Raw genomic sequence first — 57671 nt, forward strand, 5'->3', positions numbered from 1 at the left:
TGACATCGACGTTACAAGTCCGACCGTTTGAGTTTGCACGAAAGGCAGACCCGAAACAGCTATTGAACTTCATTCAAAATGAACATCCGCAAACAATCGCGCTTGTTCTTGCCCATCTTGATCCTGCCAAATCAGGACAGATTCTCTCGGAGCTACCGGCAGAAGCACAATCCGATGTAGCACGGCGGATTGCGACGATGGACAGAATGAACCCGGAGATCATTAGCGAAGTAGAGCAAATTCTCGAACGGAATCTGTCACAAGCAGGCATGCAAGATTTTGCGCAGTCTGGCGGTATCGAGGCAGTCGTTCAAGTATTGAACGGTGTCGACCGGACAACGGAACGAACGATTCTCGATACGCTCGAGATTCAGGATCCGGAACTCGCAGAAGAAATCAAAAAACGGATGTTTGTCTTCGAAGATATCGTCACGCTCGATGCACGGGCGATTCAGCGCATCATCCGCGAAGTATCGAACGAAGATCTACTGTTGGCACTCAAAGTATCGTCAGACGACGTCAAGGATATGGTCTACCGCAACATGTCACAACGGATGGTCGAATCGTTCAAAGAGGATATGGAATTCATGGGTCCTGTTCGTCTCCGAGACGTCGAAGAAGCACAAAGTCGAATCGTCGGAATCATCCGCCGCTTAGAAGACATGGGTGAGATCGTCGTGGCTCGTGGTGGAGGAGATGATATTGTTGTCTAACGTCATCAAAAGACAAGCTGTGATTGAACGACAGGAACGAACACTCGTTCAAGTCCGAAATGCTCAGGAAGAATCGGCAATCGTTCCAGATACGTTCTATGAAGAGCAGATGGCAGAAGGTCACGCTGAACTAGAACGTCTTCGCCAGGTGATGGTTCTAGAGTTTGAACAGCGTCAGCGTGAGTTTGAACAAGAACGTCTTCAGGCATTAGAGGAAGTACGTCAACGAGGATATGAAGAAGGACACCAGGCTGGATTTGAAACAGGACGTGCGGAAGGACAAGCAACGTTCGAAGAGCAAATCGCAACGACAAATACGTTTACTGCACGAATCGAAGAGCAAAATCAAGAGCGATTGATGCGATTGGAACATGAATTGTGTGTGCTTGGACTCCAGGTGACGCATCAGTTTCTAGAGCAGTTACATGATGAAGAAGAAGAGGCATTATACCAATTATTACATCAGTTGATCATTCAGTTCCGAGATCGTGAAAAGATCATTATCTACGCTTCACCAGCGGATTTTGAACGGGTCGTTTTGCTTGAAGAGCAGCTCCAAGGTGTTCTAGGTGCCAATGCGACGATTCAATTACGATTTGATCCAGCGCTTAAAGCACGCGATTATCGGATCGACTCGGAGAATGGAGCAATCACAGGTGGTTTGACAAGTGGCTTTGAAGCCCTACAAACCAAAATCAAAGAGGTTTTACATCATGTTTAACGTAAATGCGATTCAAGCCGCAGTTCGAGAAATTCGTCCGGAAGAACTCGTTCAGCATTCCGGAAAGGTCGTACAAGTGATTGGATTGATGATTGAATCACGTGGACCAACGGCTGTCGCAATCGGCGAGCGTTGTTTGATCCAAATTCAACAACGGCAGACGATTGAAGCGGAAGTCGTCGGTTTTAGAGAAGGTCACGTCCTACTCATGCCGTATGGTGAAACGACATCGATTGCTCCAGGCTCGATCGTTCTTGCGACAGGAAAACCACTCCACGTCCCTGTAGGCGATGAACTGATTGGTAAAGTGCTTGATGGTCTAGGGAGACCACTGGACGGAGAGGCATTAGAAAATTTCCGTACGACATCAATCGTTCGTAAACCACCGAGTCCATTGGAGCGACCTCGTATCAGTGATGTTCTCTCGACGGGCATCCGTGCCATCGATGGGCTACTAACGGTCGGTCAAGGACAACGCGTTGGTTTGTTTGCAGGATCAGGAGTTGGGAAGTCGACACTACTCGGGATGATTGCAAAACGATCGACAGCAGACATCAACGTCATTGCCTTGATTGGTGAACGAGGACGTGAAGTCAAGGAATTCGTGGAGGCAGAACTTGGCGAAGAGGGGATGAAACGCTCCATCTTGGTCGTAGCGACGAGTGATCAACCGCCACTTGTTCGTTTAAAAGGCGCCTATACGGCAACAGCCATCGCTGAATACTTTCGGGATCAGGGTAAGAATGTGGTCTTGATGATGGATTCCGTCACACGTTTTGCGATGGCGCAGCGAGAAATCGGTCTTGCGACAGGTGAACCGCCTGCATCAAAAGGATATACGCCAAGTGTATTTGCTCTTCTTCCTCAATTGCTTGAACGTAGCGGGAAGACACAAGACGGCTCGATCACGGCTTTTTATACCGTACTCGTCGATGGAGACGATATGAATGAACCGATTGCTGACGCTGTACGAGGGATCTTAGACGGTCATTTCGTTCTTGATCGTAATCTTGCGAACAAAGGACAGTTTCCAGCGATTCATGTCTTACGATCCATCAGTCGTGTCATGAATCAAATCACGACTGCTGAACAAAAGACAGCTGCCGTCGCATTTCGACAGCTGTTATCGACGTATCTTGATTCGGAAGACTTAATCAATATCGGCGCCTACAAAAAAGGGACGAATCCGGAAATTGATCGTGCCGTCGATAAATATCCGGAGCTGATCCGTTTCTTAAAACAACAAATCCATGAAGACAGTGACTTCGAGAAAGCTTGTCAGCAACTCATGGCAACGATTCAGTAAGGAGGGCGGAAGATGAAGACGATTTATGAACGAATCATTCCTTTGGCTGAAGCAGAGAAAGATCGCGTCGCAAAAGAATTGAGCCTTCATAAAAAACAATATGAGATCGAAGTCGAAAAACTATACCATCTGCTCGTCCGTTATGAATCCTTTCTGAAAGCGCAAGATGAGATTGGCATCGTCGAATTAACGTCTTCGCAATATCGAGAGCGGGCTCGAGATGTCGTGAAGCAAGAAATCGAACGGCAACAACTGTACGTGACACAATCGAAAAATCGCTATGAACGCGCGCAGGAAGCACTCGAACGAGCGTTGATCGAGGAGAAGAAGTTTAGTCGTCTGCAAGAGAATCATACGGTTGAAACGAAACGAATCGAGGCATTGACGGAACAAAATCAATTAGATGAACTGGCATTGTTACAGTTTGGAAGAGGACGGATGATATGAGTGAAAATAAAACGTCAAAAGGATGGATCTTACCTTTATTGATCATCCCTTTGATTTTAATCTTGCTGACAGCTTATTTCGTATTAAATTATGCGAATGGACGTCCATTGCTATCCTTACCGTTCGCAACGGAAAAAACGACTACGAATCAAGCAAATCCGTCAGCAGAACTCGAACGTCGTCTGAAAGTAGCGAATCAAGAAATCAAGAAACTACGCAATCAAAGCAAAGAACAATCGGATAGTTTAAAAGCTAAAGAACAGGAAGTCGAACGTTTGATTGCAGAACGGGATCGTTTAAAACAAACACCGACGCCCGCGACGACGGATCAAACGAAGGCGACGAAGAAAAAAGCAGCATCTGTGACAGATGTCTATGCTGAAATGGCACCAAAGGATGCTGCGCTCATCTTAAACGAACTCAGTCCGACAGAAGTCGTACCGATCATCGAGGACATCGATGCGGAACAACAGGCGGCGATCATTGCCAAGATGGATGCTAAAAAAGCGGCGGCCTTAACACAGCTACTCGCGACGAAGTAAGGAGGGAAGCCAGATGAACATGACGGAAGTAATACAATCATCCTCCCCGAACTTGAATACTGGAACAGGGAAAAAAGGAGAGATGACCACGGTTGGTGGTCAATTTGCTTCGTTACTGGATTATCTGACGAAGTTACCAACAACGTCATCGTCACCGGTCTCAGCTGATTTGACAGCACTCGAGACGAAAGTGGAGACACCACTATTACCGGATTGGATACAAGAACTCGTAGATCAACCGGACGATCTTCTCTCTTTACTGAAACAACCGGAAGTAGAGGCGTTAAAACAAGAACCGAAGAAAATGGAACAATTACTAGCGTTCGTCAAACAATTGCTTGAGGGAAATGTCGAGCAGGCGAAAAATCAGTTCGATCAATTGCCACCATTGCTTCAGCAAGTCGTCTTGCAGACAGTAACGAACGATACGATCAAAATGAAAGATCATCATACGAACAACTTAAAACAACCATTACTTACTACGATTGAAGGAGACATTTCCGCGTTGCCTGTGAAACAGACGCTCCCGCAAACTGGTCCTATTGTCGAAGCGCTCAAGTCGGACACTGTAGCTGTAGCTGAGCAGGCAAAAGGAAAGACACCGCTTCCGTTGGCATTCGCTTCACTCATGCGAAAAGCGACCATGCTCGTTGATCCAGAAGGAAAAGCCGCGCTGACTCCAATGAGCATGCCGATTTACAAGGGTACCCCGTTGCAAACGATTCGTCCAGTGCCGCTACCCGTACCAGAACAGATTCAACAACGGATTGAAGCTGCACTTCAACAGGCACCGTTCTTAAAAGGTGCTGACGGGTCAACTCGATTGTCGATTCGTCTTTATCCAGAGCAGCTTGGAGAGGTCGTCGTTCAACTCGATCGTAAGGAGGGGGCATTGACCATCAAACTGTTTGCGAGTACTGAACAAGCGAAACAATCGATCGAGCAACAACTCGGAAAATTGCAGACAGCTTTACACCAGCAGACGCCGGTCGTGAAGATCGAGACGGGGATGATCGCATCTAGTGCACGGGAGTTTCAACAGTCCTTCACACGAGATCAGCAGGAGCATGAGTCCCCTTATCAAGAAACACCCGCTCCAGTAGAGGAAGAAGAGGAGGAAGACGATGACTGATGCAATCAAAACAGAGGGTACTTCATACCAGCTTCCTGAAAAGTCACAAGTACCGACGAATAAAGCAATGGATAAAGATATGTTCATGAAAATTCTGATTGCCCAGCTGTCGAATCAGGACCCGACGGCACCGATGGAAGATAAGGATTTCATTGCTCAGATGGCGCAGTTTTCTTCACTTGAACAGATGCAAGCAATCGGGAAGACGATGGACACGATGGTCTTGAACCAACATGCGACGGCGTTATTATCCTACAGCAATCTGATTGGTAAGAACGTCAGTTATGAAGCCGAGTCAAAGACGACCGATGCTTCTGGAGCAGAACAGACGACGACCGTCGAAGAGACAGCCAGTGTCGTTAGTGTAAAACGGGATGGGCTGGATATCATGGCCGAACTATCGAACGGAAAACAGATTAGTGTATACGAGTTGACGCAGATTCAATCAAAGGAGGAAAAATAATGTTACGTTCAATGTATTCAGGAATCAGTGGGCTTAAGAACTTCCAGACGAAACTGGATGTCGTCGGGAATAACATCGCGAACGTCAACACGTTCGGTTATAAAAAAGGACGGGTGACGTTTAAGGATCTCGTCAGCCAATCGGTTGGTTCATCATCCGGTGCTGGTGGCAATGTCGGTGGAACGAACCCAAAACAGGTCGGTCTCGGAGCATCGATGTCAACAGTCGATAATGTGTATAACCAAGGTGCGCTTCAAAATACGGGTCGCGTCCTCGATGTCGGGATTTCTGGGGAAGGATTTTTCCAAGTCGTCACGGCGGAAGGGATTCGTTATACCCGTTCAGGTAACTTCTATACCGATCTTGAAGGAAACTTGGTTACCGGCGACGGAAACTATTTGATTGGTAGTGACTCTCAAGCAATTGCAGATGGCGAGACACCACCGGTACCCCTTCCGGAAGCAGGTGGCGCAGGATTCCAAAAACTAAAAGTACCAACGGATGCACGTAACTTATCAATCGGTAAAGACGGTCTCGTCACTTACGTCGATACGACAGGAGCATTACAAAACGTCGGTTATATCACGATCGCGAACTTTGCTAACCCAGGTGGTTTAGAAAAATCAGGTGTCAACGTGTTCGCAGCGTCGCAAAACTCAGGTGAGCCAGTACTTGGAACACCGAGCTTGAACGGAATGGGTCAATTGACATCTGGAACGCTCGAAATGTCAAACGTCGATTTATCAGAAGAATTCACGGAGATGATCATTGCCCAACGTGGTTTCCAAGCGAATACGCGAATCATTACGACTTCTGACCAAGTTCTTGAGGAATTGGTCAACCTGAAACGATGATTACGCTAACGACATTACGTAATGCACCACTCGTACTAAACGCTATTCTGATTGAATCTGTCCGTTCCACTCCGGATACGACGATTCAACTTGTTGGCGGACAGATTTATGTCGTGAAGGAATCAATAGAAGAGGTCAAGGCAATCGCAATCGCTTTTTATCAACAAATCGGATTAGCGGGCTTGAACAGTGTAAGGAGGCTCGAAGATGGCCGAGGAAAAGAAGAAGAGTAAACTAAAAATCCCTTTAATCATGATCATTGTCGCAGCACTGATGGTTGGGGCAGGTTATATGATCATGAATTACTTTTTAGCTAATGATACGACAGAAGCAAAAGTCGAACAGCCGACGGGTGAAGAACTTGATGCACGAAGTCTTCAGACAGACGACTTGACGACGAACATCGCAGACGAACGGTTCTTGAATGTCCAATTCACGATCGTTACGGACGATCAAGCAACGCGTGATGATTTAGAATTACGAAAGTTTCAAATTAATAACATCATCTTAGGTGATTTATCTGCGATGAAAAAGTCGGACTTAGACTCAAAAGCGGATATGGAGAAGCTCGAAGAACGGTTACGGATGCAGTTCAAGAAGCTCATCCAAGAAGGTGATGTACAGCGTGTCTATACGACGAAAAAAATCATCCAGTGAGGTGGCAGCATGAGCGAAGTATTATCCCAACATGAAATCGATGCCTTGCTATCAGCCATTTCAAGCGGAGATATGGAAGTCGAGGAAATCCGAAGCCAAGAGGAGCAGCGCCGTGTCAAAGTCTATGACTTTAAACGAGCGCTTCGCTTCTCAAAAGATCAATTACGGAATTTGACGCGTATCCATGAACAGTTCGCCCGAGTGTTGACGACGCATTTTTCTGCACAACTTCGGACGTACGTCCAGTTCACGGTCAATACAGTCGAGCAACTCCCGTACGATGAATTCATTCATTCTATTCCGAACATGACATTGATCAATCTTGTGAACCTTCATCCGCTTGATGGAAAAGTCTTGTTCGAAGTCAATCCGAACATTGCTTATGCGATGCTCGATCGATTACTTGGAGGACCGGGTGAAGGGATGAACAAGATTGAAAATTTGACGGAAATCGAGACGCGTATTCTGACACAATTGTTCAAACGTGCCTTCGTCCAATATGGCGCCGCTTGGGAGTCGGTGACGGAAGTCGAGGCGGAGTACGACGATTTAGAAATCAATCCGCAGTTTCTACAGCTCGTTTCTCCGAATGAGACGGTCATCCTCGTATCGATTTACGTAACGGTTGGAGAAGTGAGCGGTACGTTGAATGTCTGTTTGCCGTTCGTGACCCTTGAATCCGTTCTTCCGAAATTATCAAGTCATTATTGGATGCAACAAGAAAAGCGAACGACAGCAGATAATCAAGAGTCTGAACACATGCAAACGCAGTTGATGAGTTCCGTCGTCGATTTAAAAGCAGTGCTCGGCCAAACAGAGCTATCGTTTGGTGAATTGTTACACCTCGAAGTAGGCGATTGTTTATCCCTGAAGACGCGAGCCTCGGATGCCGTCGATGTATTCGTCGATGACCGGAAGATGTTCAAAGCCAGACCGGGACTAAACGGGAAACACCTCGCTTTGCAAGTCTTACAACGAATTGAGGAGGAATAACATGAGCGATATGCTTTCGCAAGATGAAATCGATGCGTTGTTACGCGGAACGCCATCAAACGATGAACCGCAAGATTCGGACGCAGAGGAAATATTAGATGATATGGAAATCGATGCGCTAGGGGAAGTCGGAAACATCTCACTTGGGAATTCAGCAACGGCCTTATCGGCATTGTTGAATCAAAAAGTAGAAATCACGACACCACATGTTCGGATGATTTCGATGGAAGAATTACGAAGTCGTTATCCGATTCCGCACGTCGCGTTGCGTGTCGGCTATACAGAAGGATTTAAAGGAGAAAATGTCCTGATCCTGACACAGCGAGATGCTTCTGTCATCGCGAACCTGATGATGGGAGGCGATGGTGTCATTGATGAATCGCTTGAGATGGATCCGATTGCTCTATCTGCTGTACAGGAAGCGATGAATCAGATGATGGGAGCTGCTGCGACTTCGATGTCGACAGTGTTCTCCATGCGAATCGATATCTCACCACCTGCTGTTGAAATTTTTGATTTTTCACAAGATAAGAGCATCGTCGATAGCTTTTCTCTTTGGGAGAACATGGTCATCATCGAGTTTGATTTGAAGATTGGCACGATGATTGATTCAAAAATCGTTCAATTAGCACCACTGGATTTCTCGAAACAATTGATTCAAAAACTCTTTAGCGCGAGTACGACCCAACAAGCAGAACCTGCACCACAAGCAACGGCACAAGCGCAACCGACACCGGCACCAGCGATGGAACAACGAACGGTCGTCCCACCACCTGAACCGAAAGCAACGCCAGTCGGTGTCAGTCCAGTTCAATTTAGTCAGTTAGGTGAGATGGAAGTAGAGGGCACGCCAGGGAATATCGGAATGTTATATGATGTTCCGTTGAACGTCACGGTTGAGTTAGGACGGACACGCCGCTCCGTTCGTGACATATTGGAATTAACACAAGGTTCTGTCATCGAGCTGGATAAACTGGCAGGGGAACCAGTTGACGTTCTTGTCAACAATACATTGATCGCAACGGGTGAAGTGGTCGTCATCGAAGAGAACTTCGGTGTACGCATTACGGAAATCGTAAATACAAAAGAACGTCTTCGGATGTTCTAAGGAGGAACTAATATGAGTGCAAAAGTATTAATCGTAGACGACGCCGCTTTCATGCGGATGATGATCAAGGAAATTCTATCGAAGAACGGCTATGATGTCGTCGGTGAAGCAGAAAACGGACGCGAAGCGGTCACGAAGTATAAGGAATTGACACCAGACCTCGTCACGCTAGACATTACGATGCCTGAGATGGACGGAATCTCTGCGCTTAAAGAAATCAAAGCATTCAATCCTGCCGCTAAAGTCATCATGTGTTCAGCGATGGGGCAACAGTCGATGGTCATCGACGCGATTCAAGCAGGTGCAAAAGATTTCATCGTCAAACCGTTCCAAGCCGATCGTGTGCTTGAAGCGGTCTCGAAAACTGTCTCGTCATGAAAAAAGTGACTTTGCTGATTTGTCTTCTGTTTCTGCTGACATTTCCTGTACAGGCTGAAACGGTCGAAGAAAAATTAAATCCAACCAAGAACGATGCACCGACGACTCAGCAAGTCGATGAGAGTCCTTCCATGGCATTGACCATCTTTAAAGGAGTCGTCGTTCTCGTCGTCTTGATCGGCGGATTCATCCTCGTGACACGTTTTATTCACGAGCGGACGCGAGGCGTCAGACATTCCGGACGTTTGACCCATCTAGGTGGTGTACCACTTGGTAAGGATCGATCGGTTCAGTTAGTGAAAGTGCAGGATAAGATTTATGTCGTCGGTGTTGGGGAGAACGTACAACTCTTAGACACGCTGGACGATTTAGAGGGATACGAACCGACGGATCTTGAAGAGTCATCTTCGAAATCAGCACCTTCACCATTTCTTGAGACGTTCAAACAACAACTCGAGCAACTGCAGAAGAATCGAGGGCGCTCATGAATACGATTGAAAACCTGATCTCACTCGATACTCCGTCAGGAACAGCAACATCGATTAAACTGCTCGTATTACTGACGTTGTTATCACTGGCGCCCTCGTTACTAATCTTAATGACTTGTTTCACGCGTGTCGTCGTCGTGTTGTCGTTCGTCCGTTCGGCTCTCGGAACACAACAGACGCCGCCGAACCAGCTACTCGTCGGACTGGCCTTATTCATTACGCTTTTCGTCATGTCGCCCGTCATATCGGAATTAAACACGACGGCTTTAAAACCATACATGGCTGATAAAATTAGTCAAGATGAAGCGTTTGATAAAGCAGGAGATACGATGAAACGCTTCATGTCGAAGCACACGCGAACGAATGATTTAGAACTATTCTTAAAATACGGTAATTATGAAAAACCGGAAAAGATTGAAGATATTCCACTCGTCGCACTCGTTCCAGCATATGCGATTAGTGAATTGAAGACAGCCTTCCAAATCGGCTTCATGATCTTCATTCCTTTCCTTGTCATCGACATGGTCGTCTCGAGTGTTTTGATGTCGATGGGAATGATGATGTTACCGCCAGTCATGATTGCGTTACCGTTTAAATTGCTGTTATTTATTTTAGTCGATGGCTGGCACCTGATTGTTGAATCACTGCTCGTCAGTATGCGTTAGGGGGAGAAAAGATGACTCAAGAAATGATTATTCAGTTGGCGAGTTCTGCTGTCTGGACATTACTCAAAGTATCGGCCCCCTTGTTACTCGTCTCGCTCGTCGTTGGTCTGCTCGTCAGTATTTTGCAGGCGACGACGCAGATTCAGGAACAGACGTTATCGTTTGTTCCAAAGATTGTTGCCGTGTTTTTAGCACTCGTCTTCTTTGGACCTTGGATTATGCAGGAGTTACAGACCTTTACGATTGATCTATTCAAACAAATCGCTGAGGTTTCCCGAAAATGACATTACTTTCTTTCCTGAGTGTTTTTCTGCTCGTCTTTGGACGGATCGTCGGTTTTCTCGTTGCGGCGCCTTTGTTTTCATCAAGACAATTACCAGCGCAACATAAATTAGCACTTGCGGCGGGTCTTGCTTACTTTGCGAGTTACGCCGTGAAGACGGACGTTCGTGTAGAAGACTTCGATTTTTTCTTTCGGATGGGAACGGAAGTCTTAGTGGGGCTAGCTCTTGGCTTACTTGCCAGTTTTTTATTATACGCCCCACAAATTGCGGGTTCGATCATTGACTTACAGATGGGTCTTGCGATGGCTTCCGCTTATGATCCGATGTTTGGCGGACAGTCACCAATCGTCGGACGATTTTATTACATGCTGACGTTACTCGTCCTGCTCGCTTCTGATATGCATCTCATTTTACTGGACGGCATCTATACGAGCTTTCAGATCTTTCCGCCGGGCAGTCTGATTGCGGTATCAGGCGACGCAGGAATGAGTTTGGTCATCCGTGTCGTCGGACTTGCGATGTTGACTGCCTTACAAATGGCGATGCCACTTGTTGTTTCACTCTTTTTAGTGGATCTCGCACTTGGTTTCTTAGCGAAAACGGCACCCCAGTTCAACATTTTTGCGATTGGTTTTTCCGTCAAACTGTTAATGGGATACGCGATTCTGTTTTTATTAGCAGGAGCGACGATCACAGGAATCGGTCGATTCGTTCCATTGTTGCAAGATGTACTTGCAGACGCCATTCGATTACTAGGAGGTTAAGGACATGCATTCATATCGATTACGCCTTGATCTTCAGTACTTCGCTGGTGAGAAGACGGAAAAAGCGACACCTCGAAAGCGGGATGACTCGCGTAAAAAGGGACAGGTCGCAAAATCAGCAGATTTAACGAGCAGTTTTATGTTATTCGCGATGTTTCTTGTTCTCTATTTTTTCGGTCCATTTCTAGGACGGCGATTCGTACTCGTCCTACAAGATGGTCTCAGTGCAAGTCAAGTTCTGCAAGCCGTCGAAGAGGGACGAATTGAACAGATTTTAGTCGAGATGCTGATACAAATGGGGATTTTAGTCGCCCCCTTCTTTTTAACAGCGGTCGTCATCGGGATCCTTGGAAACTTCGTTCAGATTGGTGTGCTCTTAAGTGGTGAGGCGATTCAGCCGAAGCTGGACCGGATCAATCCGCTTCAAGGCGTCAAACGGATCGTTAGCGTTAAAGCACTCGTCGAGTTTTTGAAATCCGTTTTTAAACTGTTAGTCATCGGTGTCACGAGTGGCACTGTTCTGTGGAATAACAAGGTCGAGATTTCGAGGCTGACCTCGGAACCAATCGGCGATGCGTTAGCTATCATTGGTCATTTAACATTTTTGCTCGGTTTGTCGGTCAGTATCGCCTTGATCGCGTTAGCCATTCTGGACTTCGCTTATCAAAAATTTGATTTTGAAAAGTCGATTCGAATGAGTAAACAGGATTTAAAGGATGAGCATAAGAACACGGAAGGCGACCCTCAAATCAAAGGAAAGATTAAACAACAACAACGGGAGATGGCGATGCGGCGGATGATGCAAGAAATACCGAATGCCGACGTCGTCATCACGAACCCGACCCATTATGCGGTAGCGATTCAATACGATGACGGAAAACATATGGCACCGATCGTCGTTGCAAAAGGCGTAGATGCTGTCGCGTTCCGGATTCGGGAGAAGGCGACAGCAGCTGATGTCCCGATTGTTGAAAATCGTCCGCTGGCACGGGCGTTGTTCGCTCAAACAGAGATTGGTATGGCAGTGGATGAAACGTTCTATCAGGCGCTCGCTGAAACACTCGCCTTTGTCTATCAACTGAAACAAGCAAAATGAAAGGATGAAGCATCATGAGTATATCAACACGAGATTTAACGGTTCTGCTAGGCGTCATCATGATCGTCTTCATGCTCGTCATCCCACTGCCCGCTATCATGCTCGATTTTTTAATCATCATCAATATCTTAATTGCTTTGATGGTATTACTCGTTGCGATGAATGCCAAAGAGGCACTTGAGTTTTCTGTATTTCCAACGCTGTTGCTGATCGTCACTCTATTTCGTCTGGCGCTTAACGTCTCGACGACACGGGCGATCCTATCAAACGGAAACGGTGGCGAAGTCATTGAAGCATTTGGTGATTTTGTCGTCGGCGGAAATGCGCTCGTCGGTTTCGTCGTCTTCTTGATACTCGTCTTGATCCAGTTTCTCGTCATCACGAAAGGTTCGGAACGAGTCTCGGAAGTGTCGGCACGTTTTACGCTTGACGCGATGCCCGGAAAACAGATGGCAATCGACGCCGACCTGAACTCCGGCATGATTGACGAAGTGCAAGCCCGGACCCGCCGCCAAAAAATTCAATCGGAAGCAGACTTTTATGGGGCGATGGACGGGGCCTCGAAGTTCGTTAAAGGAGATGCGATCGCTGGTATCATCATCGTCATCATTAACTTGATCTTCGGAATGATCATCGGTGTCGTTCAGCAAGGCTTACCGATGGCGGAGTCAGTCAAATTGTATACGTTGTTAACAGTTGGGGACGGTCTCGTCAGTCAGATTCCAGCACTTTTGATTTCGGTTGCGACCGGGATCATCGTCACGCGCTCGACATCCGACGGAAACCTTGGTGAGGATGTCATCGGTCAATTGACACGGACGCCATTACTTGTCGGAATCGCGGCTGGAGCAATCTTCTTACTCGGACTATTCACAGCGATTCCCGATTACGTCACGATGCCGATTGCAGCGTTATTTGGCTTCTTCGCTTGGCGAATGAAGCAGACGACGAAGACGATGCAAGAAGAGGTCGCTGTTGAGGAAGCGCCGAGCGAAAACTTGCGTTCGAGTGAATCGGTCATTTCCTTACTGAATGTCGATACGATTGAATTTGAATTCGGTTACGGTTTGATTCCACTCGCTGATGAAGCGCAAGGTGGCGATTTACTCGATCGTGTCGTCATGATTCGTCGGCAGCTAGCACTCGAACTTGGTTTTGTCCTACCGACCGTTCGGATTCGTGATCATCTGCAGTTATCACCGAACCATTATCGAATCAAGATTCGCGGAAGTGAGATGGCAAGTGGTGAACTGTTACTCGATCATTATTTAGCGATGAGCCCGGGTGTCGATGATCCAGAAATTCGAGGGATCGATACGGTTGAACCAGCATTCGGTATGCCGGCACTCTGGATTGATGAACAGACACGCAGTCGAGCAGAGATGTCAGGGTATACGGTTGTTGATCCACCATCCGTCGTTGCGACACATTTAACGGAGCTCTTGAAGAAGCATGCCGCTGAATTACTCGGTCGGGAAGAGACGAAACAGTTGGTTGATCATTTGAAGGAATCGCATCCGATTTTGGTCGAGGAAGTAACACCACAACTGTTATCAATCGGGGAACTTCAAAAAGTATTCGTTCAATTATTAAAAGAAAAAGTCTCGATTCGAAATCTACCATTGATTTTCGAAACGCTCGCGGACTATGCAGCTGTGACGAAAGACAGCGAACTACTTGCTGAATATGTCCGTCAATCCTTATCGCGGCAAATTACGGAACAAGTCATGCAAGGAGATGTCTTGCATGTCGTGACGGTCTCGAGTGAGATGGAACTGGATATCCAGTCGGCCATCCAAAAGACGGAGTTCGGAAATTATTTAGCGCTTGATCCCGAAAAAGCGACACGTTTCATCGAGACATTGCAAGAGAGGGCAGCGGAATTCGAACGGTACGGGGCGCATCCGATCATCCTGACTTCTCCAAGTATCCGGATGTTCGTCCGTCAATTGACAGAACGGTATTTTCCAGATATTCCGATTTTGTCTTATAACGAATTAATGCCGACGATTGAAGTTAAGAGTATTGGGGTGATTTAAGCGATGATAGTCAAAAAAGTCACGGCGGATTCCGTTAGCGAAGCCATGGAACGCATCAAACGCGAACTCGGTAACGATGCCATCATATTAAATACTCGGCATATCAAAGTGGGCGGATTCTTTGGCTTATTTGCGAAGAAAAAAGTGGAACTGGTTGCATCGGTGGATGAACATGTGTCGAACGAACCGATCGTCTCGAAGCAAGCAACGAGTCGGAAGGACATTGTGGAAACCATCCAACCGATCCCCGTGCGTCCGACGATCGTTACGGTCGGCGAACGACCATTGCCAAAAGAATTGCGACATTATGCGCCGCTGTTGGCAGAACCAGCGTTACAACAAGTGTCTGAACGATTGCATGAGCGATTACTAACTGCGTATTATCAAACGCAGCAAACGGAATTAACCGATCTCTTGACGGAAGAAGTGAAGTCGGCATTGCGCGTGACGCCGTCGACTGCACGTTATGTCATGTTAACAGGACCAACTGGCGTCGGAAAGACGACAACCATCGCTAAACTCGCTGCGCATCATACGCTCATCAAAAATCAACGAGTCGGTCTCATCACAACCGATACATACCGGATCTCAGCGATTGAACAACTGAAGACATATGCCGACATATTAGGCATTCCGATTCATGTTGCATACGACCTGGAAGATTTCGAACGAGCGAAGCAGGCGCTAGCTTCATGCGATATCGTACTTGTCGATACAGCGGGACGGAATTTCCTTGATGAAGCATATGTAGAGCAATTACGAAGTCGTCATGACTTTGAAGATACGGATGTGTTTTTAGTTCTTAGTTTGACATCGAAATACCGAGATTTATTACAGATCCACGATCGTTTCAGCAAGATTCCCTTATCAGGGATCGTTTTTTCGAAAGCAGATGAAACAAGTGAACTGTGGTCGATGTTTGGGCTTATGACAGAGACGAAGTTACCAATCTATTGCGTGACAACGGGGCAAGAAGTGCCAGAAGACATCACGTTCGCTACGGCGGATGAGTTATCCCGAATGATCGTCGAGAGAGGGATGAGATGATGCGAGAAGATCAAGCACGTGTCTTACGATCAAAAGTGACTGTCAAGGAAACGAAGACGATTGCCATCGTGAGTGGAAAAGGAGGCGTTGGAAAAACGAATGTCGCGGTGAATCTTGGCGTGGCATTATCGTTACAAGAAAAACGAGTACTCTTGATTGATCTTGATATCGGGATGGCGAACATTGGTATTCTATTCGGTAAATCATCGAAGTCATCCTTGATGGAATGCGTCAAACGACGAGAATCACTCCAGCACGCAATCGTTGAACAGTCGCCATCCCTTCATTTCATTCATGGCGGGAGTGGATTTGCGGAACTGACGAATCTGACGAAGGAGGATGTCGTGTTCCTACTGCGGGAGTTCCAATTTTTCTATGAGTATGATTTTGTGTTGCTCGATTTAGGAGCCGGCGCCAACCATCAGACGTTTGATTTTATCAGTAGTGCAGACGAAGCCTGGTTGATCGTCACGCCAGAGCCGACTTCAATCATGGACGGTTATGCGTTCGTCAAACTGGCACACCATCATGCGACGGATCTTCCGATTTCCGTAGTCGTCAATCGGGCGACGAATGGTGGAGAAGCACTTGAAACGTTTGATCGACTGGCACTCGTCAGCCAACAATTTTTACAAAAACCACTGCGCTTTACCGGTTTTTTGCCGGAAGATCCGACAGTCGTCAAAGCAGTCAAGGCACAGATGCCATTTTACTTGATGGATCGAACGAGTGACGTCAGTTGGCGACTCGATCATATCACGACGTCTCTAACAGGTGTACAAGTCAAAGAACGGAAGTTTTTAGATCGATTGTTACATCGTCTGAAAAAACGAAAAGATCATGTCCGTTAAGATTAAAGGAGGGTATCAGTCATGGACTTAAATGAATATGTGGGGTTGTTCCTCGATGAGTCGATGGAGCATTTACAAGCTATTAACACAAGCTTATTGGTTTTTGAAGAACGATTAGACGATGAAGCGGTCATCGATCAAATTTTCCGTTCTGCCCATACGCTAAAAGGGATGGCAGGAACGATGGGATATGATGCGATCGCTGATTTGACGCATGAGATGGAGAGCGCCCTTGATTTAGTCAGATCAAAGAAACAACCCGCTACAGCTGAATTGATCGATGTCCTATTCGTTGCTGCTGAGCAACTGGAAACGATGGTAGAAGACATCAGTCGCGGTGGAAAAGGGAAACTTGACGTCACGGAAACAGTGAGACGATTACAGCAGTTCATTCGTCCCGAACAAGAAGAGATCATTTCGGTTACGCCATCAACTGCACCATCAACATTCGAATGTGATGTCTATTCGGAAGCGGTCGTCAAACAATCGATTGCGTCCGGTTATCAAGCCTATATCGTCCAAGTCGAACTTTCAGCAGACGTCATCTTAAAAGCGGCACGTGTCTACATGGTCTTTGATCGTTTACAACAGCTCGGAGATGTCATTTTGTCGAATCCGACATCTGATGAACTGGAGCAAGAACATTTTGAGACGTCATTCTCTGTTTTATTCGTGACGCAACAAGAGCAATCGGTCATTCAAGAGGCGGTTGCCTCGGTTTCTGAAGTCGCAACAGTAACGATGGACGTGTTCGAAGCAACACCAGAAGCAGAGGTGGCGACATCCACCCTTCCACAGGAAGTGCCGGTTGCAACATCAGTACCTGCACCAACAGCTTCACCGGAATCACCAGAACAGACAGATCTATCTGTGCCTGTCGCTTCGAAAACGATTCGTGTCAATCTCGAGCGGATTGATCGTTTGATGAATCTGTTCGAAGAGTTCATCATCGACCGCGGACGTTTGGAGCGTATTGCAGCAGAAGTCAGCTCGCCGGAATTGACAGATACGGTCGAACGGATCAAACGGGGCACGAACGAATTGCAATCACTCGTTTTAACGTTACGAATGATGCCGATCGAACAAGTATTCAACCGCTTCCCACGAATGGTGCGTTCCGTTTCGAAGGATGTCGGAAAACATATCAAACTACACATTACGGGTGCTGAGACGGAACTTGATCGCACAGTCATCGATGAGATTGGTGATCCACTTGTCCACTTGATCCGTAATGCGATCGATCATGGAATTGAAAACAAAGCGGAACGGATTTTAGCGAATAAGCCGGTCGAAGGAAATCTTTCGCTTCGTGCCTACCATTCAGGAAACCGAGTCTTCATCGAGATTGAAGATGATGGAGCAGGTATCAATCACGAACGTGTCACACGGATTGCGATTGAAAAAGGATTGATCACAGAAGAAGAAGCGATGCAATTAACGATCGAAGAGGCTTCGATGCTGTTATTCGCACCTGGTTTCTCGACGGCAGAAGAAGTCACGGACTTGTCTGGTCGTGGTGTTGGTCTCGACGTCGTCAAATCGAAGATCGAATCATTGGGTGGAGAAGTGTTCGTTGAGACACGCCGCGGAGAAGGAACGATTTTCCGTATCAGTTTACCATTGACGCTCTCGATCATCTCAGCCATGCTCGTTGAGCTCGGACAAGAAACGTATGCAATTCCACTGACTGCCATCATCGAGACGACATCTTTACGTAAATCGGCGATCCTGCAAGCGCACCGGGAAAAAGTATTTGATTTCCGTGGACAATTGGTGCCACTTATTTCGCTGAATGAAGTGTATGGATTGCCACAACATGAGGCAGAAGCCTATTCGGTCGTCGTCGTCCGGAGTGGCGAAAAATTAGCAGGGTTGATCGTATCCGAATTGATCGGTCAACAGGAGATCGTCATGAAGCCACTCGGTAGTTATCTAGAAGGCATCCGTGCCATTTCTGGCGCGACGATTCTTGGAGACGGACAAGTCGCATTGATCATTGACAGCAATGCACTATTACGGAAGTGAGGGGAACGAAGATGGAACAAAAATGGGTTGTTTTTCAATTAGAAGATAATGCATACGGTATTGATGTACAGTCTGTTCGTTCAATCGAACGGCTCATCCCGATCACAAGGATTCCGAACGCTGCATCCTATGTCAAAGGAGTCATCAATTTGCGAGGTGTCGTCACCCCCGTGATTGACCTGCGTGCCCGTCTTGGATTCGAATTAATGGAAGAAACGGAAGAAACACGCATCATCATCGCCACTTTGGAGCACGGGGACGCTGGTTTCATCGTCGACCGGGCAAACGAAGTCGTCGAATCAACGGATGTTCGGATTGAACCTCTCAGTGAACAAAAGCAGGAGGATGCCTCGTATTTGACTGCAGTCGCAAAAGGCGATCAGCAATTGTTTTCGTTGATTGAACCGAATCGCTTATTTGAGGACATCGTTCATGCTTAATCCAAACGAACGGGACATTTTACGGGAAGTCGGCAACATTGGAGCTGGTCACGCAGCGACAGCACTTTCGACCTTACTTGGACAACCGATTGAGATCGAGGTACCTTCCGCTGAACTTGAGGATTTCACGACGATCATCGAGCGAAGTGGAGGAGCGGAAACGTATACCGCTGGTGCATTGTTACGTTTTTCTGGCGATATTCAAGCAACGTTACTTTTTTTGATGCCACTTCGTGATGCAGAGAAGCTCGTGAGCCAATTGATGCAGACGGAATTCCACTTTTTTTCCGATTCTCACGAAATGGGGGTTTCTGCTTGGGAAGAAATTGGGAATATTTTAATAGGAGCATATGCTCGGGCTATCTCCGATTGGCTTGATTTATCGTTACATGTCAGTGTTCCTGCATCAGCGTTTGATATGGTTGGTGCGTTACTTGAAGTAGCCTTACTTGAATCTACGACTCCAGGCAATATGGCTGTCTATATCGACACGCACTTGTCTAGTGCAGGAAACGATTTGACCGGACATTTACTTTTGTTGCCTGAAGCGAACGCCTTTCAGACGGTCTTCGAACGATTGGGTGTGGACTTGAATGGATGAAATCGTACGGATTGGGATTGCGGAGTACGCCATCTGTAAACGCCCCGTCATTTTACGGACGGCGGGTCTTGGATCGTGTGTAGGCGTCGTCATCTATGACCAGGAACGAGGGTTATCGAGTATGGCGCATGTCATGTTGCCTGATTCAGCGATCAGTCGGAATCGGGAGCTTGAAGTCGGAAAGTTCGCGGATACGGCAATTCTAGAGGTAGCCCGCGAATTACGAGCAAGTGGAGCCATCCGATTACGTGCGAAGATTGCGGGAGGGGCTCAGATGTTTCAATTTAAGTATGAACATGAATCAATGCGGATCGGTGAGCGAAACATCGCTGCGGTCAAAGCAATGCTTCAACAAGTCAAAATTCCACTCGTTGCCGAAGATGTTGGTGGCACGAATGGACGAACGATCGAGTTCCACTCACAATCAGGGCGTCTCGTCATCCGGACGGTGAATGTCGGGACGCTGGAAATCTAGAGGAGGAATGGTCATGCGTGAGGAATTACAACAACTTTGGGATCGATGGCTGACCACACGCGATATTGCGGTGGCAGATCTGTTACTTCACAATTATGAACCACTTGTTCAATACCACGTTCAGCGTTTAAGTGCGACGTTGCCTAAAAGTGTCGATCGAGACGAGTTGAAAAGTTTAGGTATGATGGGATTGTACGATGCGCTTCAAAAATTCGATCAAAATCATAATAATAAATTCGACACGTATGCCGCCTTTCGGATTCGAGGAGCTATTTTAGATGGGCTTCGTAAAATCGATTGGTTACCACGTTCCTTACGGGAAAAAGCAAAACGGGTCGAGGCAGCCGTCGAGATCCTTGAACAATCTTTGCAACGGACGCCGACATTAGACGAAGTCTCTTCCATCGTCGACATGACACCGGACGAGGTCAAGGGTGCTTTAGCAGAAAGCTATTTTGCGAATGTATTATCGATCGATGAAGCAGTCACGCTACAGGATGAGGGGAAGGCGATGACCGTCTCCTATTTAGATCCAGATACTGCTACACCGGAAGATATGTTATTAATGCGGGAGTTGATCGCTAAACTGGCAGAGGAAGTCGAAGGGTTATCCGAAAAAGAACAACTTGTCGTCTCGTTGTTCTATTATGAAGAATTGACGCTTACGGAAATTGGAGAAGTCCTCGGGCTCTCGACTTCCCGTATTTCACAAATCCATTCAAAAGCGCTTCGTAAGTTGAAGAATGCGCTCGGAAGTGCCTACTTAGCAGATCGTGTCGCCATGTGAAAGGAAGAATTATGACTGTCGTTTATATTTTATTAGCTGCTCTAGTCTGTTATGCGCTGCTGGTGTTGTTTCGCCAGCAGGCAGCGCTAAAAGACCGGATTACCCGGTTGGAACGTGAAAAGAATGAGACGGAACAAGTGTTGCTTCATTTCATGGAGAACGTCAACGCCATGACGGAGACATCCGTAAATGTAGCGAACGAACAGGTTGGACAAGTACCGGACGCGTCTCCACAGATGGTGAAGGCGGCTACATACGAGAAATCGGAAACCGTCGAAATCGAACAATCCATTTCAAAAGAACCACCGTTAACGGATGTCAAGCAGGCGCTCCGAGAAGGAGCAGATCTTGAGACGCTTGCACGGTCTTTGAATCGGGGGACGGGCGAGGTTGCTTTGATTGCTAAACTTTCTCATCAAACGAAGGTTGCCCCTCGGTAATCTTTATGCTATATTAGTCTACGGTGTTAATTACGCACGCATGTATCGCCAGCTGCGGTGCCTTTAATAGGTTAGCTGGATAGACGATCATCGCGGAGGACATCCAAAACCCAAAAGGAGGAATTCATCATGGCAGTAATCTCGATGAAACAATTGTTAGAAGCTGGTGTACACTTCGGTCACCAAACACGCCGTTGGAACCCAAAAATGGCAAAATACATCTTCACAGAACGGAACGGAATCTACATCATCGACCTTCAAAAAACGGTCAAAAAAGTAGACGAAGCATACAACTTCATCCGTGAAGTAGCGTCAGAAGGCGGAAACGTTCTTTTCGTTGGTACGAAAAAACAAGCTCAAGACACTGTGAAAGAAGAAGCGATCCGTGCAGGTCAATACTTCATCAACGAACGTTGGTTGGGTGGAACTCTCACGAACTTCTCTACAATCAAAAAACGTATCAACCGTTTGAAACAACTCGAAAAAATGGAAGAGAACGGTACATTCGAAGTTCTTCCTAAAAAAGAAGTCATCATTCTTAAAAAAGAAATGACTCGTCTTGAGAAATTCCTCGGCGGTATCAAAGATATGCCAGGCGTTCCGGATGCACTCTTCATCGTTGACCCACGCAAAGAGCGTATCGCGATTGCAGAAGCACACAAACTCAACATCCCAATCGTTGCGATTGTTGATACTAACTGTGATCCAGACGAAATCGACTACGTCATCCCAGCGAACGACGATGCGATCCGTGCAGTCAAATTGCTCACTGGTAAAATGGCTGACGCAATCCTCGAAGTTAAACAAGGCGAAGATAACGTAGCACCTGAAACTACTGAAGAAGTAGTAGCAGACGCTGAGTAATTCGTGATGCCAGGTGATAAAGGGAATCGACCTTTTATCACCTTTTTTTTGAAACTAAGGATGTTATAAGGAGGAATATCGAATGGCTATTACAGCAGCAATGGTTAAAGAACTTCGTGAAAAAACAGGTGCAGGTATGCTCGACTGCAAAAAAGCACTCGTTGAAACTGACGGTGACATGAACGCAGCAGTAGATTTCTTGCGTGAAAAAGGGATCGCTAAAGCAGCAGCAAAAGGCGATCGTATTGCAGCTGAAGGGTTGACTGCAGTTGCAGTTGACGGCAACAAAGCGGCACTCGTCGAAATCAACTCAGAAACAGACTTCGTTGCGAAAAACGAACGTTTCCAAACACTCGTTCAAAACATCGCAGACGCTGTTCTCCGTAACGGTTCTGAGACAGCAGAAGCTGCTCTTGCTTCTGAATACGAAGCAGGTAAAACAATCGACACATACATCTCAGAAGAAGCTTCAACAATCGGAGAGAAAATCTCACTCCGTCGCGTAGCGCTCTTCACAAAAGCAGATGATGCAGTCTTCGGTTCTTACCTCCACATGGGTGGACGCATCGGTTCAGTCGTCGTCATCGAAGGTACGACAGACGAAACAGTTGCAAAAGACGTTGCAATGCACATTGCAGCAGCACGTCCACTTTACGTTGACCGTACTTCTGTCACAGAAGAAGAAAAAGCACGTGAAGAAAAAGTCCTCACTGAGCAAGCATTGAACGAAGGAAAACCAGCTAACATCGTTGAAAAAATGATCGTTGGTCGTATGAACAAGTTCTTCGAGGAAATCTGCCTCGTCGATCAAACGTTCGTCAAGGATCCAGACTTCAAAGTTGGTAAATATGTAGAATCTAAAGGCGGTAAAGTCGTGTCATTCGTACGCTTCGAAGTTGGAGAAGGTATGGAAAAACGCGAAGAGAACTTCGCTGAAGAAGTTATGAACCAACTTAAAAAATAAGAATCGGGATCATCCTGATGACAAGAGAAGGAACACGTATGCTTCAATCCACTTTCGTGTGGAAGTGGTTCGTGTTCCTTTTTTACGGAATTTAGCAAGGGGGACATAGTCATGCAACCGAAATATAACCGGATTGTGTTAAAATTGAGCGGAGAAGCGCTCGCAGGAGATCAAGGGTTTGGGATCAATCCTGTCATCGTCAAATCTATCTCGGAACAGATTCGCGAATTAGTTGAATTGAACGTCGAAGTAGCGGTCGTTGTCGGAGCTGGAAACATTTGGCGTGGCAAAACAGGTGCAGAACTTGGGATGGACCGGGCCAACGCCGATTATATGGGGATGTTAGCGACAGTCATGAACTCGCTTGCGCTTCAAGACAGCTTAGAAGATGTAGGTGTTGAAACACGTGTTCAAACATCAATCGAGATGCGCCAAGTAGCAGAACCGTACATTCGACGCCGTGCGATGCGTCACCTCGAAAAAGGACGCGTCGTCATCTTTGCAGCAGGTACAGGGAACCCGTACTTCTCAACAGATACGACAGCTGCTCTTCGTGCAGCTGAAATTGAAGCAGAGGTCATCTTGATGGCGAAAAACAACGTCGATGGTGTCTACTCAGCTGACCCGAATGTTGATCCAGAAGCGAAGAAATTCGAGACGCTCTCTTACTTGGATGTCTTAAAGGATGGACTTCAAGTCATGGATTCTACAGCAACTTCACTTTGTATGGACAATGACATCCCGCTCATCGTCTTCTCGTTGATGGAAGAAGGTAACATCAAACGTGTCGTCATCGGTGACGAAATCGGGACAATCGTAAGGGGGAAATAATATGTCAAAAGAAATTTTAAAACAAGCCGAAGAACGGATGGAAAAAGCACATCTTTCACTTAAGAAAGAACTTGCGACACTCCGAGCTGGTCGTGCGAACGTTGCGATTTTAGATCCCGTTCAAGTCGAATACTACGGTGCACCGACACCGCTCAATCAAGTAGCGAACGTCAACACACCAGAAGCACGTCTGATCTTGATCACTCCATGGGATAAATCAATGGTCAGCGAGATTGAAAAAGCGATTCAACGTGCTGATCTTGGTCTTGCGCCATCATCTGATGGTACGGTCATCCGTCTTGCGATTCCACCACTAACGGAAGAGCGCCGGAAGGAACTCGTCAAACTCGTCAAGAAGTATACGGAAGAAGGTAAGGTTGCCCTCCGTAACATTCGTCGTGATACGAACGAGCAGTTAAAGAAACAAGAAAAAGATGGTGCATTGACAGAAGATGATTTGCGTGGATACACAGAAGATGTTCAAACGTTGACAGACAAGTTCGTTAAACAACTTGATCAGACAGCAACGGAAAAAGAACAAGAAATCATGGAAGTATGACGCGACGGATCGTCATGGGGGGGACTCTTTGTCACACGAAGAGTCCCTTTCTTCATAATTGAGAGAGGAGGAAGTACGGATGTTTCAATGGTTGAATCAGACGAAAGAAACCGAAACCTATGACCGGGTGCCTGAGCACGTCGCTATCATCATGGATGGAAACGGTAGATGGGCACAAAAACGCGGACTTCCGCGTATCATGGGACATCGCGAAGGCATGAAATCGATTCGTGAAGTCGTTCGGGTTGCAAATGAACTCGGCGTTAAGAGTCTGACATTATACGCCTTCTCGACGGAGAATTGGACGCGTCCGGAAGAAGAAGTGAGTTTTCTCATGAAGCTACCGGCACAATTTTTAGAGTCGGATTTAAAAGAGTTAGACGCGCAAAATGTCAAAGTCGAGGTAGCAGGAGAAGTGTCACGCCTCCCTCATTTTACACGTGAGGCAGTGGAACAAGCGAAACTGGATACGCAACACAATACAGGACTTCGTCTGATTTTCGCTCTGAATTATGGAGGACGCGATGAGCTCGTACAAGTCATGCAAAAACTGGGCGCACAGGTTCAGGCAGGAACATTGTCACCGGAGACGATTACACCGGAGACGATCGAGCGCGAGCTAATGACAGGATCCGTAACCGATGTCGATTTCGTGATTCGAACGAGTGGCGAACAACGGTTATCGAACTTCTTACTTTGGCAAGCGGCGTACGCAGAGTTTTATTTTACAGATGTCTTGTGGCCAGAGTTTCGTCGGGATGCTTTCTTGGCAGCAATTGAAGATTACAATCAACGGACACGCCGATTTGGCGGCGTCTGATTAAATGAGGAACTAGCTTATGAAAACTCGGATTATCACAGGGATATGGGCAGGCGCCATCTTTTTGGCGCTTTTGTACATCGGTGGACTTCCCTTTTTAGCGTTTATGGCAGTACTAACGATTCTCGGTTATACCGAGCTTGTCCGGATGCGACAATGGAGCGGCTCGCGCATTCCACGGATTTTATTCGGGATCGGCACATTATTACCATTCGTCGGTATCTATGAAGAGGCAGTCGATCGGACACTCCCAATCGGACTTTCACCAATCGCTTGGGCAATGATCATTTTATTGATCGGTCTCTTTTGGAACGTGTTTTCGAAAAATGTCTTTACGTTCGATGATGTCGCCTTTTTACTGCTGACTGCGGTTTATGTTGGTGTCGGTTTTGCATCGTTCGCCTACATCCGTTTACTCGAACATGGATTAACGTGGTCGCTCTTGATCATTCTCTTGATCTGGTTTACGGATTCAGGGGCGTACTTCGTCGGGAAGCGATTTGGTAAGAATAAACTGTGGCCGTCAATCAGCCCGAACAAGACGATTGAAGGGGCAGTCGGTGGCGTGTTACTTGCCATCTTACTCGGTGTCGTGTTCGAAAGTATCGAACCGACAGTCGGTTTTGGGAAAGTCATTGTCCTTGCCATCATCGTTGCCGTCGTTGGGCAACTTGGTGACTTGGTCCAGTCCGCTTACAAACGCCATTATGGTGTGAAGGATTCTGGAACGTTACTACCGGGTCATGGTGGTATTCTTGATCGGTTCGACAGCATGATGATCGTCTTTACGGTCCTCGTCGTACTCGATATCTTTGCTTGAGGAGGCGCTTCATTATGAAGAAAATCAGTATCATCGGTGGAACGGGATCGATTGGTACGCAGACGCTTGATGTCATTGCGGCTAATCCAGATCTTTTTGAATTGACGAGTTTTGCATTTGGTCGCAACACGACGGTTGCTGTACCGTGGTTGAATCGTTTGCAACCGATGCTTGTCGGAGTCCAAGATGAGGCAACACGTCAAGAACTCGAGCAACAGTTAAACTATCAGCCGACGATCGTCATCGGTGAAGAAGGATTGCTTGATGTCGTAACGCATCCTGAAGTCGATACGGTCATTACAGCGGTCGTAGGAGCTGTTGGTTTACGTCCAACGCTTGCCGCGATTGAGGCGGGTAAAACGATTGGTCTTGCGAACAAAGAAACACTCGTTACGGCAGGGCACCTTGTCATGAAGCTTGCACGTGAAAAAAACGTGACGATTTTACCCGTTGATAGTGAACATGCGGCGATTTTCCAATGCTTGAACGGGGAGCGGCGAGAAGATGTGCGTCAAATCATCTTGACAGCATCAGGCGGAAGCTTCCGTGATCAATCACGTGAAGAACTGGCAGACGTGACGGTCGAACAAGCACTCGCGCATCCGAACTGGTCGATGGGAGCAAAAATCACGATTGATTCGGCGACGATGATGAACAAAGGGTTCGAAGTCATTGAAGCGCACTGGTTATTTGATGTCGACTATGCGGATATCGATGTCGTCATTCACCGTGAATCCATCATTCACTCGATGGTCGAATTTAACGATGGAGCTATCATGGCTCAGCTTGGTATGCCCGACATGCGAGAACCGATTCAGTACGCTCTTACATATCCGTCCCGCCTTGAAATCCAAGGGGGAGAACGGTTAAACTTAAAGGAAATCGGACGCTTACACTTTGCTGATGCATCATTTGATCGTTATCCGTTGTTACGACTTGCTTTTGAAGCGGGTCAAGCCGGTGGATCGATGCCATCAGTACTCAATGCTGCGAACGAACAAGCGGTGGACCGTTTCTTAAAAGGGGACATTCGCTTTTTAGAAATCGAAGCGAGCGTCGAGGCGGCGCTTCAAGCTCATGAGCTTATCGAGGAGCCTTCCTTGGATCAAATCCTTGAAGCTGATCGATGGGCGCGTGAGTTCGTATCGTCTCTTACATTCGCTAACTAAGGATGGGATAAGTAATGACGACCTTTATTTCAATCGTGCTGATGTTCGGTGTACTCGTCGCCGTCCATGAATGGGGTCATCTCGTAATGGCGAAGCGGGCAGGTATTCTCTGTCGGGAATTCGCGATTGGATTTGGACCGAAGATCTTTTCAGTGTTTAAGAATGAGACGTTGTACACGGTGCGCCTGTTGCCGATTGGCGGTTACGTCAAGATGGCGGGTGAAGAACCTGAACTCGTAGAGATCAAATCAGGTCAAACCGTCGGATTACAGTTAAAGGACGGTGTCATCGAGACGATTTATTTCGATGCAGATCAGCCACAAGTCGATCAAGTCGTTACTGTCGAGCGGATTGACTTGTTGCGTCAACTCGAACTCGTTGGGTTACAAGACGAGACATCGGTTCGATATCCTGTCTCACCGACAGCATTTCTTGTCGAAGGTCAGACACGGACACAAATTGCGCCGTATGATCGCACATTTGGTTCGAAATCCGTTTGGAAACGCGTCCTTGCGATTGCTGCAGGACCGTTCATGAACTTTGTCCTCGCGTTCGTCATTTTATTCGGTCTTGCCTTATATAATGGCTCTCCGACAGGGGAAAGCGTCATCGGAACAGTACAAAAAGGTTCACCTGCCGATCAAGCAGGACTTGTTGAAGGTGACCGGATTATCTCGGTCAACGGACAGGATACAGCAAAATGGACAGATTTACGTGCTGGATTCCAAGATCGTGCTGGGAAAGCGACAGAAGTAAAATATGAGCGTGATGGAAAAGAGACGACAACTGAGATCACGCCAAAAGTGCAACAGCAAGGGGAACAGAAGGTTGGCATCATCGGTGTCACGAATGAGACAGAAAAATCATTCGGAACAGCACTACAAACGGGCGTTTCAGAAACATGGCGGATGTCGACGCTTATCGTCGGAGCTGTTGGAGATCTCGTAACGGGTGTCGTTGGCGTCGATCAATTATCAGGACCAGTCGGGATCGTCAAAATGACCGATCAGGTCGCAGATAGTGGGTTCTCGATGCTCTTGACATGGACTGCACTGTTGTCCGTTAACTTAGCAGTCTTCAACCTATTGCCACTTCCAGCACTTGACGGAGGACGCTTGCTGTTCCTCTTCCTTGAAGCCTTACGCGGTAAACCGGTCGATCCTCAAAAAGAAGGATTGGTTCACTTCGTCGGTTTTGCGCTTTTGATGTTACTCATGCTCGTCGTTACTTGGAACGACATTCAAAAATTCTTTTAATTAATCACTCAGTCAAAGGAGTTCGTGACTCATTATGAAACAATCAAAACTATTCATGCCAACGTTGCGTGAAGTACCATCTGATGCAGAAGCCATCAGTCACCAACTCTTGCTTCGTGCAGGATTCATGCGTCAAAATGCCGCTGGAATCTATTCGTATCTCCCACTCGCAAAACGGGTTCTCGCAAACATCGAGACAATTATTCGCGAGGAATTAGAGGCAGCGGGTGCGCAAGAATTACTGATGCCAGCAATTCAACCAGCTGAACTATGGGAAGAAACAGGACGCTGGGATATCTATGGACCTGAATTAATGCGCTTGACGGATCGTCATGATCGCCGGTTCGCGCTCGGAGCGACGCACGAGGAACTGATCACTTCAATCGTTCGTGATGAATTGAACTCGTACAAAAAGTTACCGGTCAATCTCTTCCAGATTCAAATGAAATACCGTGACGAACGTCGGCCACGTTTCGGTTTATTACGTGGTCGTGAGTTCATCATGAAAGATGCATACTCGTTCCATTCGTCACAAGAGAGCTTAGACGAAGAGTATCAAAACATGTTTGATACGTATTCGCGGATTTTCACACGTGTTGGTCTAGAGTTCCGTCCAGTCGTCGCTGACTCAGGTGCAATCGGTGGTAGTGGAACACATGAGTTCCATGCGTTAGCAGCAATCGGTGAAGATACGATCGTCTACTCGGACCAATCGGATTATGCAGCGAACTTAGAGATGGCAGAGTCCATCGATGCCTATCCGAAGCAAGACAAAGCACCAGAAGCACTTGAAGAAGTGCATACGGCAGATGCGAAGACGATCGAAGCGGTCAGCGCACATCTGAATTTACCAGCAAACGAATCAATCAAGACCGTCATCTTCAAGACGGAGCAAGGGCTTGTCATGGCACTCGTCCGGGGCGATCACGAAGTCAACGATATCAAGTTGAAAAACTATCTGGGAGCACTCGACATCACGATGGCGAGCGACGAAGAGATTGAAGCAGCGCTTCACTCAACGCCTGGAACACTCGGACCGATTGGGGCAGACATGAAGATCGTCGCCGATTACGCGATTCGTGCCTTGACGAACGCTGTCTGTGGTGCAAACAAAGCGGAAACGCATTATATCCATGTCGACCCAAGTCGTGATTTCGAAGCAGACTATACAGACTTGCGCTTCGTCGAAGAAGGTGACGCGTCACCAGACGGCAACGGAAACGTTAAATTCGCACGTGGCATCGAAGTCGGTCAAGTCTTCAAACTCGGAACACGTTACTCTGAAGGAATGGGAGCGACGTTCCTCGATGAAGGCGGTAAAGCACAACCACTCATCATGGGATGTTACGGCATCGGTGTCTCGCGGACATTGTCGGCAGTCGTCGAACAGCATTACGATGAGCGCGGGATCATTTGGCCAAAAGCGATCGCACCATATGATGTCCATTTGATTGTCGTCAATGGTAAAAATGCAGAACAGCTTGAACTCGGAGAAACACTATACCGAGAGTTGACAGCTGCAGGTTTCAGCGTCCTGCTTGACGACCGAAAAGAACGAGCAGGCGTCAAATTCGCCGATGCAGATTTGATCGGTCTACCGGTTCGCTTGAACGTCGGCAAAAAAGCGGCAGAAGGAATCGTCGAATTAAAAGCCCGTCGCGGTGGCGATGCAGAAGAAATTGGACAAGAACAAGTCGTTGAGGCTGTTCGTTCACTCTATGAAGGTTTAGAATAAAGAATGGAGACGGTCACTTTTCATAAAGTGACTGTTTTCTTGTCTCACACCCATTCGCCCCTTGGGCAATCCGCAAGAGGAGGAGGAGTTGCTGTCACGGTGTGAAGCGATCAGACAGCACAATTGCGAGTGGATACACAACAACGCATGTCACTGTTGCTGAGTGACTTGGAATTACCGAACGGTATCATTGAAGAATACTTTAACGAAGCAGTTCTTGAGAAGCTTCGCGTCAATAAAGCAAAAGCAACCTGGACATTTGAGATCCGCTTGCCACACGTTTTGCCCCAAAACGTCTATCAACTCTTTACGAGTCGTTTGATAAGTCGGTATCAGCAATTCGCCGAAGTCAAAGTCATCCTATACGCGGATGGTCGACCAGACGAACGCCTATATCATGATTACTGGCCATATGTCGTGCAAGATCTCGCCGACGTTTCATCGGCGATGCGGACACAACTTGGACGGGTCTTACCGGAGTTCAAAGAACAGAAATTATTCATTCCAGTCCGGAGTGAACCGGAAGCAGGATTCTTAAAAAGTAGCTTATGTGGGGAATTGCAGTTACTTTATAGTGCTTACGGATTCCCGAAATTCAACTGTGAACCGATTGTTCAAATTAACGAATCGAAACAAGAAGCGTTGCGCAATCAGGTGAAACAGGAAGACATGGAAGAAGCAAAGCGGATGCTCGAGTTGCAATTCAAACGGGAACAATCGCGGGATGACGATGAAGGACCGGTTGAGATCCGGATCGGGAAACCAATTCAAGATGAGATTGTCCCAATCAAGACGATCCAAGACGAGGAACGACGGATCGCGATCCGAGGTCTCGTTTTCTCAGCTGAAAGTCGTGAATTACGAAGCGGAAAGACAATCTTTACGTTTAAGATGACGGATTATACGGACTCCCTTGTCGTCAAGATGTTTGCGCGTGACGAAACAGACGTCAAGATTCTCTCTGCGATCAAAAAAGGGATGTGGATCCAGGCGGCAGGCCGCGTTGAGTTCGATACATTCCTGCGCGATCTTTGTATGATGATTGCCCAACTGTCAGAAGTGAAGATGGAAGCCCCTGCTGACCCTTGGGCAGGCGAGAAGCGTGTCGAGTTACACGCGCACTCGCAAATGAGCCAGATGGACGCGGTCATGAACGTGACGAAATACGTCGAACGCGCGGCGAAATGGGGTCATCCTGCTGTTGCGATCACGGATCACGCGGGTGCCCAAAGTTTCCCGGATGCCTACTATGCCGGAAAGAAAAACGATATCAAGGTATTGTATGGAATCGAAGCGAATGTCGTCGATGACGGGGTGCAAGTCGCCTATCATCCCGTGGACCGTAACTTAGATGACGCGACATTCGTTGTCTTTGACGTCGAGACGACGGGTTTATCGGCGATGTACAACAAGATCATCGAACTTGCAGCCGTCAAGATCCACGACGGTGATATCATCGATAAGTTCGAAGCGTTCGCGGATCCGAAGCATCTATTGTCGGCGACGACGATTGATTTGACAGGAATCACCGATGATATGGTCCGGGGAAAACCAGACCCGGAACAAGTCGTCAAGGAATTCATGGACTGGGTCGGCGATTCGATTCTCGTTGCCCATAATGCCTCATTCGATATCGGATTCTTGAATGCAACACTACGATCCGGTGGACACGATGAATCGGTCTTGCCAGTCATTGATACGCTTGAGCTAGCCCGTGTCTTGATGCCGACGCTAAAAAACCACCGATTGAACACACTCGCGAAACGATTTGACATCGAATTGACGCAGCATCACCGTGCCATTTATGACGCGGAAGCGACAGGCTACTTGATGGTCAAGTTGCTGCAAATGGCGGATGAGATGTTCGACATGAAGACACACGCCTCACTCAACCGTGAGATGGGGAAAGATATCTCGCGGGCACGACCATACCACGCGACGGTCTATGCGAAGAATCGGACGGGCTTGAAGAATTTGTACCAATTGATTTCGATTGCTCATACGAAACACGTGCACCGTGTCGTCCGTACACCACGCTCGCAACTCGTCGCGCACCGAGATGGATTGATCATCGGATCAGCTTGCGATAATGGCGAAGTGTTTGATGCCGCCTTGAACAAGTCGGACGAAGATTTAGCAAAAGTGATGCAGTTCTATGATTTCATCGAGATTCAGCCACCCGCGATGTATGGTCATTTGATCGAACGGGAAATCGTTCAGAATGAACTCGAACTGCGCGAACTGATCAAAAAGATCATCCGCGTTGCGGAAGAACATGATATTTTACCAGTCGCGACAGGAAACGTGCATTATCTCGATCAACATGACGCGACGTACCGGGAGATTTTGATTCGGACGCAAGGTGGAGCAAACATGCTGAATATGCGAAAACAATTGCCACCGGCACACTTCCGGACGACGAAGGAAATGATGGACGACTTCAAGTTCCTCGGACCGGATGTGTCGGAACGTCTCGTCATCACGAACAGTCAAGCTGTCGCGGAGCAATTCGAGAACATCGACATCATTCCAAAGGATCTCTATACACCGAAGATCGAAGGGGCAGATGAAGAAGTCCGAAACTTGTCGTACGATATGGCGCACCGGATTTACGGCGACACGTTACCAGAGATCGTCGAAGCCCGCCTCGAAAAAGAGTTGAAGTCGATCATCGGTCATGGATTCGCCGTTATCTATCTGATTTCCCATAAACTCGTTAAAAAATCACTCGACGACGGCTATTTGGTCGGTTCACGGGGATCGGTCGGATCAAGTCTCGTTGCGACGATGACCGAGATCACGGAAGTCAATCCATTGCCCCCGCATTACGTCTGTCCGAATTGTAAGGAATCGGAGTTCTTCGATGACGGTTCCGTTGGTTCGGGATTCGATTTACCGGATAAGTCCTGTTCGAAATGTGATGTCCCATTGTTCAAGGATGGTCATGATATTCCTTTCGAGACGTTCCTCGGATTTAAAGGGGATAAAGTACCGGATATCGATTTGAACTTCAGTGGAGAATACCAGCCACAAGCACACGCCTATACGAAAGTCCTGTTCGGTGACGATTACGTCTATCGTGCCGGAACGATCGGAACGATCGCTGAGAAGACAGCGTATGGCTACGTCAAAGGGTATCAGTCGGAGAATGAGTTGACGTATCGGAATGCGGAAGTCGATCGTCTCGTCAGTGGTGTCACCGGTGTCAAACGGACGACCGGACAACACCCGGGTGGGATCATCGTCGTACCGGACTATATGGATATTTACGATATTAGTCCGATTCAGTATCCGGCAGACGATATGGGTTCTGAATGGAAGACGACACACTTTGACTTTCACTCGATTCACGATAACTTACTCAAACTCGATATCCTCGGTCACGATGACCCGACAATGATCCGGATGCTACAAGATCTGTCAGGACGAGATCCGAAGACGATTCCGGTCGATGACCCGGAAGTCATGAAAATCTTCAGTTCGACGGAATCGATCGGTGTAACGCCGGAACAGATTGATTCAAAAACAGGGACGCTCGGCATTCCGGAGTTCGGGACAAAGTTCGTTCGCCAAATGTTAGAGGAGACGAAACCGACGACGTTCTCAGAGCTCGTTCAGATTTCAGGACTCTCGCACGGAACGGATGTCTGGCTTGGAAACGCCAGCGAATTGATCTACAACGGAACGTGTGAACTAAAAGATGTCATCGGTTGTCGAGATGACATCATGGTCTACTTGATCTACGCCGGTCTTGAACCGTCACTTGCCTTTAAAATCATGGAGTCGGTCCGTAAAGGGAAAGGACTCTCGATTGACATGGAAGAGGCGATGATCGAGAACGATGTGCCACTCTGGTATATCGATTCTTGTAAGAAAATCAAGTACATGTTCCCGAAAGCCCATGCTGCTGCCTACGTCTTGATGGCTGTCCGGATTGCCTATTATAAAGTCCATCATCCGATGTATTACTACGCTTCGTACTTTACGGTACGTGCGGGTGACTTTGATATCGGCGCGATGAATAAGGGATCTGCTGCCGTTCGGAAAGTCTTGCAAGACATCAAGGACAAAGGTTTCGAAGCGACGGCGAAGGATAAGGGATTGTACACGGTTCTTGAAATCGCGCTTGAGATGATCGAACGCGGCTTTACGTTCCAAAAAGTCGATCTCTATCGCTCAAGTGCAACGGAATTCCTCATTGATGGGGATACGTTGTTACCACCGTTTAATGCCGTGACAGGTCTCGGGACGAATGCTGCGAAGCAAATCGTCGAAGCACGTAAAGGCGGCGAATTCCTCTCGAAGGAAGACCTCCAAAAACGCGCTAAATTGTCGAAATCGATCATCGAGACGCTCGATAACCTAGGCTGTCTCGAAGGGTTACCAGACGAGAATCAGCTCTCCTTGTTCGACTTGTAAGCCCTTAGGAACACTTGCTTTGAGCGCTTTCCTATGCTATATTGAGTGAGGAAATGTTTTTTATACTACGACTTGGAAGGAGTAGGGGGACCTGCTCCTTTCTTGTTTGTTTTTTGAAGGAGGATGAAGATGACGAACGTAACGGAAAAGGTCGAAGCGCTCGCAAAACCAATCGTCGAACGAGAGGGGATGGAGCTAGTCGACGTTGAATTCGTCAAAGAAGGGGCGGATTGGTTCCTACGTGTCTCCATCGACAAAGAGGGTGGCGTAGATCTTGAAGACTGCGTCAAAATCAATGAACAGTTATCGGAAGCATTGAATGACAATGATCCGATCGACGAGCCGTATTACCTCGACGTCGCTAGTCCAGGAGCGGAACGTCCACTGAAGAAAGACGAGGACTTCGAAAAGGCGATTGGGAAACATGTGTACATCAAAACGCACGATCCAGTAAAGAATGCGGTTGAATTCGAAGGAACGTTGCTCGCGTACACACCTGAGATGCTTGAAATCGAAGTGCGTGTCAAAACAAGAAAATTGAAAATTGAGATACCGGTCGACAAGATTTCACTTGCGCGACTTGCGGTAATGTTCTGACGGAAAGGAAGAGAACGATGGGACCACAGTTACTCGAGGCGATCAATCAAATCGCGAAAGAGAAGGAAATTGACAAGAACATCATCATCGATGCGCTCGAACAGGCATTGATTTCAGCGTACCGACGCAACTTCGGAAAAGAATCGGAGGCTGTAAAGGTCGAATTCGACCAGCAGACAGGAGACATCCGTGTCTTCGCGCTTAAGGAAGTAGTCGAACGATTGACACAACCAGAAGAGCAACTTTCGCTTGAAGAAGCGCACGAGATCGATCCGACATATGAACTCGGCGATTTCCATAAAGTCGAAGTGACGCCAGGCGACTTCGGTCGTGTTGCAGCACAAACGGCGAAACAGATCGTCACACAAAAAATGCGTGAAGCAGAACGCGAACGCATCTACAATCATTTCGCGGATCGTGAAGACGAGATCATGACAGGTATCGTCGAGCGTCAAGATGCACGCAACTTGTACGTCAACCTAGAAGGTATCGAAGCTGTCTTGACGACACACGAGCAAATGCCGAACGAGCGTTTCGGGATTCGTGATCGCATCAAGGTGTACGTCACGAAAGTTGATCCAATGGTCAAAGGATCAGGGGCATCGATTCTTGTATCACGGACACATCCAGGTCTCTTAAAACGTCTCTTTGAAATCGAAGTACCAGAGATTTCAAGTGGCGAAGTCGAAGTCAAGTCTGTGGCGCGTGAAGCGGGCGACCGTTCGAAAATCGCAGTCGCGGCGGATGACATCGATCCAGTCGGTGCATGTGTCGGACAAAAAGGGGCGCGTGTTCAACGCATCGTCAATGATTTAAACGGGGAAAAAATCGATATCGTCCGTTACTCGGATGATCCGAAAGAATATGTCGCGAACGCGCTTAGCCCAGCTCAAGTCGTTGCGGTCTATGTCAACGAACCAGCGAAAGCGACAATCGTCGTCGTTCCGGATTTCCAATTGTCGCTTGCAATCGGGAAACGTGGTCAAAACGCGCGTCTCGCAGCGAAATTGACAGGATGGAAAATCGACATCAAGAGCGAGTCTGAAGCGGAAGCGATGGATCTCGAAGATGTCTTCGCGACGGAAGAGCCGGTAGTAGAAGCGGTCCAAGTCGAAGGCGAGGAATAATTCGTGCAAAAAAAGGTACCATTACGTAAGTGTGTCATCACACAAGAAATGAAACCGAAAAAAGAATTAATTCGTGTCGTCCGGACACCTGAACAAGAGGTCGTCATCGATTTAAATGGTAAGATGAATGGGCGAGGTGCCTATTTATCGAAAGATGCGGCAGTCATTGCGACGGCGAAGAAAAAACGGACGCTTGATCATCATTTGAAGGTCAAGACGACAGATGCCTTATACGATGAATTGCTTGAAATCGCGGGAGGTACAAATGAGTAAATGGGAATCCCTTCTCGGTCTCGCGAATCGAGCTAGAAAAGTGACGACGGGAGAAGAACTCGTACTGAAAGAAGTACGAGGAGGACAAGCGAAGCTTGTTCTTTTAGCAGCAGATGCGGGGGCTGCCACGCGTAAGAAAGTCACAGATAAATGTACGAGTTATCAGGTTCCTTACCTAGAAGTCGCCGACCGGACGATTCTCGGTCAAGCATTAGGAAAGGATGCGCGTGTTGTCGTGTCAGTCAATGAAGCCGGATTTGCGAAAAAGCTAACTGAACTCCTCTCGAACGACTAATTGGAGGTGGATCCTTTGGGTAAACGTGTATACGAATTCGCCAAGGAACAAAACGTAACAAGTAAGCAGGTCATCACCCAGCTCGAAAAGCTGGAGAAACCAGTCAAGAATCATATGGCAGTATTAGATGAACAGACAGTACAGCAACTCGATCAAGTATTTAATCCCGAAAAATATCGGGCTCAAAAGACGGAGGCTCCAAAACAAGTGAAATCAGATAATAAACCGAACCGACCAGGAAGTACAAACAAACCAGCAGGTAACCAATCACGTAACAGCAAAGGCGGACGCCCAGAATTCGGCAACCGTAACAACCGTGGCGGCAAACGTCGTCCGAACCAAAAGAAAGCAGAACCACGCAAACTTGAAGTAGCGGATCCGAACTCGAAGTCGAGTCAACGGAAAGCAGCTCGCCGGGCGCAAGAAGAGGCGATGGCAAACGTCGTTCAATACTCTGACAACTTGACAGTCGGTGAACTCGCTGAAAAAATGGCGAAAAAACCGAATGAACTGATCATGAAATTGATGGGTCTCGGTGTCATGGCGACGATCAACCAAGATCTTGATGACGAGACAGTCGAACTGCTCGCGACAGAGTTTGGTTTTGAAGTCGAAAAGACTGTCCAAGTCGATGAGACGGACTTTGATCAATACGAATTGAACCTTGACCAGTACGAATTGTCTGAGCGTCCACCGGTCGTTACGATCATGGGACACGTCGACCACGGTAAAACGACATTGCTCGATTCGATCCGTAACACGAAGGTCACTGCAGGCGAAGCCGGCGGGATCACGCAGCACATCGGTGCTTACCAAGTTGAGATTGACGGCAAGAAGATCACGTTCCTTGATACACCAGGTCACGCGGCGTTCACGACGATGCGTGCACGTGGAGCAGATGTCACGGATATCGCGATCATCGTCGTTGCAGCCGATGACGGTGTCATGCCGCAGACGGAAGAAGCGATCAGCCACGCGAAAGCAGCTGGCGTTCCAATCATCGTCGCTGTCAACAAGATGGATAAAGAGGGTGCGAACCCCGACCGTGTCAAACAAGAATTGACAGAGTTCGAACTCGTTGCAGAGGACTGGGGCGGCGATACGATCTTCGTACCGGTTTCAGCTCTTAAAGGAGACGGCATCGACGAATTGCTCGAGATGATCCTTCTCGTCTCAGAAGTTCAAGAATACAAATCAACACCAGACATGAACGGTCGCGGAACAGTCATCGAGGCGAAACTCGATAAAGGACGCGGTCCAGTCGCTACACTTCTCGTTCAACACGGAACACTTCGCGTTGGTGACCCGATCGTTGTCGGTCACACGTTCGGTCGTATCCGGGCAATGGTCAACGATATCGGTCGTCGTGTCAAAGAAGTCGGACCATCGACACCAATCGAAATCACAGGTCTAAACGATGTCCCGAAAGCGGGCGATCAATTCTTCGCATTCGAAGATGAGAAAAAAGCACGCCAAATCGGTGAAGCACGTTACCAACGTGAAATCGAAGCACAACGTCGCGATTCAGCGAAAGTTAGCTTAGAAGATCTCTTCGACCGCATCAAAGAAGGAGAAGTCAAGGACCTCAACATCATCATCAAAGGTGATGTCCAAGGTTCAGTTGAAGCCTTAGCCGGTTCATTGAAGAAAATTGATGTCGAAGGTGTTAAAATTAACATCGTACACTCAGGTGTTGGTGCGATCACGGAAGGTGACGTCATCCTCGCCTCGGCAGCAAATGCGATCATCATCGGATTCAACGTTCGTCCGGATGGTAACGCGAAATCAATGGCGGATCAGGAGAAGGTTGAAATTCGTCTTCACCGGATCATCTATAACGCGATTGAAGAAATCGAGCAAGCGATGAAAGGTCTCCTTGATCCTGAATTCGTCGAGAAAATCATCGGTCAAGCTGAAGTCCGCGATGTCATCAAAGTATCGAAAGTCGGTACGATCGCGGGTGGATATGTCACGGAAGGTAAGTTAACGCGTGATGCAGGTGTCCGTGTCGTTCGTGACAGCATTGTCATCTACGAAGGAAAACTCGATACACTTCGCCGCTTCAAAGATGATGTCAAAGAAGTCGCTGCTGGTTACGAGTGTGGTATTAAGATCGAACGTTATGATGACGTAAAAGTCGATGATGTCATCGAAGCGTTCATCATGGAAGAAGTCAAACGGAAGTAACAGAACGGAATCCATTCTTCCGAACTGGAGGGAACAAACATGAGTTTACGCTCGAATCGTGTCGCCGAACAGGTGCGTAAGGAAATTACGCAACTGCTCATCAAGGATGTCAAGGATCCACGCGTCAAGCCGATTACCGTCACAGGTGTCGAAGTGACAGGAGACTTGCAACAAGCGACGATCTTCTATTCAGTCCTCGGTGACGAAAAAGCACGTGAGGATGCGCGCATCGGTCTTGAAAAATCAAAAGGCTTCATGCGTAAGGAAATCGGATCGCGGATTCGTCTGCGGAAAACACCTGAACTATTGTTCGAGGTCGATTCTTCTGTCGAATACGGATCACGCATTGATGAGTTGCTTCGGAATTTGAACAAAGATTAACACCTAAGGCAACCACGCGTGTGGTTGCCTTTTTTCAAGGAGGACATCACGTGGAACCCATCGGAGTATTACCACTAGATAAACCAGCCGGCATGACGAGTCATGATTGTGTCTTTCGTCTACGTCGCTTGTTTCAGACGAAAAAAGTCGGACATACAGGGACGCTTGACCCGGAAGTAACAGGTGTCTTACCGATTTGTCTCGGTCGAGCGACGAAACTTGCCCGTTTCATCACGGATGAAGGAAAACGTTACGCGGCGGAAGTGACGATCGGTTTTGCAACGACTACAGAAGATGCACACGGAGAGATCGTTCGTGAAACACCGGTCGAACCCGAAAGTATTACTGAAACGGCAATCGCTGATATTCTGAGCGCCTTGACAGGAGAGATCGAACAGACGCCACCGTATTATTCAGCAGTCAAAGTGAACGGGAAGAAACTATACGAATATGCACGAAAAGGGATTGAAGTCGAGCGACCGACACGGATCGTCCGTATCGATCGATTGGAACGGACATCAGACCTCGTGTTCGAAGATGGTCTTTGTCGCTTCCGCCTCGATATCGCATGTGGAAAAGGGACCTATATCCGGACACTAGCAGTCGAAATCGGAGAACGACTCGGTTATGCGGCACACATGAGCGACTTACGCCGGACAGGTTCTGGTGCGATTGCTGAGACGGACACCGTCACACTCGAGACACTCGAATCGTATGAGACAGTCGAAGAACGGATGCAACACGTCCTTCCGATCGAACACGTCATCCAAAAATGGCCACGATTGACGGTTGACGCAGCAACAGCGCAGCGTGTCTTAAATGGAGCCAAGCTGACGAGCATTCCAGTCGAATTCGAGCTGTTTACTGTCTATAATGAAGAAGACGTACCTTTAGCGTTATATCGACGTCTTCCAGAAGAACAGGTAGCACGCGTCGAGGTCATGCTACAAATCGATTAAGATCGGAGAGAGCATCATGGACATCATACATTTGACATATCCGGAACAGCCTCAAAAAGACCCTGCTGTCATCGCGCTCGGCTTTTTTGACGGTGTACATCTCGGACATCAGCAAGTCATCGCAGCAGCACAGAAAGAAGCGGAGGCTCGTCGCCTTCCTTTGGCTGTCATGACCTTTGATCCACATCCGAAACAAGTACTTGGTAAAGGGGATGAACCGGTCCGCTACATCACGCCGCTTGAACGAAAATTAGAGAAAATCGAACGTCTTGGTGTCGATCGTGTTTACGTCATTGAGTTCACGATTCCTTTCTCGGAATTGTCACCACAAGCTTTCGTCGATGAATATCTGATTGCGTCTGGAGCAGAGCACGTCGTCGCTGGATTTGATTATTCCTACGGTCGCTTCGGAGCCGGAAAAATGACGACGCTTGATTTTCATAGTCGGAGCACGTTCACGCACACCGTTGTAGCAGAGTTCCAAGAAGAAGCAGAAAAAATCAGCTCAACCCGGATTCGTCGTTTACTTGCTGCAGGAGAAGTCGAACCGGCTGCACGTTTGCTTGGAGAACCTTACCAAATCAAAGGCACGATCATTCACGGTGACGCACGCGGTCGACAAATTGGCTTCCCGACAGCCAACATGCGCCCAGAATTCGCCTACGTCATACCGAAACTTGGTGTGTATGCGACATTCGTTCGCTTAGCGGACGGTCGTCGTTTCAAAGCGATGACGAACGTCGGCAGACGCCCGACGTTCTATGAGACAGGAGAGGTCAGTATCGAGACGCATCTTCTTGACTTTGATGAGGATCTTTACGGTCAAGAATTGACGCTTGAATGGATTGCTTATTTACGCGATGAAAAAGCCTTCAACGGTATCGATCAATTGAAAGAACAGTTGGCACGAGACCGCGAAGAGGCAAACACACGATTAAGCGTTTGACAGTACGGACAGGGTTCGTTATGATAGGTCAGTACGATCACGTACAGCCGATTCACTTGGCATCTGGTCTCACCATCCGATGCTCGGGAATACGGTCATTCATAAGATGGAGGTGGAGTGACAATGGCACTCACAAAAGAACGTAAAAACGAAATCATCGAAGCATATGCTACGAAACAAGGCGATACTGGTTCGCCGGAAGTACAAGTTGCTGTTTTAACTGAACAGATTACAACTTTGAACGATCACTTACGTACACACAAAAAGGATCACCACTCACGTCGTGGTCTCTTGAAAATGGTCGGTCGTCGCCGTAACTTGCTCACATACCTTCGTAACAAGGATGTTGCACGTTACCGTTCGTTGATCGAGCGTCTTGGTCTCCGTCGCTAATCCCGACGAGAACGAGGTAGGGAAGCAGGAGCATCGTCTCCTGTTTCTTTTTTTTGCCGATTCATGGACTTTTTGCGCAAGAACCTACATAATTAGATTTGAATGAAAAAACGGATAGCAGTGAGAGGAGATTTGTGCATGTCACAAACAAAACAGACGTTTTCGACCGAACTCGGTGGACGTCCATTAACGATTGAAATCGGTCAATTAGCAAAACAAGCGAACGGAGCAGCATTGATTCGTTACGGCGATACAGCCGTTCTTGCTACGGTCGTTGCATCAAAACAACCGAAGGACTTAGATTTCTTCCCATTAACAGTGAACTATGAAGAAAAATTATATGCGGCAGGGAAAATCCCAGGTGGATTCCTCAAACGTGAAGGACGCCCTGGAGAGAGCGCGATCTTGACTTCGCGTCTGATCGACCGTCCGATCCGTCCACTATTCCCGGACGGTTTCCGTCACGACGTTCAAGTCGCGACGACGGTTCTTTCGTCAGATGCTGACAATTCACCAGAAGTCGCTGCGATGATCGGAGCTTCGATTGCGCTTTCGATCTCGGATATTCCATTCGACGGTCCAATCGCAGGCGTGACGATCGGTCGCGTCGACGGAGAGTTCGTCGTGAACCCGACTTCAGCGCAAATGGAAGTCAGCGACATCGACCTTCAAGTTGCCGGGACAAAACATGCCGTCAACATGGTTGAAGCAGGTGCGAAGGAAGTATCGGAACAAGCAATGCTTGAAGCGATCTTGCTCGGACACGATGTCATCAAGGAAATGATCGCGTTCCAAGAAGAAATCGTCGCACAAGTCGGTAAAGAGAAGTTCGACTACACGGTATCAAGCTTCGATGAGACAATCGTCAATCGCCTGAAAGCAGAAGCATTGGCAGAAGTCACACAAGCAGTTCAAGTCGAAGAAAAACAAGCACGTGACGTTGCCATCAACGAAGTCATCGCAAAATATATCGAGTTGTATGCAGCTGACGAGTCAGTCACAGCAGAGCAACTGGTAGAAGTATCAGGCGTTCTCAATAAGTTCGTCAAAGACGAAGTCCGTCGTCTCATCACGGAAGACAAAGTCCGTCCAGATGGTCGTGGTCTTGCTGAAATCCGTCCACTCGATTCAGAAGTCGGTCTCTTACCACGTGCACACGGTTCAGGTTTGTTCACTCGCGGTCAGACGCAAGTCTTGTCTGTTGCGACACTCGGTGTTGCGGGTGACGCTCAAATCATCGATGGTCTTGGTCTGAAGGAAGAGAAACGTTTCATGCACCACTATAACTTCCCGCCATTCTCAGTCGGAGAAGCACGTCCGATGCGTGCACCAGGTCGTCGTGAAATCGGTCACGGGGCACTTGGAGAACGCGCACTCTTACCAGTTCTTCCGAATGAAGTCGATTTCCCGTACACGATTCGTCTCGTGTCGGAAGTCCTTGAGTCGAACGGTTCTTCATCACAGGCTTCAATCTGTGGTTCGATCCTTGCCATGATGGATGCTGGTGTTCCACTCAAAGCACCTGTCGCTGGTATTGCGATGGGCTTGATCATGGAAGGCGACAATTACTCGATCTTGACAGATATCCAAGGGATGGAAGATCATCTCGGAGATATGGACTTCAAAGTCGCTGGAACTCACGAAGGTGTCACAGCTCTGCAAATGGATATGAAAATTGGCGGGATCACGCGTCAAATCCTCGAAGAAGCACTCGAACAAGCACGTCTTGGTCGTTTGCACATTCTTGAGCATATGCAAACGGTCATCGCTGAACCACGTGTCGAATTGTCACAATACGCGCCAAAAATCGTCACACTCAAAATCAATCCAGATAAAATCCGTGATGTTATCGGACCTGGTGGTAAAGTCATCAACGGTATCATCGATGAGACAGGCGTCAAGATCGATATCGATCAAGACGGAACAGTCTTCATCGCATCGACGGATCAAGCTGGCATCGATCGTGCCCGTCAATTGGTCGAAGATATCGTCCGTGAAGTCGTCGTCGGAGAAGAGTTCGATGGAACAGTCCGTCGCGTTGAGAAATTCGGTGCATTCGTCGAGTTATTCAAAGGAAAAGACGCACTCGTCCACATTTCGGAACTTGGACTTAACCGTGTCGGTCAAACAGAAGATGTCGTCAAACTTGGAGATAAGCTAAAAGTCCGTGTCACAGAAATCGATGACAAGGGACGCGTCAACGCCTCGCACAAAGTCCTGCTCGTCGAAGGCTTAAGCGAAGAAGATCGTGCAGCGTATGAAGAAAAGAAAAAGACAGAGCGTGAGAACCGCCCGCCACGCCGGGATCAGGGTTCACGCCCACCACGTGACGGACAACGTCCACCACGTCGTAACTAATGAATCCAAGGTGGCTCGACGGTGCAGAGAATGCAACGAGAGCCACCTTGTTTCCTATATTTGGAGGAATTACTATGATCGAACGGATACAATTAGACAACGGAGTTCGACTGATCGTTGAACGAATGCCGGAAGCACGCAGCGTCGCGACCGGAATCTTCATTCAAGCAGGAAGCCGGACGGAACAGATCGAGGAGCATGGGATCAGTCATCTCATCGAGCATATGATGTTTAAAGGAACAAAACGCCATACGGCAAAAGAGATTGCGGTTTATTTTGATCGACTTGGTGGAAATATTAATGCGTTCACGAGTAAGGATCAAACGTGTTATTACGTCAAGACATTAGATGAACATGCAGGAGAAGCCTTTCACGTGTTGGCGGATATGTTCCTCGAATCGACGTTTGACGCGGATGAACTGGAAAAAGAGAAAAAGGTCGTCATTGAAGAGATTAAAATGTACGATGACACACCAGATGATCTCGTCCATGAGTTATTAGCTGTTGCGGCTTACGGAGAGGATGTCATGGCTCGTCCGATTCTTGGAACGGAAGAGAGTGTGCTTCGGATTGATCGAGCGATGATCGGGCGGTATCTCGAAGAAGCGTATGCTCCGGATCAAATCGTCATTTCTGTTGCCGGAAACGTCTCAGACGCGTTGATTGCGCAGATTCAAGAGCGGATGTCGATCCTCGAATCACGATCGAAGACACGCGAGACGATAGAGCCAAGGTTACAAAATGGTGTGATTCGCAAGGAAAAGGATACGGAACAGGCTCATATTTGTTATAATTTCCGTGCGATTCCTTCTGTTGACCCACGTTTGCCTGCCCTCGCCTTACTCAATAATGCATTCGGTGCGACGATGTCGAGTCGCTTGTTCCAATCAATCCGAGAGGAACGCGGTCTTGCCTATTCAGTCTTTTCCTATTACACGACGTTTGACGATCATGGAACGTTCACGATCTATGTCGGCACGTCTCCGGAATCGGTCGAAGAGGTCGAACAGGTCCTCGCTGCTGAAATTGATCGCTTGAAGCGGGATGGATTATCGACGAAGGAACTCGAAGATGGGATTGAACAGCTGAAAGGTTCTCTGATTCTAGGCAACGAAGGCACATCGAGTCACATGAATCGAAACGCCCGAAATGAGTTGCATCTACATCGCCATCCATCACTTGAAGAAGTGTTAGCGGATGTCGAACGGATTCGTCCATCGGATATCGAAGGGCTGATTGAGCACATCTTTTCGGAGGAACCGGCAAAGGCCTATATTCTTCCGGCAGACGAAGAAGAGGAAGCATGATAGCAGAACGGAATAGATGAAACATATGAAATGACGATGTCGAGAAAGAAGGAATACCGTTGAATTTAGCTGAATTGATTCAAGTCATACAGACGCAAAAAATCGAACGAATGGTAGAAGTGGACGTTACGTCCATTACGACCGATTCACGGGATGTTAAACCGGGAACATTGTTCGTCGCCATCAAAGGATATACTGTTGATGGACACGACTATGCTAAACAGGCGGAAGCACAAGGAGCGGTCGCGATCGTTGCGGAACAACCGGTCGACGTGTCGATTCCTGTCATTCTTGTTCGTAGTACATCACGTGCCATTGCCGAGTTGGCTGGCAAATTCTATGATTATCCTTCTGAAAAGATGCGGATGATTGGTATTACGGGAACGAATGGGAAAACGACGACGACGACGATCGTCCGTGATATATTAGCGCACCTTGGTCGGAAGACGGGCATCATCGGTACGGTTGAAGTCAAGATTGGTGACCGCGTCGTGCCAAGTCGCAATACGACACCACAAAGCTCCGAGTTACAAGCATTTCTGCATCAGATGCATGAAGAAGATGTCCAAGATGTCATCATGGAAGTTTCTTCACATGGATTAGAGCTTGGTCGGGTAACGGGTGTCGATTACGACGTTGCGGGATTCACAAATCTGACGCATGATCACCTTGATTTCCACAAAACATTTGAAAACTATGCGCGTGCCAAAGGATTGTTGTTTGCACAACTCGGTCAACGGCTGTCGACAGAGAAAGTTGCGGTCTTGAATGCGGATGATCCGACGAGTGAGCTGTATGAGATGATGACAGGTGCTCGTGTCATGACATACGGCATCGACAACGCAGCTGACCTCCGAGCAACAGCGATTGAACAGTCGCTTCAACAAACGACGTTCACGATGCTGTACAAGGAAGAACAAGTCGATGTCACGGCGAATTTCATCGGTCGCTTCAACGTCTATAATCTGTTGCTTGCGACAGGGATCCTCTTGTCTTGCGGATATGATCTAGCAACGATCGCAGGCGCGATTTCAGCAATCCGTCCGGCAAAAGGTCGGATGCAACGCTTGCCGATTGAAGGATATAACGTGTATGTCGACTATGCTCATACTCCTGACGGCATCGAACAGTGTCTGAAAGCACTCGTTGACGTACCGAAGGAAAAGATCGTCTTCCTGATCGGGACAGGTGGAAATCGCGATGTGACGAAACGACCAAAAATGGGCGAACTCGCTTCGACGTACGCCGGAACCGTTGTCATCACAACGGATGATCCACGATATGAAGCATATGATTCGATTACATCCGGTATCGCCAAAGGGATGACCCACGATCAGTTCGTTGAAATCGGTGATCGAGAAGAGGCTGTGCGTTACGCAGCACGACTCGCACGACCAGATAATATCGTCATCTTAGCCGGTAAGGGCCATGAAAAATATCAAATCATTGGGGATGAGAAATTCCCGCTCGATGAGGAAATCATCGTCAAAGAGATGATACGGCAAATGGAGGAACAGAAGTGACTTATCAACCAATCGTTGTAACCATAGATCAATTTGAAACATTCGTAAAAACACATCCCAAAGGTGATTTACTCCAGCTTCCGGCATGGGGAGAAGTCAAAAGCGCGACAGGATGGACACATGAACGTATCGCGGTCGGAACGGCTTCCGGTGAGATTGCCGGAGTTGGTCTTCTTTTGTTCAAGAAAGTACCGAAGCTACCGTTCACGCTTTGTTATGCACCGCGCGGTTTCGTCGTCGATTATACAGATACGGACGCACTTCGCGCCCTTCGTGACGAAGCGATTCGTGTCGCAAAACAACAGAAGGCAATTGCGATTAAATTTGATCCAAACGTCGAGCGGGAAGAATATCCTGGTCTGTTGCAGGAGATGCAAGGACTCGGATTCAAACATAACGGCTTCGGTGGCGGTTTTGACTACGCGCAACCACGCTTTACGATGGAGACGAGTCTTGTAGGGACAGAAAAAGAGATCTTCGACGGTTTCCATTCGAAGTTCCGCTACAACGTCCGCCTTGCTGAACGCAAAGGGATCGTATGCGAACAAGCGGATCGTGAAGGGCTAAAGACATTCGCAAAGCTGATGGTCGAGACGGGCGAAAGGGATGGTTTTTCAATCCGCGGTCTGGATTATTTCGAAAATCTGTACGATCATCTTCACCCAAAAGGTGATGCAGTCTTGTTTTTGACGAAACTCGATGTCGTTCGTGCGCTTGAGAATACAGAAGCCTTATTACTTCAAGCTGACAAGGAACTCTCGAAAATTCATCGTCAGCTCGAGAAAGAGACGGCCGAGAAGAAGCTAAAAAGCTTAAACAATCGCTTGGAGCAGACGACAGCACAAATCGAAAAAGCAGAGAAGTCGAAGACAGAACTGATGACGATTGCTGCTAAACATCCAAACGGTATCATCCTGTCTGGTGGTCTTTTGACGCTTGCTGGTCGTCGCTCGTATTACTTATACGGCGCTTCATCGAACGAGTACCGGGAGTTCATGCCGAACCACTTGATGCAATGGACGATGATGCAATATGCGAAAGAACATGGTGCGCTCTCCTATGACTTCGGTGGAGTTAGTGGTTCGACAGACCCGGATGATCATTACGCGGGACTCTACGCCTTTAAATCTGGTTGGGGCAGCCGGATGATTGAAAAAATCGGTGAGTTCGATTATGTACTCAATCGTCCGCTCTATCTGTTGCTTGAGACTGGGTTACCGATTCTACAAAAACTTCGGAAGAAGCTTCGCCGCTGATGAAACGGGGAACAATCTTCGGTTGGATCGTATTTTTATTGACGATGTTTGCGATTGGATTGTTTCTTGCGGCATCCATGAATCGGATGCCGACGATTTTAATGGATCAACCGGAGCTCGGGATTGATAGTTGTCCACGAGACGTAGCGGGAGAAGATCGCTTAATCAATGCAAGCGAGACGAACCTGAAGCGTCTCCACCCAGCTGTCGAAGCGGGGGCAAAGGATCTGATCCGTGTGGCGCATTCTTGCTACAATATCGATATCAAGATTACGCAAGGATACCGCTCGATTCAGCAACAGAATGCGCTTTATGAACAAGGACGTTCTAAGGCAGGTGAAGTCGTCACGAATGCACGTGGTGGTGAATCGATGCATAATTATGGACTCGCTGTCGATTTCGTTCAGCTCGTGAATGGCCAGATTTCATATGATCTTGAGTATGACGGGAATCGGTCAGGGAAAAGTGATTGGCGCGAAGTCGCGGATATCGGAAAAGCGCTCGGTTTCGAATGGGGAGGCGATTGGAAACGATTCGTCGACTATCCTCATTTTGAGATGACGTTCGGATATTCGCTCGACGAACTGAAGGCTGGTGAACGTCCAAGCCGTTCGGAAAAAGCGAAACGAACGGAAGAGGTCGAAGATTTGTTGAATACGTGATCAACGTCATTCCTGGAGTAATGTGGCAGGAATGACGTTTTTTTTAGATTTCCTAGTCCGATTGTTGGCAGATTGTGAAAATTCGGCTAGAATAGTGATAGTGATAAGTGGACGGCTCACGAAAAGTGAATATGAATTATAGGAGGTCATGTTGTGTCAAAGAAGAAGACGGAAAAAGTAAGCGTCTTTGCTCTTGGTGGCGCCGGTGAGATCGGGAAGAACATGTACGTCGTCGAACTCGACGAGGACATCTTCGTCATCGATGCCGGATTAATGTTCCCAGGAGACGAGATGCTTGGAATCGATAAAGTCATTCCAGACATCAGTTATTTAAAAGAAAACAAAGAGCGGATTCAGGGGATTTTCATTACCCATGGTCACGAGGATCATATCGGGGCACTCAGTTACGTCTTGCGTGACTTAAAAGTACCGGTTTACGGAACACGTTTGACGCTCGGTTTGATTGAACACAAATTAAAAGAAGCCGGTTTATTGAAAAAGGCAGATCTTCGTCCAATTGATGCCAAGACGAAATTAACCGTTGCAGGTCATTTTATTACGTTCTTCCGGGTCAACCACTCGATTCCGGATGCAGTCGGGGTATGTATTCAAACATCTCAAGGTGCGATCGTCCATACAGGGGATTTCAAATTCGATTACACACCAGTTGATGGAAAACAGGCGGATTTCGGGAAGATTGCAGCAATTGGTCAACGGGGAGTGCTTTGCTTACTGTCTGACTCAACGAATGCAGAGCGACCAGGGATGTCTGGATCAGAATCGATCGTCGGTTCTGAACTGAACGACGTCATCTATGAGGCACCAGGTCGTGTCATCGTCGCTTCATTCGCTTCGAACATTCATCGTCTACAACAAGTGTTTGCGGCAGCAGAAGCGAACAATCGAAAAGTAGCGGTCGTTGGTCGTAGCATGGTCAATAACGTCGAAGTGGCACAGCGTCTGAATTACTTACGCTTCAAACAGAAAACATTGATTGATCTATCTGACATCAACCGCCTCGACGATAACCAAGTCGTCATCTTGACGACAGGATCGCAAGGTGAGCCGATGGCAGCCTTGACACGAATGGCGCGTAACGCACATAAGCAAGTCAATATTCGCTTGAACGATACGGTCGTCGTTGCGGCTTCGCCGATTCCAGGTAACGAAAAGTCGGTTTCGAAAACGATCGATCTCTTATTCCGTGCTGGTGCGAATGTCATTTACAACCAACGGAAAGTACACGTTTCCGGTCACGGTCATGCGGAAGATCTGAAGCTGATGCTCAACTTGATCAAACCGAAATTCTTCCTACCGATTCACGGAGAATTCCGGATGCAAAAGGCACACAGTCGTCTCGCACAGACGGTTGGCGTCAATGCGAACAACATCTTCATCATCGAGAATGGGGATGTCGTTGAGTTCGAGAAGCGCAAAGCACGGATGTCACGCAAAGTGAACGCTGGAAACGTCTTGATCGACGGAATCGGTGTGGGTGATGTCGGAAACATCGTTCTTCGTGATCGTCGCTTGTTATCGCAAGACGGTGTCGTCCTTTGTGTCATTACGATCAGCCGGAAAAACAAAACGATCGTCTCGGGACCGGAAATCATCTCTCGCGGATTCGTCTACATGCGTGAATCAGAGGATATGATCAACGAAGCGAACCGAATCGTTGCGAAACAACTACAAGGTAAATTAAACGGAGAATTGGATTGGACGGAGATGAAGTCGTTGATTCGAGATAAACTGAGTGCTTATCTCTATGAACAGACGAAACGCCGCCCGATGATTCTTCCGATCATCATGGAGATTTAACAAACGAGCGGCTCAGATTGACCAATACCTGGTCCACTGAGCCGTTTTTTTATCAGGAGGGATGACGTATGGCGACGACGAAACGAAAACCTGTACGAAAAAAAACGCCGCCACGGAAACGACCGGCAGCGAAGAAACAACGTCAGCCGATTGCGTATCGTACATATGCGACCATCATCGCAATCGTCTCATTACTAGCTTTCGTTCTCGCTTTCGGGGAGTTCGGGAAAGTCGGACTGACGCTAGCCGATGGAGGAGAGCGGTTAATTGGTCAGTTCGGTTCCTTATTATATGGTGGAATCGGTGCTGTGCTACTTTTACTCATCTCGAATGCGTCGCGTGCTCAGAAATGGGCATGGTCGATGTTACTGATGGGTTCAGTCGTCTGGATTGATCTATTGCTCGGAGCACCGCGTGGCATTCTCAATGGATGGCTCTATCAAAACGCAGCTTATTATATTTCGAGCGCGGGTGCCTTCTTGATTGGTCTGTTCTTCATCGGAACGGCCGTTCATATCCTACGCCCATCGTTTTATGGTGAGCTGTGGCTTGGGCTCCGGGAACGTGCAGAAGAGTTTCGCAATCGTGAACGAACACCACGTCCTCGTGTCGAAAAAGAGTTGAAATCGAAACCGGTTCGTGAGAAAAAACCGAAGACGTTGCGACCAGCAACTGTCGAGGAACCAATCGAAACGGAACAAGAAGCAGAAGATCCGTCCGTCAACATTCAAGACGTTCCGATCATCGGTTTCACAGATCACGTTGAACCCCAAGCAGCGGAGACACAAGGGCCGTTGACGATGACAGAGACACCAGACGGTTATCAATTGCCGTCGCTTGATTTGTTAGCAGAACCGACATCAAAAGATTTGTCCGGCGAGAACAAACGACTGAAGGACAATGCCACGAAATTGATTGCAACCTTAAAGTCGTTCGGGATCGGAGCAAAAGTCTTAAAGATTCATCTCGGACCAAGTGTCACGAAGTACGAGATTGAACCAAAACAAGGAATCAAGCTTAGTCGAATCACGGGACTCGCCGATGACTTAGCGCTAGCGTTAGCCGCAAAAGATATCCGGATCGAAGCACCGATTCCGGGTAAAGCGGCTGTTGGAATCGAGGTGCCGAACCGTGAAGTCGCCATGGTATCACTTCGAGAAGTACTAGGAGCGGAGAGCGTCCAATCCGACAGCGATCGTTTGCTCGTTGCACTCGGACGAAGCATTTCTGGTGAGACGGTGACAGCGAAGTTGAATAAGATGCCACACGTCTTAGTTGCCGGTTCGACGGGTTCCGGTAAATCGGTCTGTATCAATGGGATGATTGTCTCGATATTGATGCGGGCACGACCGGATGAAGTCCGCTTGATGATGATTGACCCGAAAATGGTCGAATTGAATGTCTACAACGGCATTCCGCACCTCTTAGCGCCCGTCGTCACCGATCCTAAAAAAGCGGCACAGGCATTAAAACAGGTCGTCTCGGAAATGGAACGCCGTTATGAGATCTTCAGTCAAAACGGAGCGCGCAACATCGAAGGCTACAATGCACTGATTGATAAGATGAACGCAGAGGAGAAAGTGCATCAACGATTACCGTACATCGTTGTCATCGTCGATGAGTTAGCTGACTTGATGATGGTCGCGTCAAACGAAGTCGAAGATGCGATCATGCGACTTGCACAAATGGCGCGAGCAGCAGGAATTCATATGGTCATTGCGACGCAGCGTCCGAGTGTTGACATCATCACCGGTGTCATCAAGGCGAATATCCCGTCGCGGATCGCATTCAGTGTATCGAGTGCGACTGACTCGCGGACGATTCTTGATACGGGAGGCGCTGATAAATTGCTCGGACGAGGAGATATGTTGTTACTTGGTAACGGCATGAACAAACCGGTCCGCGTACAAGGAGCCTTTTTATCGGACGAAGAAGTCGAGAAGGTCGTCAATCATGTCATCAGTCAGCAAAAGGCACAGTATGTTGAAGCGATGATTCCAAAAGATGTACCAGAGGGCGAAACAGAGGTCGACGATCCACTTTACGATGAGGTCGTCCAGTTCATTCTGACACAAGAGACGGCATCAACGTCGATGATTCAACGAAAGTACCGCATCGGTTACAACCGAGCTGCCCGTCTTATTGATGCGTTAGAAGAAAACGGTCTGATTGGTCCATCTGAAGGATCTAAACCACGCCGCGTCATGGGACGTTAATCGAGTAGAAAGGAAGTCGTGGAATATTCCAAGGCTTCCTTTTCTTTTCTAGGAAAATGTATAGATAAGAACCGATGTCTCAAAAAAAGAAGAGATACATGAAAAAAGACATGATGATTTTGTATAAATAGAAATGACTGGAAAAATCAATGAAGGCATCAAAAATAAAATCGCTTTCATGAAAATAGTTGTCAGACGTCTGTTGATTTTCAGTAGTGTTTTTGGCATACTCAGTCATATGAGTGACCGACCTTCAACACGAGGGCTGGGAGCGTATTTTTCACAAATAGATAATGAAAGCGTTCTCATAATTGTAGAGGAGATGGATGAAATGAAGAAGAAACAGGTAATCGTATCGATGATGTCAGTAGCGACGGTTGGTCTTGCTGCTTGTGGTGGTTCAGGTGAGAAAGCCGATCAAAAAGATCAATTCTCTGTTGCGATGGTAGCCGATAAGGGTGGTATCGATGATAAATCGTTCAACCAATCCGCTTGGGAAGGTCTGCAAGCATACGGTAAAGACAACAAACTTCAAAAGAATGAAGGGTTCTCTTATCTACAATCTAAATCGCAACAAGATTATCAACCGAATCTATCGCGTCTTGCTCGTGGGGGAGAAGATTTAGTTTTCGGAATCGGGAACACGTTCAATGAGGATATCAAAACAGTTGCTGATCAATTCAAAGACACACAATTCGCAATCATCGATAACGTCGTTGAAGGAAAGAACGTCACGTCGATCACATTTAAGGAAAATGAAGGAGCATATCTTGCAGGGATCGTTGCTGCAATGGAGACGAAAAAAGATCATATCGGTTTCGTTGGTGGGATGAAGATGGACGTCATCGAGCGTTTCCGTGCCGGTTTCGAAGCAGGTGCTAAGTCCGTCAATCCGAAGATTAAAATCGATGTCCAATATGCGGAAGACTTCGCAGCTCCAGAAAAAGGTCAAGCGATCGCAGCTGGAATGTATGGTAAAGGCGCAGATATCATCTTCCCAGCAGCAGGTGGTACAGGAAACGGTGTCTTCACAGAGGCGAAAAACCGCAAGAAAAACGGTGAAAACGTCTCAGTCATCGGTGTCGACCGAGACCAAAAAGAAGAGGGTATGCCGGAAGACGTTACATTAACTTCTGTCATCAAACGTGTCGACCGTGCAGTCGAAGATACAGCAAACGCAGCGAAGGATGGTAAACTCGAGGGCGGCAAAACGATTCGTTATGGTCTGAAAGAAGATGGAGTTGATATCGTACCATCTGAAAAGATTTCGAAGAAGACGTTGACTGCGCTTGAGAAAGCAAAATCAGATGTCGTTTCTGGAAAAATCGAAGTACCTGAGCAATAAGCGTTGAAAAAAGAAGGGGCATTCTTAGGTAGAATGCCCTATTTTCTTCCATTATTGATTGCGTTATGAAAAGGGTTACAAAAGCGCCAGAAGTCAGACTTCTAACCTGTTACAAAATGATTGCAGGATTGTGTTGGGCGTCATATACTTATCTTGGCTGGAGTTCTCATACGTCAGAAGTCTGAGCACTGGTTACAACTAGATAGAGGATGGAGATGCGTCATGTCGATTAAATTAGATCATCGTTTGCTTTATTTACGTGTGATTGAAAAGATCAAGTCTGACATCGATGACGGCGTTTACAAGGAAGGCGAGAAGCTCCCTTCAGAGTTTGAACTTTCAAAGCAACTTGGCGTCAGTCGAGCTACTCTTCGAGAGGCATTACGAATTCTTGAAGATGAGAACATCGTCATCCGTAAACACGGTGTCGGTACGTTTATCAATGCAAGACCACCGTTTACTTCTGGAATCGAAGAATTGTACAGCGTAACAGAAATGATTGCGCGCGCAGGTATGGTTCCGACATCAGAAGTGTTATCATCCGAGATGGTCCAACCGACTGAGCGCGACCGAGAGCGTTTTCAACTTGGTCCGGATGAATTGGTTTATCGAATCGAACGAATCCGACTCGCAGGGGATGTTCCTGTCGTCTATTGTATCGATAAGATTCCAAGCCATTATATTAAAAATGAAGAGCAGTTCACCTCTTCGACATCATTATTTGATGCTTTAGAAAAAGAACTTGGACGACGTGTCACGCATGCCGTGACGCACATCGAGCCACGTATTGATCCGAAAATCGCTGAACAATTACATACGGACCAACCTTTGCTCGCGTTGCGTCAAACGCATTATGATGAGCTCGACCGTTCCGTTCTTTTTTCAGCGAACTATTTCCGAGCAGATAAGTTTGATTTCCACGTCATCCGTAAACGTGTGTGAGCCATTGTTTTAGGATGAATACTGAAAGCGCTTTCCGTCATAACCTACGTAACGCTCCTCATCGCCAGCCTCGGGTGCTAGACGTAGTCTTGAACTTTGTATGACCATATTCGAAAGGGGATTTTCCAGATGAAAAAGAAGTCACTTCTCGCATTAGCAGCAACAGGTTTAGCAATGAGTTCGGTCCTTGCAGCATGTGGTGGCAACGACGATTCAAAAGATTCAGGTAGCGGCAGCAAATCAGACGGCTTTAAAGTAGGTATGGTTACAGATACAGGCGGTGTTGATGATAAATCATTCAACCAATCTGCTTGGGAAGGTATCCAGAAGTTCGGAAAAGACAACGACCTAAAAGAAGGTACTGGCTACAAATATCTTCAATCTGCAAAACAATCGGATTACCAACCAAACCTTCAGCAATTAGCTCGTGCTAAATACGACTTGATCCTCGGTATCGGGTTCTTGATGGGAGAAGATATCGGTAAAGTAGCGGATCAGTTCAAAAAGAGCAACTTCGCACTCGTCGATATGGTCGTTGACAAGCCAAACGTCGCGTCAATCGTCTTCAAAGAAAACGAAGGATCGTTCCTCGTTGGTGTCGTTGCTGGTTTGACGACGAAATCAGATAAAGTCGGATTCGTCGGCGGCGTTAACTCTGACTTGATCAAGAAGTTCGAAAGTGGATTCAAAGCAGGTGTTAAAGCAGTCAACCCAGACGCTGACATCGAAGTTCAATATGCAGAAGACTTCAACGCTGCTGAAAAAGGACAAGCGATCGCTTCAGGTATGTACGGTAAAAAAGTCGACGTCATCTATCATGCAGCTGGTGGTACAGGACAAGGGGTATTCACAGAAGCGAAAAACCGTAAGAAAAACGGTGAGGATGTTTGGGTTATCGGTGTAGACCGTGACCAAGTCGAAGAAGGTATGCCAGAGAACGTCACATTGACGTCAATGGTCAAACGTGTCGATACAGCTGTTGAGCAAGTCTCAAAAGATACGAAAGACGGCAACTTCCCAGCAGGTAAAGTTGTTGAGTTCGGTCTAAAAGACGGCGGTGTTGATATCGCACCTTCGAAAGACAACGTTTCGAAAGAAGCGCTCGACAAAGTCGAAGAGTATAAAAAACAAATCATCGATGGCGACGTTAAAGTCCCAGCGACAGACGACGAGTACAAAGAATACGAAGCGTCACTGAAATAATAATGAAAGCGGGGGTCGCTAGCATTGCGGCTCCCCCTTTTAAACTAAACATGGGAGTGGATTTTCTTGGAATACGTCATTGAGATGCTGAACATTAGAAAAGAGTTTGGCAGTTTCGTCGCAAATGATAATATCACGCTCCAGCTTCGGAAAGGTGAGATTCACGCTTTACTTGGTGAAAACGGTGCCGGAAAATCGACGCTGATGAACGTCTTATTTGGTTTGTATCAGCCTGAGGCTGGAGAAATTCGTGTACGTGGTGAAAAAGCCAATATTACGAGTCCGAACGTCGCGAACGATCTTGGAATCGGTATGGTGCACCAACACTTCATGCTCGTTCAAAATTTCACTGTTACTGAAAACATCATTTTAGGTGCAGAGCCACGTGCCGGAATTAAGATCGACCGTGCAACTGCACGTGAGAAGGTACGCCAGATTTCTGAACAGTATGGTCTTGCTGTTGATCCTGATGCAAAAATCGAGGATATCTCAGTCGGAATGCAACAGCGTGTTGAAATTTTAAAGACGTTGTACCGTGGTGCAGACATCTTGATCTTCGATGAACCATCTGCTGTCTTGACACCACAAGAGATCAAAGAATTGATTCAGATCATGAATCGCTTGATCGCAGAAGGAAAGTCGATCATCCTCATCACGCACAAACTGAAGGAAATCATGGAAGTAGCTGATCGCTGTACGACGATTCGCCGTGGTAAGTATATCGGAACGGTCGATATCGATGAGACGATGACACAGTCGCGTCTTGCTGAAATGATGGTAGGTCGTGAAGTCAACTTTAATGCGGAGTATTCCAAGGCAACTCCACAAGAACTCGTTCTCGACATCAAGGATCTAGTCGTCAAGGACAGTCGCGGCATCAAAGCCGTCGATGGATTAAATCTCGACATTCGTGCCGGAGAGATCGTCGGAATTGCCGGAATCGACGGGAACGGGCAAACGGAATTGATTGAAGCCATCACTGGTCTCCGTAAAGCGGATAGTGGAGAAATCTTCCTCAACAATAAATCGATCAAAAACTTGAAGCCACGTAAAGTGACGGAATCAGGTGTCGGTCACATTCCGCAAGACCGTCATAAACATGGACTTGTCCTCGATTATTCAATCGGACA

General features: G+C 47.5%; 57 protein-coding genes (2 of these 57 only partly in view). All 57 read left to right on the forward strand.

Annotation, left to right across the window (positions count from 1 at the left end):
* Nucleotides 1–713, forward strand: the 3' portion of a protein-coding gene (gene fliG, locus KNQ18_RS04555; protein ID WP_214770716.1) for a flagellar motor switch protein FliG. Its footprint begins 295 nt before the window's first position; the window shows 713 of its 1008 coding nt (coding positions 296–1008); its start codon lies off the left edge, out of view; its stop codon occupies nt 711–713.
* Nucleotides 697–1434, forward strand: coding sequence for a FliH/SctL family protein (locus tag KNQ18_RS04560; protein ID WP_215083946.1), 738 nt, complete (start codon nt 697–699; stop codon nt 1432–1434). The genes fliG and KNQ18_RS04560 overlap by 17 nt, the downstream gene beginning before the upstream one ends.
* On the forward strand, nt 1427–2740 hold the full coding sequence (gene fliI / locus KNQ18_RS04565) for a flagellar protein export ATPase FliI (protein ID WP_214723607.1): 1314 nt from the start codon (nt 1427–1429) through the stop codon (nt 2738–2740). Before KNQ18_RS04560 ends, fliI begins: the two co-directional genes overlap by 8 nt.
* A 12-nt stretch (nt 2741–2752) precedes the next feature.
* Nucleotides 2753–3187 (forward strand): flagellar export protein FliJ, encoded by a 435-nt coding sequence (locus KNQ18_RS04570; RefSeq protein WP_029342072.1) that lies wholly within the window; start codon nt 2753–2755, stop codon nt 3185–3187.
* On the forward strand, nt 3184–3729 hold the full coding sequence (locus tag KNQ18_RS04575; protein WP_214770710.1) for a MotE family protein: 546 nt from the start codon (nt 3184–3186) through the stop codon (nt 3727–3729). Before KNQ18_RS04570 ends, KNQ18_RS04575 begins: the two co-directional genes overlap by 4 nt.
* Before the next feature lie 13 nt (nt 3730–3742).
* A complete protein-coding gene (locus KNQ18_RS04580; RefSeq protein ID WP_215083948.1) occupies nt 3743–4861 on the forward strand; it encodes a flagellar hook-length control protein FliK in 1119 nt (372 codons plus the stop codon).
* Complete coding sequence (locus KNQ18_RS04585) at nt 4854–5324, forward strand: flagellar hook capping FlgD N-terminal domain-containing protein (protein ID WP_047393808.1); 471 nt, start codon at nt 4854–4856, stop codon at nt 5322–5324. The genes KNQ18_RS04580 and KNQ18_RS04585 overlap by 8 nt, the downstream gene beginning before the upstream one ends.
* Nucleotides 5324–6178, forward strand: coding sequence for a flagellar basal body rod protein FlgG (flgG, locus tag KNQ18_RS04590; protein ID WP_029342068.1), 855 nt, complete (start codon nt 5324–5326; stop codon nt 6176–6178). Before KNQ18_RS04585 ends, flgG begins: the two co-directional genes overlap by 1 nt.
* On the forward strand, nt 6175–6411 hold the full coding sequence (locus KNQ18_RS04595) for a flagellar FlbD family protein (protein ID WP_029342067.1): 237 nt from the start codon (nt 6175–6177) through the stop codon (nt 6409–6411). Before flgG ends, KNQ18_RS04595 begins: the two co-directional genes overlap by 4 nt.
* Entirely contained in the window at nt 6386–6835 is a 450-nt protein-coding gene (locus KNQ18_RS04600; RefSeq protein ID WP_029342066.1) for a flagellar basal body-associated FliL family protein, read from the forward strand. Before KNQ18_RS04595 ends, KNQ18_RS04600 begins: the two co-directional genes overlap by 26 nt.
* Nucleotides 6836–6844: 9 nt before the next feature.
* On the forward strand, nt 6845–7828 hold the full coding sequence (fliM, locus tag KNQ18_RS04605) for a flagellar motor switch protein FliM (protein WP_029342065.1): 984 nt from the start codon (nt 6845–6847) through the stop codon (nt 7826–7828).
* 1 nt (nt 7829) lies between these two features.
* Nucleotides 7830–8936 (forward strand): flagellar motor switch phosphatase FliY, encoded by a 1107-nt coding sequence (fliY, locus tag KNQ18_RS04610; RefSeq protein ID WP_215083950.1) that lies wholly within the window; start codon nt 7830–7832, stop codon nt 8934–8936.
* A gap of 12 nt (nt 8937–8948) precedes the next feature.
* Entirely contained in the window at nt 8949–9314 is a 366-nt protein-coding gene (locus KNQ18_RS04615; protein ID WP_029342063.1) for a response regulator, read from the forward strand.
* The gene (locus KNQ18_RS04620; protein WP_050677472.1) at nt 9311–9802 is read left to right on the forward strand and encodes a flagellar biosynthetic protein FliO; all 492 of its coding nucleotides are present in this window, start codon (nt 9311–9313) and stop codon (nt 9800–9802) included. Before KNQ18_RS04615 ends, KNQ18_RS04620 begins: the two co-directional genes overlap by 4 nt.
* Nucleotides 9799–10467: a flagellar type III secretion system pore protein FliP gene (gene fliP / locus KNQ18_RS04625; RefSeq protein ID WP_029342061.1), complete on the forward strand. Its 669-nt coding sequence runs from the start codon at nt 9799–9801 to the stop codon at nt 10465–10467. The genes KNQ18_RS04620 and fliP overlap by 4 nt, the downstream gene beginning before the upstream one ends.
* Nucleotides 10468–10478: 11 nt before the next feature.
* A complete protein-coding gene (gene fliQ, locus KNQ18_RS04630; RefSeq protein ID WP_023468705.1) occupies nt 10479–10751 on the forward strand; it encodes a flagellar biosynthesis protein FliQ in 273 nt (90 codons plus the stop codon).
* The gene (gene fliR, locus KNQ18_RS04635) at nt 10748–11515 is read left to right on the forward strand and encodes a flagellar biosynthetic protein FliR (RefSeq protein ID WP_029342060.1); all 768 of its coding nucleotides are present in this window, start codon (nt 10748–10750) and stop codon (nt 11513–11515) included. Before fliQ ends, fliR begins: the two co-directional genes overlap by 4 nt.
* A 4-nt stretch (nt 11516–11519) precedes the next feature.
* The gene (gene flhB / locus KNQ18_RS04640) at nt 11520–12611 is read left to right on the forward strand and encodes a flagellar biosynthesis protein FlhB (RefSeq protein ID WP_029342059.1); all 1092 of its coding nucleotides are present in this window, start codon (nt 11520–11522) and stop codon (nt 12609–12611) included.
* Nucleotides 12612–12625: 14 nt separating this feature from the next.
* A complete protein-coding gene (gene flhA, locus KNQ18_RS04645; protein ID WP_214770707.1) occupies nt 12626–14650 on the forward strand; it encodes a flagellar biosynthesis protein FlhA in 2025 nt (674 codons plus the stop codon).
* Nucleotides 14651–14653: 3 nt separating this feature from the next.
* Nucleotides 14654–15697 carry a flagellar biosynthesis protein FlhF gene (locus KNQ18_RS04650; protein WP_215083952.1) on the forward strand — a complete coding sequence of 348 codons (1044 nt, stop codon included), beginning with the start codon at nt 14654–14656 and terminating at the stop codon, nt 15695–15697.
* Nucleotides 15694–16548 carry a MinD/ParA family protein gene (locus KNQ18_RS04655; RefSeq protein WP_050677468.1) on the forward strand — a complete coding sequence of 285 codons (855 nt, stop codon included), beginning with the start codon at nt 15694–15696 and terminating at the stop codon, nt 16546–16548. Before KNQ18_RS04650 ends, KNQ18_RS04655 begins: the two co-directional genes overlap by 4 nt.
* Nucleotides 16549–16569: 21 nt before the next feature.
* Complete coding sequence (locus tag KNQ18_RS04660; protein ID WP_050677467.1) at nt 16570–18573, forward strand: chemotaxis protein CheA; 2004 nt, start codon at nt 16570–16572, stop codon at nt 18571–18573.
* 11 nt (nt 18574–18584) lie between these two features.
* The gene (locus KNQ18_RS04665) at nt 18585–19013 is read left to right on the forward strand and encodes a chemotaxis protein CheW (RefSeq protein ID WP_029342054.1); all 429 of its coding nucleotides are present in this window, start codon (nt 18585–18587) and stop codon (nt 19011–19013) included.
* The gene (locus KNQ18_RS04670; RefSeq protein WP_029342053.1) at nt 19006–19614 is read left to right on the forward strand and encodes a chemotaxis protein CheC; all 609 of its coding nucleotides are present in this window, start codon (nt 19006–19008) and stop codon (nt 19612–19614) included. Before KNQ18_RS04665 ends, KNQ18_RS04670 begins: the two co-directional genes overlap by 8 nt.
* Nucleotides 19607–20089 carry a chemotaxis protein CheD gene (locus KNQ18_RS04675; RefSeq protein WP_214770686.1) on the forward strand — a complete coding sequence of 161 codons (483 nt, stop codon included), beginning with the start codon at nt 19607–19609 and terminating at the stop codon, nt 20087–20089. The genes KNQ18_RS04670 and KNQ18_RS04675 overlap by 8 nt, the downstream gene beginning before the upstream one ends.
* A gap of 13 nt (nt 20090–20102) precedes the next feature.
* Nucleotides 20103–20876 (forward strand): FliA/WhiG family RNA polymerase sigma factor, encoded by a 774-nt coding sequence (locus KNQ18_RS04680; protein WP_047393832.1) that lies wholly within the window; start codon nt 20103–20105, stop codon nt 20874–20876.
* 11 nt (nt 20877–20887) lie between these two features.
* Nucleotides 20888–21316, forward strand: a complete 429-nt coding sequence (locus KNQ18_RS04685; protein ID WP_215083954.1) for a hypothetical protein — start codon at nt 20888–20890, stop codon at nt 21314–21316.
* Between the two features lie 129 nt (nt 21317–21445).
* Complete coding sequence (gene rpsB / locus KNQ18_RS04690; protein WP_012370721.1) at nt 21446–22180, forward strand: 30S ribosomal protein S2; 735 nt, start codon at nt 21446–21448, stop codon at nt 22178–22180.
* A gap of 82 nt (nt 22181–22262) precedes the next feature.
* The gene (gene tsf, locus KNQ18_RS04695) at nt 22263–23144 is read left to right on the forward strand and encodes a translation elongation factor Ts (protein ID WP_023468693.1); all 882 of its coding nucleotides are present in this window, start codon (nt 22263–22265) and stop codon (nt 23142–23144) included.
* A 111-nt stretch (nt 23145–23255) separates the two neighbouring features.
* Nucleotides 23256–23975 carry a UMP kinase gene (pyrH, locus tag KNQ18_RS04700; protein WP_029342047.1) on the forward strand — a complete coding sequence of 240 codons (720 nt, stop codon included), beginning with the start codon at nt 23256–23258 and terminating at the stop codon, nt 23973–23975.
* 1 nt (nt 23976) lies between these two features.
* Nucleotides 23977–24534: a ribosome recycling factor gene (gene frr, locus KNQ18_RS04705; RefSeq protein WP_058704863.1), complete on the forward strand. Its 558-nt coding sequence runs from the start codon at nt 23977–23979 to the stop codon at nt 24532–24534.
* Between the two features lie 79 nt (nt 24535–24613).
* Nucleotides 24614–25354 (forward strand): undecaprenyl pyrophosphate synthase, encoded by a 741-nt coding sequence (locus KNQ18_RS04710; RefSeq protein ID WP_214770681.1) that lies wholly within the window; start codon nt 24614–24616, stop codon nt 25352–25354.
* A 19-nt stretch (nt 25355–25373) separates the two neighbouring features.
* Nucleotides 25374–26174 carry a phosphatidate cytidylyltransferase gene (locus tag KNQ18_RS04715; protein ID WP_023468689.1) on the forward strand — a complete coding sequence of 267 codons (801 nt, stop codon included), beginning with the start codon at nt 25374–25376 and terminating at the stop codon, nt 26172–26174.
* Nucleotides 26175–26188: 14 nt separating this feature from the next.
* Entirely contained in the window at nt 26189–27343 is a 1155-nt protein-coding gene (locus KNQ18_RS04720) for a 1-deoxy-D-xylulose-5-phosphate reductoisomerase (protein ID WP_214770679.1), read from the forward strand.
* A gap of 14 nt (nt 27344–27357) precedes the next feature.
* Nucleotides 27358–28599 carry an RIP metalloprotease RseP gene (rseP, locus tag KNQ18_RS04725; RefSeq protein WP_023468687.1) on the forward strand — a complete coding sequence of 414 codons (1242 nt, stop codon included), beginning with the start codon at nt 27358–27360 and terminating at the stop codon, nt 28597–28599.
* 34 nt (nt 28600–28633) lie between these two features.
* Nucleotides 28634–30334, forward strand: a complete 1701-nt coding sequence (locus KNQ18_RS04730; RefSeq protein ID WP_047393839.1) for a proline--tRNA ligase — start codon at nt 28634–28636, stop codon at nt 30332–30334.
* A 129-nt stretch (nt 30335–30463) separates the two neighbouring features.
* Nucleotides 30464–34753: a PolC-type DNA polymerase III gene (locus KNQ18_RS04735; RefSeq protein WP_055969504.1), complete on the forward strand. Its 4290-nt coding sequence runs from the start codon at nt 30464–30466 to the stop codon at nt 34751–34753.
* A 129-nt stretch (nt 34754–34882) separates the two neighbouring features.
* Nucleotides 34883–35350: a ribosome maturation factor RimP gene (rimP, locus tag KNQ18_RS04740; protein WP_023468684.1), complete on the forward strand. Its 468-nt coding sequence runs from the start codon at nt 34883–34885 to the stop codon at nt 35348–35350.
* 17 nt (nt 35351–35367) lie between these two features.
* Nucleotides 35368–36477, forward strand: a complete 1110-nt coding sequence (nusA, locus tag KNQ18_RS04745) for a transcription termination factor NusA (protein ID WP_058713731.1) — start codon at nt 35368–35370, stop codon at nt 36475–36477.
* 3 nt (nt 36478–36480) lie between these two features.
* Nucleotides 36481–36750 (forward strand): RNase P modulator RnpM, encoded by a 270-nt coding sequence (gene rnpM / locus KNQ18_RS04750; protein WP_023468682.1) that lies wholly within the window; start codon nt 36481–36483, stop codon nt 36748–36750.
* Nucleotides 36743–37045 carry a YlxQ family RNA-binding protein gene (locus tag KNQ18_RS04755; protein ID WP_023468681.1) on the forward strand — a complete coding sequence of 101 codons (303 nt, stop codon included), beginning with the start codon at nt 36743–36745 and terminating at the stop codon, nt 37043–37045. The genes rnpM and KNQ18_RS04755 overlap by 8 nt, the downstream gene beginning before the upstream one ends.
* 15 nt (nt 37046–37060) lie before the next feature.
* The gene (infB, locus tag KNQ18_RS04765; protein ID WP_023468680.1) at nt 37061–39232 is read left to right on the forward strand and encodes a translation initiation factor IF-2; all 2172 of its coding nucleotides are present in this window, start codon (nt 37061–37063) and stop codon (nt 39230–39232) included.
* 39 nt (nt 39233–39271) lie between these two features.
* Nucleotides 39272–39613, forward strand: coding sequence for a 30S ribosome-binding factor RbfA (gene rbfA, locus KNQ18_RS04770; protein ID WP_023468679.1), 342 nt, complete (start codon nt 39272–39274; stop codon nt 39611–39613).
* Nucleotides 39614–39663: 50 nt separating this feature from the next.
* On the forward strand, nt 39664–40572 hold the full coding sequence (gene truB, locus KNQ18_RS04775) for a tRNA pseudouridine(55) synthase TruB (protein ID WP_214805148.1): 909 nt from the start codon (nt 39664–39666) through the stop codon (nt 40570–40572).
* 16 nt (nt 40573–40588) lie between these two features.
* Nucleotides 40589–41518, forward strand: coding sequence for a bifunctional riboflavin kinase/FAD synthetase (locus KNQ18_RS04780; RefSeq protein WP_214805147.1), 930 nt, complete (start codon nt 40589–40591; stop codon nt 41516–41518).
* A 123-nt stretch (nt 41519–41641) separates the two neighbouring features.
* Entirely contained in the window at nt 41642–41911 is a 270-nt protein-coding gene (gene rpsO / locus KNQ18_RS04785; RefSeq protein ID WP_023468676.1) for a 30S ribosomal protein S15, read from the forward strand.
* Nucleotides 41912–42049: 138 nt separating this feature from the next.
* Entirely contained in the window at nt 42050–44269 is a 2220-nt protein-coding gene (locus tag KNQ18_RS04790) for a polyribonucleotide nucleotidyltransferase (RefSeq protein ID WP_215083956.1), read from the forward strand.
* A gap of 74 nt (nt 44270–44343) precedes the next feature.
* Nucleotides 44344–45576, forward strand: a complete 1233-nt coding sequence (locus tag KNQ18_RS04795; protein WP_215083957.1) for a M16 family metallopeptidase — start codon at nt 44344–44346, stop codon at nt 45574–45576.
* A 59-nt stretch (nt 45577–45635) separates the two neighbouring features.
* The gene (locus tag KNQ18_RS04800) at nt 45636–47099 is read left to right on the forward strand and encodes a UDP-N-acetylmuramoyl-L-alanyl-D-glutamate--2,6-diaminopimelate ligase (protein WP_214723584.1); all 1464 of its coding nucleotides are present in this window, start codon (nt 45636–45638) and stop codon (nt 47097–47099) included.
* Nucleotides 47096–48355 carry a lipid II:glycine glycyltransferase FemX gene (locus tag KNQ18_RS04805; RefSeq protein WP_214770670.1) on the forward strand — a complete coding sequence of 420 codons (1260 nt, stop codon included), beginning with the start codon at nt 47096–47098 and terminating at the stop codon, nt 48353–48355. The genes KNQ18_RS04800 and KNQ18_RS04805 overlap by 4 nt, the downstream gene beginning before the upstream one ends.
* Nucleotides 48355–49017: a M15 family metallopeptidase gene (locus KNQ18_RS04810; protein WP_251133294.1), complete on the forward strand. Its 663-nt coding sequence runs from the start codon at nt 48355–48357 to the stop codon at nt 49015–49017. Before KNQ18_RS04805 ends, KNQ18_RS04810 begins: the two co-directional genes overlap by 1 nt.
* A gap of 153 nt (nt 49018–49170) precedes the next feature.
* Nucleotides 49171–50835, forward strand: a complete 1665-nt coding sequence (locus KNQ18_RS04815; RefSeq protein WP_023468670.1) for a ribonuclease J — start codon at nt 49171–49173, stop codon at nt 50833–50835.
* A gap of 68 nt (nt 50836–50903) precedes the next feature.
* Nucleotides 50904–53051, forward strand: coding sequence for a DNA translocase FtsK (locus KNQ18_RS04820; protein WP_215083958.1), 2148 nt, complete (start codon nt 50904–50906; stop codon nt 53049–53051).
* A gap of 331 nt (nt 53052–53382) precedes the next feature.
* Nucleotides 53383–54396, forward strand: coding sequence for a BMP family lipoprotein (locus tag KNQ18_RS04825; protein ID WP_214723578.1), 1014 nt, complete (start codon nt 53383–53385; stop codon nt 54394–54396).
* Nucleotides 54397–54618: 222 nt separating this feature from the next.
* Nucleotides 54619–55338: a GntR family transcriptional regulator gene (locus tag KNQ18_RS04830; protein ID WP_023468666.1), complete on the forward strand. Its 720-nt coding sequence runs from the start codon at nt 54619–54621 to the stop codon at nt 55336–55338.
* A gap of 129 nt (nt 55339–55467) precedes the next feature.
* The gene (locus KNQ18_RS04835) at nt 55468–56541 is read left to right on the forward strand and encodes a BMP family lipoprotein (protein WP_029342030.1); all 1074 of its coding nucleotides are present in this window, start codon (nt 55468–55470) and stop codon (nt 56539–56541) included.
* A gap of 66 nt (nt 56542–56607) precedes the next feature.
* Nucleotides 56608–57671: the 5' portion of an ABC transporter ATP-binding protein gene (locus tag KNQ18_RS04840; RefSeq protein ID WP_029342029.1), read on the forward strand. Its footprint extends 466 nt past the window's final position; 1064 of the gene's 1530 nt are visible here — the first part of the coding sequence; its start codon is at nt 56608–56610; the stop codon falls past the right edge of the window.

Origin of the sequence: Exiguobacterium sp. s78, assembly GCF_018618985.1 — a bacterium.
Lineage (GTDB): Bacteria > Bacillota > Bacilli > Exiguobacteriales > Exiguobacteriaceae > Exiguobacterium_A > Exiguobacterium_A abrahamii.

Bases quoted from the DNA above. Each gene is read 5' to 3' on its own strand.
- fliI (WP_214723607.1), top strand. From the start codon at position 1,427: ATGTTTAACGTAAATGCGATTCAAGCCGCAGTTCGAGAAATTCGTCCG.
- KNQ18_RS04595 (WP_029342067.1), top strand. From the start codon at position 6,175: ATGATTACGCTAACGACATTACGTAATGCACCACTCGTACTAAACGCT.
- rpsO (WP_023468676.1), top strand. From the start codon at position 41,642: ATGGCACTCACAAAAGAACGTAAAAACGAAATCATCGAAGCATATGCT.
- KNQ18_RS04680 (WP_047393832.1), top strand. From the start codon at position 20,103: ATGCGTGAGGAATTACAACAACTTTGGGATCGATGGCTGACCACACGC.
- pyrH (WP_029342047.1), top strand. From the start codon at position 23,256: ATGCAACCGAAATATAACCGGATTGTGTTAAAATTGAGCGGAGAAGCG.
- KNQ18_RS04810 (WP_251133294.1), top strand. From the start codon at position 48,355: ATGAAACGGGGAACAATCTTCGGTTGGATCGTATTTTTATTGACGATG.
- fliR (WP_029342060.1), top strand. From the start codon at position 10,748: ATGACATTACTTTCTTTCCTGAGTGTTTTTCTGCTCGTCTTTGGACGG.
- KNQ18_RS04560 (WP_215083946.1), top strand. From the start codon at position 697: ATGATATTGTTGTCTAACGTCATCAAAAGACAAGCTGTGATTGAACGA.
- KNQ18_RS04790 (WP_215083956.1), top strand. From the start codon at position 42,050: ATGTCACAAACAAAACAGACGTTTTCGACCGAACTCGGTGGACGTCCA.
- rseP (WP_023468687.1), top strand. From the start codon at position 27,358: ATGACGACCTTTATTTCAATCGTGCTGATGTTCGGTGTACTCGTCGCC.
- flhB (WP_029342059.1), top strand. From the start codon at position 11,520: ATGCATTCATATCGATTACGCCTTGATCTTCAGTACTTCGCTGGTGAG.
- KNQ18_RS04715 (WP_023468689.1), top strand. From the start codon at position 25,374: ATGAAAACTCGGATTATCACAGGGATATGGGCAGGCGCCATCTTTTTG.
- KNQ18_RS04795 (WP_215083957.1), top strand. From the start codon at position 44,344: ATGATCGAACGGATACAATTAGACAACGGAGTTCGACTGATCGTTGAA.
- KNQ18_RS04580 (WP_215083948.1), top strand. From the start codon at position 3,743: ATGAACATGACGGAAGTAATACAATCATCCTCCCCGAACTTGAATACT.
- KNQ18_RS04820 (WP_215083958.1), top strand. From the start codon at position 50,904: ATGGCGACGACGAAACGAAAACCTGTACGAAAAAAAACGCCGCCACGG.
- KNQ18_RS04835 (WP_029342030.1), top strand. From the start codon at position 55,468: ATGAAAAAGAAGTCACTTCTCGCATTAGCAGCAACAGGTTTAGCAATG.
- KNQ18_RS04780 (WP_214805147.1), top strand. From the start codon at position 40,589: ATGGACATCATACATTTGACATATCCGGAACAGCCTCAAAAAGACCCT.
- KNQ18_RS04575 (WP_214770710.1), top strand. From the start codon at position 3,184: ATGAGTGAAAATAAAACGTCAAAAGGATGGATCTTACCTTTATTGATC.
- KNQ18_RS04600 (WP_029342066.1), top strand. From the start codon at position 6,386: ATGGCCGAGGAAAAGAAGAAGAGTAAACTAAAAATCCCTTTAATCATG.
- KNQ18_RS04720 (WP_214770679.1), top strand. From the start codon at position 26,189: ATGAAGAAAATCAGTATCATCGGTGGAACGGGATCGATTGGTACGCAG.
- rimP (WP_023468684.1), top strand. From the start codon at position 34,883: ATGACGAACGTAACGGAAAAGGTCGAAGCGCTCGCAAAACCAATCGTC.
- fliM (WP_029342065.1), top strand. From the start codon at position 6,845: ATGAGCGAAGTATTATCCCAACATGAAATCGATGCCTTGCTATCAGCC.
- fliP (WP_029342061.1), top strand. From the start codon at position 9,799: ATGAATACGATTGAAAACCTGATCTCACTCGATACTCCGTCAGGAACA.
- fliQ (WP_023468705.1), top strand. From the start codon at position 10,479: ATGACTCAAGAAATGATTATTCAGTTGGCGAGTTCTGCTGTCTGGACA.
- KNQ18_RS04755 (WP_023468681.1), top strand. From the start codon at position 36,743: ATGAGTAAATGGGAATCCCTTCTCGGTCTCGCGAATCGAGCTAGAAAA.
- KNQ18_RS04655 (WP_050677468.1), top strand. From the start codon at position 15,694: ATGATGCGAGAAGATCAAGCACGTGTCTTACGATCAAAAGTGACTGTC.
- KNQ18_RS04585 (WP_047393808.1), top strand. From the start codon at position 4,854: ATGACTGATGCAATCAAAACAGAGGGTACTTCATACCAGCTTCCTGAA.
- KNQ18_RS04830 (WP_023468666.1), top strand. From the start codon at position 54,619: ATGTCGATTAAATTAGATCATCGTTTGCTTTATTTACGTGTGATTGAA.
- KNQ18_RS04665 (WP_029342054.1), top strand. From the start codon at position 18,585: ATGGAACAAAAATGGGTTGTTTTTCAATTAGAAGATAATGCATACGGT.
- rbfA (WP_023468679.1), top strand. From the start codon at position 39,272: ATGAGTTTACGCTCGAATCGTGTCGCCGAACAGGTGCGTAAGGAAATT.
- nusA (WP_058713731.1), top strand. From the start codon at position 35,368: ATGGGACCACAGTTACTCGAGGCGATCAATCAAATCGCGAAAGAGAAG.
- frr (WP_058704863.1), top strand. From the start codon at position 23,977: ATGTCAAAAGAAATTTTAAAACAAGCCGAAGAACGGATGGAAAAAGCA.
- KNQ18_RS04825 (WP_214723578.1), top strand. From the start codon at position 53,383: ATGAAGAAGAAACAGGTAATCGTATCGATGATGTCAGTAGCGACGGTT.
- rpsB (WP_012370721.1), top strand. From the start codon at position 21,446: ATGGCAGTAATCTCGATGAAACAATTGTTAGAAGCTGGTGTACACTTC.
- KNQ18_RS04615 (WP_029342063.1), top strand. From the start codon at position 8,949: ATGAGTGCAAAAGTATTAATCGTAGACGACGCCGCTTTCATGCGGATG.
- fliY (WP_215083950.1), top strand. From the start codon at position 7,830: ATGAGCGATATGCTTTCGCAAGATGAAATCGATGCGTTGTTACGCGGA.
- KNQ18_RS04675 (WP_214770686.1), top strand. From the start codon at position 19,607: ATGGATGAAATCGTACGGATTGGGATTGCGGAGTACGCCATCTGTAAA.
- flhA (WP_214770707.1), top strand. From the start codon at position 12,626: ATGAGTATATCAACACGAGATTTAACGGTTCTGCTAGGCGTCATCATG.
- tsf (WP_023468693.1), top strand. From the start codon at position 22,263: ATGGCTATTACAGCAGCAATGGTTAAAGAACTTCGTGAAAAAACAGGT.
- KNQ18_RS04670 (WP_029342053.1), top strand. From the start codon at position 19,006: ATGCTTAATCCAAACGAACGGGACATTTTACGGGAAGTCGGCAACATT.
- KNQ18_RS04650 (WP_215083952.1), top strand. From the start codon at position 14,654: ATGATAGTCAAAAAAGTCACGGCGGATTCCGTTAGCGAAGCCATGGAA.
- KNQ18_RS04620 (WP_050677472.1), top strand. From the start codon at position 9,311: ATGAAAAAAGTGACTTTGCTGATTTGTCTTCTGTTTCTGCTGACATTT.
- flgG (WP_029342068.1), top strand. From the start codon at position 5,324: ATGTTACGTTCAATGTATTCAGGAATCAGTGGGCTTAAGAACTTCCAG.
- KNQ18_RS04730 (WP_047393839.1), top strand. From the start codon at position 28,634: ATGAAACAATCAAAACTATTCATGCCAACGTTGCGTGAAGTACCATCT.
- KNQ18_RS04710 (WP_214770681.1), top strand. From the start codon at position 24,614: ATGTTTCAATGGTTGAATCAGACGAAAGAAACCGAAACCTATGACCGG.
- KNQ18_RS04660 (WP_050677467.1), top strand. From the start codon at position 16,570: ATGGACTTAAATGAATATGTGGGGTTGTTCCTCGATGAGTCGATGGAG.
- KNQ18_RS04685 (WP_215083954.1), top strand. From the start codon at position 20,888: ATGACTGTCGTTTATATTTTATTAGCTGCTCTAGTCTGTTATGCGCTG.
- KNQ18_RS04570 (WP_029342072.1), top strand. From the start codon at position 2,753: ATGAAGACGATTTATGAACGAATCATTCCTTTGGCTGAAGCAGAGAAA.